The sequence below is a fragment of the Scytonema sp. PCC 10023 genome (assembly GCF_963920835.1).
GTDB lineage: Bacteria > Cyanobacteriota > Cyanobacteriia > Cyanobacteriales > Nostocaceae > Kalymmatonema.
In genome coordinates, this window is record NZ_CAWUDP010000005.1 from 115,344 (window position 1) to 173,014 (window position 57,671).

The 57,671-nt window shown below is 43.1% G+C and carries 47 protein-coding genes and 7 pseudogenes (2 of these 54 cut by a window edge); 30 read left to right on the forward strand and 24 right to left on the reverse strand.

Going from position 1 to position 57,671, the window contains the following annotated elements; genetic code table 11:
* Together ACM0OZ_RS05010 and ACM0OZ_RS05015 are read left to right on the forward strand one after the other, a co-directional pair.
* On the forward strand, positions 1-123 hold the end of the coding sequence (locus ACM0OZ_RS05010; RefSeq protein ID WP_414581717.1) for a RecQ family ATP-dependent DNA helicase. 1,977 nt of this gene lie to the left of the window's left edge; only the last 123 of its 2,100 coding nucleotides appear in the window; its start codon lies beyond the left edge, outside the window; it ends in the stop codon at positions 121-123.
* A 6-nt stretch (positions 124-129) separates the two neighbouring features.
* Positions 130-1,434: a DNA-processing protein DprA gene (locus tag ACM0OZ_RS05015; RefSeq protein ID WP_414581718.1), complete on the forward strand. Its 1,305-nt coding sequence runs from the start codon at positions 130-132 to the stop codon at positions 1,432-1,434.
* A 188-nt stretch (positions 1,435-1,622) separates the two neighbouring features.
* On the opposite strand, the gene ACM0OZ_RS05020 is transcribed toward ACM0OZ_RS05015, so the two are convergent.
* Both ACM0OZ_RS05020 and ACM0OZ_RS05025 read right to left on the reverse strand, forming a co-directional pair.
* Positions 1,623-2,498 carry a caspase family protein gene (locus ACM0OZ_RS05020; protein ID WP_414581719.1) on the reverse strand — a complete coding sequence of 292 codons (876 nt, stop codon included), beginning with the start codon at positions 2,496-2,498 and terminating at the stop codon, positions 1,623-1,625.
* Positions 2,446-2,778, reverse strand: a complete 333-nt coding sequence (locus tag ACM0OZ_RS05025; RefSeq protein ID WP_414581720.1) for a hypothetical protein — start codon at positions 2,776-2,778, stop codon at positions 2,446-2,448. The genes ACM0OZ_RS05020 and ACM0OZ_RS05025 overlap by 53 nt, the downstream gene beginning before the upstream one ends.
* Before the next feature lie 57 nt (positions 2,779-2,835).
* Between ACM0OZ_RS05025 and ACM0OZ_RS05030 the strand changes: the two are divergent.
* A pseudogene (locus ACM0OZ_RS05030) lies at positions 2,836-3,742 on the forward strand (IS630 family transposase).
* Here ACM0OZ_RS05030 and ACM0OZ_RS05035 read toward each other — a convergent pair.
* From ACM0OZ_RS05035 to ACM0OZ_RS05045, 3 genes and pseudogenes are all read right to left on the reverse strand, one after another.
* Positions 3,739-4,437, reverse strand: a complete 699-nt coding sequence (locus ACM0OZ_RS05035) for a DUF938 domain-containing protein (protein WP_414581721.1) — start codon at positions 4,435-4,437, stop codon at positions 3,739-3,741. The pseudogene ACM0OZ_RS05030 and the gene ACM0OZ_RS05035 overlap by 4 nt on opposite strands.
* A gap of 226 nt (positions 4,438-4,663) precedes the next feature.
* Positions 4,664-5,264, reverse strand: a pseudogene (locus ACM0OZ_RS05040) (AAA-like domain-containing protein).
* Positions 5,265-5,629: 365 nt separating this feature from the next.
* Positions 5,630-5,815 carry a hypothetical protein gene (locus ACM0OZ_RS05045; protein WP_414581722.1) on the reverse strand — a complete coding sequence of 62 codons (186 nt, stop codon included), beginning with the start codon at positions 5,813-5,815 and terminating at the stop codon, positions 5,630-5,632.
* A gap of 58 nt (positions 5,816-5,873) precedes the next feature.
* On the opposite strand from ACM0OZ_RS05045, the gene ACM0OZ_RS05050 reads away from it, so the two are divergent.
* Together ACM0OZ_RS05050 and ACM0OZ_RS05055 are read left to right on the forward strand one after the other, a co-directional pair.
* On the forward strand, positions 5,874-7,331 hold the full coding sequence (locus ACM0OZ_RS05050) for an RNA-guided endonuclease TnpB family protein (RefSeq protein ID WP_414581723.1): 1,458 nt from the start codon (positions 5,874-5,876) through the stop codon (positions 7,329-7,331).
* Positions 7,332-7,652: 321 nt separating this feature from the next.
* The gene (locus ACM0OZ_RS05055) at positions 7,653-9,101 is read left to right on the forward strand and encodes a YCF48-related protein (RefSeq protein WP_414581724.1); all 1,449 of its coding nucleotides are present in this window, start codon (positions 7,653-7,655) and stop codon (positions 9,099-9,101) included.
* Positions 9,102-9,241: 140 nt separating this feature from the next.
* On the opposite strand, the gene ACM0OZ_RS05060 is transcribed toward ACM0OZ_RS05055, so the two are convergent.
* Both ACM0OZ_RS05060 and ACM0OZ_RS05065 read right to left on the reverse strand, forming a co-directional pair.
* Positions 9,242-9,457: a zinc ribbon domain-containing protein gene (locus ACM0OZ_RS05060; protein WP_414581725.1), complete on the reverse strand. Its 216-nt coding sequence runs from the start codon at positions 9,455-9,457 to the stop codon at positions 9,242-9,244.
* The gene (locus ACM0OZ_RS05065; RefSeq protein ID WP_414581726.1) at positions 9,458-9,646 is read right to left on the reverse strand and encodes a hypothetical protein; all 189 of its coding nucleotides are present in this window, start codon (positions 9,644-9,646) and stop codon (positions 9,458-9,460) included.
* Positions 9,647-9,705: 59 nt separating this feature from the next.
* On the opposite strand from ACM0OZ_RS05065, the gene ACM0OZ_RS05070 reads away from it, so the two are divergent.
* Both ACM0OZ_RS05070 and ACM0OZ_RS05075 read left to right on the forward strand, forming a co-directional pair.
* Positions 9,706-10,785 carry an RNA-guided endonuclease InsQ/TnpB family protein gene (locus tag ACM0OZ_RS05070; protein WP_414581727.1) on the forward strand — a complete coding sequence of 360 codons (1,080 nt, stop codon included), beginning with the start codon at positions 9,706-9,708 and terminating at the stop codon, positions 10,783-10,785.
* 158 nt (positions 10,786-10,943) lie between these two features.
* The gene (locus ACM0OZ_RS05075) at positions 10,944-12,581 is read left to right on the forward strand and encodes a tyrosinase family protein (protein ID WP_414581728.1); all 1,638 of its coding nucleotides are present in this window, start codon (positions 10,944-10,946) and stop codon (positions 12,579-12,581) included.
* Between the two features lie 320 nt (positions 12,582-12,901).
* Here the strand turns inward: ACM0OZ_RS05075 and ACM0OZ_RS05080 are convergent.
* Positions 12,902-13,156, reverse strand: a pseudogene (locus tag ACM0OZ_RS05080) (zinc ribbon domain-containing protein); the annotation flags it as partial.
* A gap of 505 nt (positions 13,157-13,661) precedes the next feature.
* Positions 13,662-15,797, reverse strand: a complete 2,136-nt coding sequence (locus ACM0OZ_RS05085) for a tetratricopeptide repeat protein (RefSeq protein ID WP_414581729.1) — start codon at positions 15,795-15,797, stop codon at positions 13,662-13,664.
* 414 nt (positions 15,798-16,211) lie between these two features.
* On the opposite strand from ACM0OZ_RS05085, the gene ACM0OZ_RS05090 reads away from it, so the two are divergent.
* The 3 genes from ACM0OZ_RS05090 to ACM0OZ_RS05100 all read left to right on the forward strand — a co-directional run bounded on the left by ACM0OZ_RS05090 (position 16,212) and on the right by ACM0OZ_RS05100 (position 22,284).
* Positions 16,212-17,489: a ShlB/FhaC/HecB family hemolysin secretion/activation protein gene (locus ACM0OZ_RS05090; protein ID WP_414581730.1), complete on the forward strand. Its 1,278-nt coding sequence runs from the start codon at positions 16,212-16,214 to the stop codon at positions 17,487-17,489.
* Complete coding sequence (locus tag ACM0OZ_RS05095) at positions 17,443-18,990, forward strand: hypothetical protein (RefSeq protein ID WP_414581731.1); 1,548 nt, start codon at positions 17,443-17,445, stop codon at positions 18,988-18,990. Before ACM0OZ_RS05090 ends, ACM0OZ_RS05095 begins: the two co-directional genes overlap by 47 nt.
* Before the next feature lie 327 nt (positions 18,991-19,317).
* Positions 19,318-22,284: a CHAT domain-containing protein gene (locus ACM0OZ_RS05100; protein WP_414581732.1), complete on the forward strand. Its 2,967-nt coding sequence runs from the start codon at positions 19,318-19,320 to the stop codon at positions 22,282-22,284.
* Between the two features lie 351 nt (positions 22,285-22,635).
* Here ACM0OZ_RS05100 and ACM0OZ_RS05105 read toward each other — a convergent pair whose 3' ends face one another.
* On the reverse strand, positions 22,636-23,202 hold the full coding sequence (locus ACM0OZ_RS05105) for a fasciclin domain-containing protein (protein ID WP_414581733.1): 567 nt from the start codon (positions 23,200-23,202) through the stop codon (positions 22,636-22,638).
* A 671-nt stretch (positions 23,203-23,873) separates the two neighbouring features.
* A complete protein-coding gene (locus ACM0OZ_RS05110) occupies positions 23,874-25,511 on the reverse strand; it encodes a mechanosensitive ion channel (RefSeq protein ID WP_414581734.1) in 1,638 nt (545 codons plus the stop codon).
* A 333-nt stretch (positions 25,512-25,844) separates the two neighbouring features.
* Between ACM0OZ_RS05110 and ACM0OZ_RS05115 the strand changes: the two genes are divergently transcribed.
* Both ACM0OZ_RS05115 and ACM0OZ_RS05120 read left to right on the forward strand, forming a co-directional pair.
* Entirely contained in the window at positions 25,845-26,294 is a 450-nt protein-coding gene (locus tag ACM0OZ_RS05115; protein WP_414581735.1) for an SRPBCC family protein, read from the forward strand.
* A gap of 211 nt (positions 26,295-26,505) precedes the next feature.
* Positions 26,506-27,792 (forward strand): annotated as a pseudogene (locus tag ACM0OZ_RS05120) (RNA-guided endonuclease InsQ/TnpB family protein).
* A gap of 1 nt (position 27,793) precedes the next feature.
* On the opposite strand, the gene ACM0OZ_RS05125 reads toward ACM0OZ_RS05120, so the two are convergent.
* A complete protein-coding gene (locus ACM0OZ_RS05125) occupies positions 27,794-28,618 on the reverse strand; it encodes a SirB1 family protein (protein WP_414581736.1) in 825 nt (274 codons plus the stop codon).
* A gap of 320 nt (positions 28,619-28,938) precedes the next feature.
* On the opposite strand from ACM0OZ_RS05125, the gene ACM0OZ_RS05130 reads away from it, so the two are divergent.
* Complete coding sequence (locus ACM0OZ_RS05130; RefSeq protein WP_414581737.1) at positions 28,939-29,685, forward strand: 2Fe-2S iron-sulfur cluster-binding protein; 747 nt, start codon at positions 28,939-28,941, stop codon at positions 29,683-29,685.
* A gap of 280 nt (positions 29,686-29,965) precedes the next feature.
* Complete coding sequence (locus tag ACM0OZ_RS05135) at positions 29,966-30,367, forward strand: fasciclin domain-containing protein (RefSeq protein WP_414581738.1); 402 nt, start codon at positions 29,966-29,968, stop codon at positions 30,365-30,367.
* A 230-nt stretch (positions 30,368-30,597) separates the two neighbouring features.
* Here the strand turns inward: ACM0OZ_RS05135 and ACM0OZ_RS05140 are convergent, their stop codons facing one another.
* The 3 genes from ACM0OZ_RS05140 to ACM0OZ_RS05150 form a co-directional block, all read right to left on the reverse strand.
* The gene (locus ACM0OZ_RS05140) at positions 30,598-30,903 is read right to left on the reverse strand and encodes an RNA recognition motif domain-containing protein (protein ID WP_414581739.1); all 306 of its coding nucleotides are present in this window, start codon (positions 30,901-30,903) and stop codon (positions 30,598-30,600) included.
* A 466-nt stretch (positions 30,904-31,369) separates the two neighbouring features.
* A complete protein-coding gene (locus tag ACM0OZ_RS05145) occupies positions 31,370-31,576 on the reverse strand; it encodes a hypothetical protein (RefSeq protein ID WP_414581740.1) in 207 nt (68 codons plus the stop codon).
* Between the two features lie 126 nt (positions 31,577-31,702).
* Positions 31,703-32,787, reverse strand: a protein-coding gene (locus ACM0OZ_RS05150; RefSeq protein ID WP_414581741.1) for an IS630 family transposase whose coding sequence is annotated in 2 segments (ribosomal slippage) — positions 31,703-32,313 and positions 32,313-32,787 — 1,086 coding nt in all. Because the reading frame shifts where the segments join, the coding sequence is not laid out codon by codon here.
* Between the two features lie 474 nt (positions 32,788-33,261).
* On the opposite strand from ACM0OZ_RS05150, the gene ACM0OZ_RS05155 reads away from it, so the two are divergent.
* Positions 33,262-33,534 carry a GlsB/YeaQ/YmgE family stress response membrane protein gene (locus ACM0OZ_RS05155; RefSeq protein WP_414581742.1) on the forward strand — a complete coding sequence of 91 codons (273 nt, stop codon included), beginning with the start codon at positions 33,262-33,264 and terminating at the stop codon, positions 33,532-33,534.
* Between the two features lie 259 nt (positions 33,535-33,793).
* Here the strand turns inward: ACM0OZ_RS05155 and ACM0OZ_RS05160 are convergent, their stop codons facing one another.
* Positions 33,794-34,081, reverse strand: coding sequence for a hypothetical protein (locus ACM0OZ_RS05160; protein WP_414581743.1), 288 nt, complete (start codon positions 34,079-34,081; stop codon positions 33,794-33,796).
* A gap of 265 nt (positions 34,082-34,346) precedes the next feature.
* Between ACM0OZ_RS05160 and atpD the strand changes: the two genes are divergently transcribed.
* Together atpD and atpC are read left to right on the forward strand one after the other, a co-directional pair.
* Positions 34,347-35,795, forward strand: coding sequence for a F0F1 ATP synthase subunit beta (gene atpD, locus ACM0OZ_RS05165; protein ID WP_414581744.1), 1,449 nt, complete (start codon positions 34,347-34,349; stop codon positions 35,793-35,795).
* Between the two features lie 102 nt (positions 35,796-35,897).
* Entirely contained in the window at positions 35,898-36,311 is a 414-nt protein-coding gene (gene atpC, locus ACM0OZ_RS05170; RefSeq protein WP_041040376.1) for an ATP synthase F1 subunit epsilon, read from the forward strand.
* Between the two features lie 471 nt (positions 36,312-36,782).
* On the opposite strand, the gene ACM0OZ_RS05175 is transcribed toward atpC, so the two are convergent.
* A complete protein-coding gene (locus ACM0OZ_RS05175) occupies positions 36,783-37,244 on the reverse strand; it encodes a hypothetical protein (protein WP_414581745.1) in 462 nt (153 codons plus the stop codon).
* 297 nt (positions 37,245-37,541) lie between these two features.
* Between ACM0OZ_RS05175 and ACM0OZ_RS05180 the strand changes: the two genes are divergently transcribed.
* Together ACM0OZ_RS05180 and ACM0OZ_RS05185 are read left to right on the forward strand one after the other, a co-directional pair.
* Complete coding sequence (locus tag ACM0OZ_RS05180; protein WP_414581746.1) at positions 37,542-38,009, forward strand: hypothetical protein; 468 nt, start codon at positions 37,542-37,544, stop codon at positions 38,007-38,009.
* A gap of 129 nt (positions 38,010-38,138) precedes the next feature.
* Positions 38,139-38,768: pseudogene (locus ACM0OZ_RS05185) on the forward strand (WD40 repeat domain-containing protein); the annotation flags it as partial.
* 19 nt (positions 38,769-38,787) lie between these two features.
* Here ACM0OZ_RS05185 and ACM0OZ_RS05190 read toward each other — a convergent pair.
* Positions 38,788-39,087: a 30S ribosomal protein PSRP-3 gene (locus tag ACM0OZ_RS05190; protein WP_041040380.1), complete on the reverse strand. Its 300-nt coding sequence runs from the start codon at positions 39,085-39,087 to the stop codon at positions 38,788-38,790.
* A 319-nt stretch (positions 39,088-39,406) separates the two neighbouring features.
* On the opposite strand from ACM0OZ_RS05190, the gene ACM0OZ_RS05195 reads away from it, so the two are divergent.
* Both ACM0OZ_RS05195 and ACM0OZ_RS05200 read left to right on the forward strand, forming a co-directional pair.
* Complete coding sequence (locus ACM0OZ_RS05195) at positions 39,407-40,237, forward strand: TIGR01548 family HAD-type hydrolase (protein ID WP_414581747.1); 831 nt, start codon at positions 39,407-39,409, stop codon at positions 40,235-40,237.
* A 91-nt stretch (positions 40,238-40,328) separates the two neighbouring features.
* Positions 40,329-41,120, forward strand: a complete 792-nt coding sequence (locus tag ACM0OZ_RS05200; RefSeq protein ID WP_414581748.1) for a Tab2/Atab2 family RNA-binding protein — start codon at positions 40,329-40,331, stop codon at positions 41,118-41,120.
* Positions 41,121-41,165: 45 nt separating this feature from the next.
* Here the strand turns inward: ACM0OZ_RS05200 and ACM0OZ_RS05205 are convergent, their stop codons facing one another.
* Positions 41,166-42,392, reverse strand: coding sequence for an alginate O-acetyltransferase AlgX-related protein (locus ACM0OZ_RS05205; protein ID WP_414581749.1), 1,227 nt, complete (start codon positions 42,390-42,392; stop codon positions 41,166-41,168).
* A gap of 19 nt (positions 42,393-42,411) precedes the next feature.
* A complete protein-coding gene (locus tag ACM0OZ_RS05210) occupies positions 42,412-43,755 on the reverse strand; it encodes an MBOAT family O-acyltransferase (RefSeq protein WP_414581750.1) in 1,344 nt (447 codons plus the stop codon).
* A 773-nt stretch (positions 43,756-44,528) separates the two neighbouring features.
* On the opposite strand from ACM0OZ_RS05210, the gene ACM0OZ_RS05215 reads away from it, so the two are divergent.
* On the forward strand, positions 44,529-45,290 hold the full coding sequence (locus ACM0OZ_RS05215; protein ID WP_414581751.1) for a metallophosphoesterase family protein: 762 nt from the start codon (positions 44,529-44,531) through the stop codon (positions 45,288-45,290).
* 17 nt (positions 45,291-45,307) lie between these two features.
* Here ACM0OZ_RS05215 and ACM0OZ_RS05220 read toward each other — a convergent pair whose 3' ends face one another.
* Positions 45,308-46,177 (reverse strand): M48 family metallopeptidase, encoded by an 870-nt coding sequence (locus ACM0OZ_RS05220; RefSeq protein ID WP_414581752.1) that lies wholly within the window; start codon positions 46,175-46,177, stop codon positions 45,308-45,310.
* A 249-nt stretch (positions 46,178-46,426) separates the two neighbouring features.
* Between ACM0OZ_RS05220 and ACM0OZ_RS05225 the strand changes: the two genes are divergently transcribed.
* Positions 46,427-46,963 carry a DUF4330 domain-containing protein gene (locus ACM0OZ_RS05225; protein WP_414581753.1) on the forward strand — a complete coding sequence of 179 codons (537 nt, stop codon included), beginning with the start codon at positions 46,427-46,429 and terminating at the stop codon, positions 46,961-46,963.
* A 288-nt stretch (positions 46,964-47,251) separates the two neighbouring features.
* Here ACM0OZ_RS05225 and ACM0OZ_RS05230 read toward each other — a convergent pair whose 3' ends face one another.
* On the reverse strand, positions 47,252-47,386 hold the full coding sequence (locus ACM0OZ_RS05230; RefSeq protein WP_414581754.1) for a hypothetical protein: 135 nt from the start codon (positions 47,384-47,386) through the stop codon (positions 47,252-47,254).
* A gap of 130 nt (positions 47,387-47,516) precedes the next feature.
* Here ACM0OZ_RS05230 and ACM0OZ_RS05235 point away from each other — a divergent pair.
* From ACM0OZ_RS05235 to ACM0OZ_RS05255, 5 genes and pseudogenes are all read left to right on the forward strand, one after another.
* Positions 47,517-48,560, forward strand: a pseudogene (locus ACM0OZ_RS05235) (RNA-guided endonuclease InsQ/TnpB family protein); the annotation flags it as partial.
* A gap of 345 nt (positions 48,561-48,905) precedes the next feature.
* Positions 48,906-50,435, forward strand: a complete 1,530-nt coding sequence (locus tag ACM0OZ_RS05240) for an RNA-guided endonuclease TnpB family protein (RefSeq protein WP_414581755.1) — start codon at positions 48,906-48,908, stop codon at positions 50,433-50,435.
* Positions 50,436-50,468: 33 nt separating this feature from the next.
* Positions 50,469-50,639, forward strand: a pseudogene (locus ACM0OZ_RS05245) (zinc ribbon domain-containing protein); the annotation flags it as partial.
* Positions 50,640-50,810: 171 nt separating this feature from the next.
* On the forward strand, positions 50,811-52,535 hold the full coding sequence (locus ACM0OZ_RS05250; RefSeq protein ID WP_414581785.1) for a hypothetical protein: 1,725 nt from the start codon (positions 50,811-50,813) through the stop codon (positions 52,533-52,535).
* A 215-nt stretch (positions 52,536-52,750) separates the two neighbouring features.
* Positions 52,751-53,425, forward strand: a complete 675-nt coding sequence (locus ACM0OZ_RS05255; protein WP_414581756.1) for a serine/threonine protein kinase — start codon at positions 52,751-52,753, stop codon at positions 53,423-53,425.
* Positions 53,426-53,782: 357 nt separating this feature from the next.
* Here ACM0OZ_RS05255 and ACM0OZ_RS05260 read toward each other — a convergent pair whose 3' ends face one another.
* Positions 53,783-54,676 carry an alpha/beta fold hydrolase gene (locus tag ACM0OZ_RS05260; protein WP_414581757.1) on the reverse strand — a complete coding sequence of 298 codons (894 nt, stop codon included), beginning with the start codon at positions 54,674-54,676 and terminating at the stop codon, positions 53,783-53,785.
* 502 nt (positions 54,677-55,178) lie between these two features.
* Here ACM0OZ_RS05260 and ACM0OZ_RS05265 point away from each other — a divergent pair.
* The gene (locus ACM0OZ_RS05265; protein ID WP_414581758.1) at positions 55,179-55,781 is read left to right on the forward strand and encodes a hypothetical protein; all 603 of its coding nucleotides are present in this window, start codon (positions 55,179-55,181) and stop codon (positions 55,779-55,781) included.
* 100 nt (positions 55,782-55,881) lie between these two features.
* On the opposite strand, the gene ACM0OZ_RS05270 is transcribed toward ACM0OZ_RS05265, so the two are convergent.
* The gene (locus tag ACM0OZ_RS05270) at positions 55,882-56,649 is read right to left on the reverse strand and encodes a WecB/TagA/CpsF family glycosyltransferase (RefSeq protein ID WP_414581759.1); all 768 of its coding nucleotides are present in this window, start codon (positions 56,647-56,649) and stop codon (positions 55,882-55,884) included.
* A 603-nt stretch (positions 56,650-57,252) separates the two neighbouring features.
* Here ACM0OZ_RS05270 and ACM0OZ_RS05275 point away from each other — a divergent pair.
* Positions 57,253-57,671, forward strand: partial view of a response regulator gene (locus ACM0OZ_RS05275; RefSeq protein WP_414581760.1) — the 5' portion only. The gene runs 307 nt beyond the window's last position; only the first 419 of its 726 coding nucleotides appear in the window; it begins with the start codon at positions 57,253-57,255; its stop codon lies off the right edge, out of view.

Genomic DNA, 57,671 nt, shown 5'->3' on the forward strand with positions numbered 1-57,671 from the left:
GTTGATGATATCGTTGATTCTCGTTGGACTTTGACTATAGTTGCAGCAGTTTTGCGTCGTACTGGTTGTGGATTGGTTTACCCTGTGGCATTAGCACTTAATACATTCAGTCAAGGTGATTAGAAAATCATGTTAAATCATGTGCTACCGCCAGATACTCAAGCAATTTTGCTGTTGTGTGCCAGCTTTGGACAAAATCGTCAACTTGAACCTCAACCCCTAACCCTGAGTGAGTATAATTTTCTAGCTGAGTGGTTGCGGGAAAATCAGATGCGCCCTGCAGATTTACTTGAGACTACAGCAAAGCAACAGTTACAAGAAATAACTGATAGTAAAGTGAACCCCAACAGGTTGGTAGCTTTACTAGAACGGGGTGCAATGCTGAGTTTAGCAGTTGAGAAGTGGACAAGTCAGGGGCTGTGGGTGTTGGGACGAAGTGACACGAACTATCCCAAGCGTCTCAAGCAAAGACTGAGACATTTAGCACCAGCAATTATCTACGGAGTTGGCAATATGGAACTACTCTCTACAGGAGGATTAGCAATTGTCGGTTCTCGGGATGTTGATGAAGAGGGGCTTGGCTATACTCAAAGAGTGGCGCAAACTTGTGCAGCACAAGAAATACAGGTGATATCTGGTGGTGCGCGGGGAGTAGATCAAGCAGCAATGTTGGGGGTATTGGATGCTGGGGGAACAGCTCTTGGTGTGCTGGCGGATAGTTTGAGTAAGGCGGCGGTTAATAGCAAGTATCGTTCCAACATCAGAGAGGGCAGACTTCTGTTGATTTCTAGTTACGATCCTGATGCAGGTTTCAATACTGGTAATGCAATGGGGCGAAACAAATATATCTATGCTTTAGCTGATTATGCCCTTGTCGTCAGTTCGTCGGTGGGTAAGGGTGGTACTTGGGCGGGTGCTGCGGAAGTTCTCCAAAGGTTCAAGGATATCCCGGTTTTTGTACGCATGCATCCAAATATATTGGAAGGTAATCAACAACTGTACAACATGGGAGCAAAACCATTTCCAGTGGAACCTTGGAATGATTCGTTGAGAGAACTTTTGGCAACAGCTGGATCTTGTATCGAATCTGTACAGACTGCTGAAATCAAAACGACACATCAAGAAATTGCAGAGACGATTACGGATCAACCTTCACAAAGTGAAATCGTAAATCCTCACCCACAAGAAGTTTTATATCGTCCAAAAGACATTTATGAAGCTGTTTTACCTTTCATCCTCAATCATTTACAACAACCAATGGATGCAAAATCCCTTGCCGAATCTTTGAATGTAAGACAATCACAGTTGGAGGATTGGTTAAAGAGAGCTGTTGACGAGGGTAAGGTAAGAAAAACTCACAAGCCAGTTGCTTATGTCGTCAATAAATCAGCAACTCAACTTTCTTTGTTATCTGACATCTTGCACCATTCTTAATAACATAAGGGTGGGCACTGGACAGAAACGATTTTCATCGTTTGAAAGCCTTGTTAGTAGTGCCTACCCTACATCCGAGTTATAGAACAGATTGCACATTCGTGAACTACCTACACCGACAGCCGCGGTACGGTGTAGGCTTCTGACTTCGTAGACCGTTGCCCCTTACTCAGACCGTGCAGGTGGTCTTACACAGCCTCCATCAGCAAGAAAGGATTATTTTTTTCATTTAATTTTGGTGCAGGTTTTAATTTCGGTTCAGCACCAGGAACTAGAAGTATATATTCGCCTGTATCATGTCTCGATAAAGTCCATATTCCCGGTGTTTGACTTTCATTAGAAGCAGTTTCTACATGGTCGCGCAAGTAGAGATAAAGTTCTGTTGCTGTAATCACTCCATCTCCTGCGGATTTGCCATTTTTAGCAGCAGGAATCACATCTCCTTCACCCCGCAAAGCCTTGAATAAAGCAAGAGCAAAAGGTGAATGATTTATGCCTCCTCGGTTATCGCAAAGACGTATAGTATCTAATGCTTCTTGATTATGTGCCGCAGAAGTAATTGCTTGCCATGCACTCGATTTCATAAAGCGGTCGTAATGTTCTTTACGGATGACTGTCGGAATCACTGTTGCTAATCTAGCAGTTGACCACCGGAAAGTTCCAGCAAAGCAACAATCCAGAATGACCAGCAAGTGGCGACACGAAAGTGCGCTCAAACAGTCGTGTAATTTCTGCATGGGGAGCAGATTTTCATTTTTTTCTAAATCTGCATCCAGTGGTAAGAGACTGCCCGCAGGTCCCTTATCGCTATCGCGTGCTATTCCATGTCCCGCAAAGTAGAAGAGTAAACGGTCGTCTTTTGTCGGCTGAATTTCTTTGGGTAGTCTTTCCTCAAGCAGGGTTAATAAGTTCTTTAGGGTTGGTTTACACTCAGTTTCATCGGTGATTAAAATCACTTCATCATATTGATGTTCTTCTGCTAATATCTGGGCTAGCACCTCAGCATCACGTCTAGCCGTCTGTAGTTTGGGAATCTTGTTCTGATACTCGTTTATACCAATCACGACTGCCAAACTGCGCTTGAAACTTGTTATTTTCTGTGCATTTACTAATTTCCAAGGCGAGAATGAAAGCAGCAATACTTGGGGTAGTCGTACTGAGCGGCAACCAGGGGCAAACTAAACGGTATAGTTTAACTAAGCGACAAACAAAAGTTCCGAATTTCGTTGAGGAGTCGGAACGAATGAACAACCCCAAAGCATCTACCCCCTCGCTTAGTCTTACCCTAAGAGGGGTTTTATTGTAGGTGGCGATGCGCGGAGCGCGTCCTATAGCAATAGCCATAGTTGTTAGGACATAGAATAGAAGGAGATGTTCACCTGATCCAATTGCTGTTTCCAGATGCGTAAGCCTTACAGTTATGACCTGCGCCAAAAAGTAATTCAAGCGATCGCTCTTTGATGGAATGAAAAAAAGTGAAGCTGCGATTGCGCTCCGCGCAGTGCCCTTTGGGCAATCGCATTTGATATCAGTCGCAACACCATCGACCTATGGCGCTCAGCGAAAGGCAGAAACTGGAGACTATTGTGCCAAGCCCAACAAACCTCCTGGCAATGGACATAAAATCACAGACTGGGACAAATTTCGTGAATTTGCCCAAAAGCATGGTGAGCAGACTCAAGTTGAAATGGCAGCAAGATGGGACACCTCAATTAGCGCTCGCACCATCTCACGCGCATTACAAAAAATTGGTTTCACACGAAAAAAAAGACTTACGGCTACCGTGAACGCGACGAAGCCAAAAGGCAAGAATTCAAAAAACAGTTGACTCACATAGCACATCAAATGCTGGTCTATGTTGATGAAGCAGGTATGGATAATCGAGACGATTACGCCTATGGTTGGAATCACAAAGGTGAGCGTTTTCATGCCCTCAAATCTGGACGGCGACAAGGACGGGTCAATATGATTGCGGCATTGTCTAACCACAAGTTGCTCGCCCCGTTTACCGTCGAGGGAGCTTGCAATCGGCTCGTATTTGAGACAAGGGAGAGAGAATTGTTTAGTACCAGTTCTGACACCAGGACAAGTAGTGATTCTAGACAATGCCACCTTTCATAAAGGCGGACGGATTCAGGAATTGATTGAGCAGGCAGGCTGTCAACTGTTATATTTACCGCCCTACTCTCCTGACCTGAACAAAATTGAACAGTGTTGGTCTTGGCTCAAGAGCCGTATCCGAAAACAACTTGAGCAGTTTGAGTGTCTACGAGATGCAATTGAGCATGTCTTACGTCTTGTGTCCTAATCGCTGTGGCTATTGCTATAAATCTGGTGAATGCCTACCTCTGGAGCGAAGCCGTAAATAAGCGTGAAATTATTAGATGGCATATCAATTCTTTCTTTCAAATCCAGCCCGTGCTTTTGTGCAGCGAAAGTGATATCTGCGATATCCTTGAGTCCCCACTCTGGTACTTTGTAGGAGAGAAGGGTTCTGTCAAATTCTTCATTTGACGGTGTAATGTACCTGCCATCTACTTTAAACGGACCGTAGATGAATAACAAGCCACTGTTTTTAAGCAGGTTTGCCGTACACTCCATCATCCCATCCGCAATGGCAATTGGTGCAACCTGGAATAGATTGATACAGAAAATGGCATCAAATTCTTTTCCATTTAAAACTGACCAAGTTTGCGGCTCTTTCAAATCCAGCTGTATTGGCGGTTGGACGTTTTTAGTTTCAGTCTCTTGGGTCAATTGCCTAATGTTTTCAAACACAAAAGAATTCATGTCCGAGGGCTGAAAACTTAAGTGCTGAAAATGGGGTGCGAAGTAATTGATGTGCATACCGCTACCAGAAGCGAACTCTAGAACATGACCTTCGTTTTTGGGTAGCCTTTGCTTGAACATTTCCAGGAGCGGATCACGATTACGCTTGCCTGCCCAAGCGACGTAGGGACTCAGTGGATACGGATCGAGTGGAGGTCTGTTTAATGGTAACATTTGATGCTTTTGTATTTGTTTTTTTTTGAACCGATTGAGTAGTCTTTCCTACTTCAATTGAGATGAATCGATGGAGCGCCTCAACCGTTTGGCAAGTGAAATAGAAAATACTACCTTTTCCTAAAACACTTTGAGCCCAAATTCTGCTTGTCACGAACATGAGTCAAGTTCCGACTCCTCAACGAAATTCGGAACTTTTGTTTGTCGCTTAGTTAAACTATACCGTTTAGTTTGCCCCTGGTCGCAGCTCAGTACGACTACCCCTACTACGCAACATCCCAAAGAAATCATTGCGGAAGCTGGTGTCAAAAACTCTATCGACTTCATCCATTGCCAATACCAATGGATGTCCCAATCCTTTTAAAATATGGCGTTGTAAGTAGCGATCGCCCAAAAAGCGGCTCTCTGCGGAAGCATCGCCAACTGCTTGACTCATCCCAATCACACAATCTATGTTTTGGTGAATCGCCAAAGCTTGTTCCTCACTATAGCAGGCGTTCAGCAAGACACACTCTACTTTGTCTTTAAATAATTTAAATAACCTTGCTAAGGATTGAGTACTGACAAGTTGCAATTCAAAGAGAGTTATTCTCCAGCGCCAAACCATCACTCCCTGTTCCATGTCCGGAAAAATGCACAATTTGCGGTTCGTAATCTAACAAAGCGCGTCGCAAATCGTCTACTTGTACTGCCCATTTTGTAATGATTTCAAATTGCTCCCGCCTTTTTGCACGTTCCAACCCCGCCTGAACTTCTCTGACTTCCTCATCCAGACGTAACTTAGAGGTATTTTGTGGGTTAGCTGATAAAATCAGAATTTTCTTCACTTCGGCTATCAACTACTGTAGAATTTGCTGTCATTTATCGGGCGATTGCGCGGAGCGCAGTGCCGCAGGCGATCGTATTGACGTAAAGCTCGCCGGGGGAAGCTTCCCCCGGCAGACTTTACAAAAACCTGATTATGTGAGTCAGACTTATTTGCTAATTAGGTGCAAGCACGCATCAACTTATGCACGAGTGAGATAGAAATGGGAAATTTTTGCGCTCCAAAGACTATTGTAGAACCGCACGGTAGCACTACACCTGAGTAACACGGGAAGCAGGTAGCCCCGAAATACGAGTCTCAAGAAATTAAATGAATTGAGACTTCTTTTGTTATTTATATCGGGGCGGAATGCTGACACGAGCAGATTCATCTGCCGTGGCATTCTCTTAGTTTTTGCTCTACATATTCACTACAACTTAACTGTTTTTTGGCAGCTTCTTCTTTGATTAAGTCCCATATCTCTATTGTCAGCCATAGATTTTTTTGTTTTTTCAGTGAGCTATGTAAAACTGGCTGATTTTTTACCCTTTTTAGCCCTTTTCCTGTTGACATTTTTTAGAACCGCGATTTATACTAAATGACACTTTAGCATAAAAGGAGGTGATTTTAAATGGCTCGGAAAAAGACTCCATCTTTCATTACAGAAATTCCATTGATAGTAGACAGCGCTCCAGAAAAAGAGTTGTTATCTAGATTTGAAGCATCTAGACAACTATATAATGCTTGTTTGAATGAAGCGATGGTCAGGATGGAGTTGGTACGCAATTCCGAGGCATTTAAGGGGGCTAAAAAAATTTCCAAATCAAAGAAAAAAGAACGAACTGATGCTTTTAGTGCAGCACGTCAAGCCTACAGATATTCTGATTACGACCTTCAAGCTTATGCAACAATTGTCGCCAATTCATCAAAATGGATTGCTGATAAGATTGACTCTAATACTCAACAGACAATTGCTAAAAGAGCATTTCTTGCATCGGAACGAGTTATATTTGGATGTGCAAAAAAAGTTCGTTTCAAAGTGTCGAGTCGTTTCCGTTCTGTTGAGGGTAAAACCAATAAACAAGGAATACGATGGAAAAATGACCAATTAGTTTGGGGGAGTCTCAAACTGTGTCCAATCATTGATGAAACCAACCCCGTTATCATGCATGGGTTGCAATCTCCAGTGAAGTATGTTCGTATATTGTGGAGGGAGTTAAATGGTAAGCGTCGTTGGTATGTACAGCTTATCAATGAAGGATTGCCTTACCAAAAAGAAAAGAACTACGTTAGCAATGGTTTAATTGGTCTGGATTTAAATATATCCAATATCGCCTTTGTTGGAGATAATAAAGCGGGACTATTACCTTTTGCAGAAAAAGTTCCCACTTTTGAGCATGAGATTACTGCACTGCAAAGAAAGATGCAGCGTTCCCAACGGGTTAATAATCCAGACAATTACGAGCCAGATTTTGAAATAAAGAAAGGGCATCGTACTGTTAAGAAAAAAGGTAAGGTCAAAAAGGGGAAGCGGGGTTGGAAGCGTTCTAGAAATTATAAAAAAGCTGCCCAAAAGAAACGGGAACTAGAACGCAAAAAGACAGCATATGCCAAAAGCCAAAACCGCAAAATCATTAATGAAATTTTGCGGCATGGTAAAGATATAAAAACTGAAAATGTTAGTGTGAAAGGTTGGCAGAAACGTTATGGTAAGGCTATTTCTGCCAAATCTCCAGGATTTGTATTATCAGAACTCGTTCACAAAGCTGAAAAAGCTGGTGGAAGTGTTCATAAGTTTTCTACTTCATATACGGCACTTTCTCAAACTCATTTAGATGGTAGTCGTGTTAAAAAATCTCTGTCTGAACGAGTTCATCATGATGCAACTGGTGTTGTTATGCATCGCGATTTAATGAGTGCGTACTTGAGTAGATTCGTTAATCAAGACGATAGACTGTCAGTGCAAGATGCCCGTAACGGGTATCGTGGGGCGGAGCCGCTCCTAACAGAGGCATGGCAGGAGTCTTTAAACCGCGAACGAGTAGGCTCGTCCTTTCTTTGGGTTGATTGCCCTAGAGCGGTTCTCTGACAAGCTGAAAAACGTTGACCAGATAGCCAACTCGCGCAGGAGTTCGGGCAACAAGTCAACGCCAACTTTCAGCCAGAATCCGCGCTTTTATAAAGCGCGGTGTGGCTCAACGTATTGACCCCACACCCTACCCCCAACAAGACTGTTCATCATTTCTATCCCAAAAGTGCATAAGTTGATGCGCGCTACATCTATCAAGAACACAACTATGAAGCTCATTCATGCTTAACTTGCGTTGTGCAAATCCAGTAAGGATTGATGCATATAATCTAAGTTATGTCAAGGTCATAGTTCTACATTCTAGAAAAAAGAGCAAACAAGATGACCATAGATCTAAAAAACTACCGATGGGTTAAAACTAATTCTCCGATTGCCTCCTCGCGAACCGATGATATCTGGTTTTTTAACCCGCAAGAAGGCTGGCTGGTCAACAGCAACGGGCAGGTGAGCGTTACCCGAGACGGAGGGTCGAGCTGGACCACCAAGTATCAACTACCTCCCAACTTGCCGGGAAGACCATATTTGCGTTGTATTCAGTTCGCCTCGCCCCAAGTAGGCTGGTTTGGGGCCGTGACCAACGCCAGTAAGGAAAATCCCGGCGATTATCTGAAGTATCTGCTCCACCAAACAACAGACGGCGGTGACACATGGACACCTGTTGACAACCTTCCAGAGGGTTCTCCTGGAGGCATTTGCGGTCTGTCCGTGGTTAACGAAATGGTGGTGTATGGTTCTGGTGCTAACGATCCCAACCAACCTGGTCCCTCCATTATCAAGACAACGGACGGAGGCAAGAGCTGGAATGTGATCGATATGAGTCGCTATGCCTCTAACTTGGTCGATATCCACTTTTTTGACGAGAATCGGGGTTGGGTCGTAGGTGGAAGGAAGCAGGACAGTTGCCCACCTGACCGGAAAGGCTACGAACGTGATCCCCAATATGCTCAATTAAAGCCAGTCGTTCTCTACACGCAGGATGGCGGCAAGACGTGGGGGAACACCGTAGCCAATATAACATCCGACTTCGATTGTGGCGGCTGGGGTTGGAAGATCTACTGGCTCAATGAAGAGGTTGGATTCGTTTCCATAGAAAACTTTCTAAACGGTGCCATCTTGAGAACCACCGATGGTGGTCAAACCTGGGAGATGTTTCCCATCAATGACTGCCGGACTGGTGCCGAGGGCAACCATGTTGCCAACGCCAATTTGGAAGGAATCGGATTTATCAGCAAAGACTGCGGCTGGGTCGGGGGCTGGGGTGATGCTCAATTCATTGGAACGTATAACAGCTGGACTTGGAACGGCGGACAAAACTGGGTCGCTCAGGACAGTGTTAACGGCGACCCACTCAGTGATGTCCGGGTCAACTTGAATCGCTTCCGCTTCTTCTTCGAGCCACTGGTGGGCTACAGTTCGGGCAAAATGGTCTACAAGTACACTGACCAACCGTTGCCTGCTCCTCCCAAGGAACTCCTAGCATCCGTCGCGGTCCTTGGACTGAACTCGGTTCCCGCCGCCGAACCTCTTAAGGTCGAGATTCGTCTCAACGTACCCCAGGGAACTAAAAAGCTCTACATTGGCTTTTGGAATTATCTGGCTTGGTACAAGGGCACGCTTGTTGACGAGGACAACCCCCAGCCTGGTACGCGGACATTCATCTGGGATGGGAAAGATGATGGCGGTAACTCGCTAGCAGGTGGCACTTACATTTGTAGAGCGATGTGCGACGACATTTACGAAAGTATCAACATTAATTTAGCCGTTGCATAAAGCCTACCCAAAGCTACCCATAATTGGACTTTTCTATATCAGATAACTTGTACCAATTAGATTGTTTTGGGCAATGCTAATACTTTCTGCAACATTGCTGGAGAAGTTGGCAACAAGACCAGTCCACAGACTAACACTGTCTAATTGACAGCTTTTGACAGATTAATTGCTGCGTTTAAATCGCGGTCAATCATGAGTCCACAGTGACCACATTCAAACACTCGCTCATAAGCGTGCGAGTGTTTCTTTTTTTGCTCCACAGTTACAGCAAGTCTTACTAGATGGAAACCATCAGTCAACAACAACCAGCTTGGAGTTTGTTTTAAGCCGCCAATAACATGAACAAGCTTAGTCATCTATTGACAATCGTCTTCTATATCTTCAATCAAACTATCAACAAATTCTCTTAACCGTTCTTTCCAGTCAGGGACGGTTTTTAGTTTTTCTTTGACACCTTTTCGCACGTTGAAGCATACAGGCGACCTGTCAAAAGGTTCTTCGTTTAAAGGAACTGCGCCTAATTTATGTTTTTTTTGAAAAGTCATTGTAAATTGCTAAAAATATTGATATATTAATACTTATAGCACAGTTTTGAGGTCGAACAATGCTTTTATCCATCAAGACTAAGTTAAAACTGACGCCAGAACAGAAAACCATAATGAGTAAACACGCAGGCATAGCGCGGTTTACTTATAACTGGGGTTTGGCGACTTGGAAAAGCTTACATCAAGATGGATACAAGCCTAATAAATATCTACTCAAAAAGTTCTTCAACAACGAAGTTAAAACAGAGTTGGAATGGGTTAAGGAGAAAGGTATTTGCCAAAAGATTACTCAATACGCTTTTGACCAACTGGGTGCAGCTTTTGACCGATTTTTTAAAGGACTAGGTGGATATCCAAAGTTCAAAAAGAAAGGTCAAAATGATTCTTTTACGATAGACGCTAGCGGAAAATCAATATCTGTAGGCGGTCTACGGGTTAAGTTGCCAACTATTGGTTGGGTCAAAACTTATGAAGGACTGCCTCACACAACGACCACTAAACTAACAATATCTCGGATAGCCGATGACTGGTATATCGCGTTTGCATATGAAGTAGAATGCGAGCCGACACAGAAGTCTGTAGAGGTTGTTGGCGCAGATTTGGGGATAAAAGAACTAGCTACACTAAGTACTGGTGTCGTATTTCCCAACCCCAAGGCATACAAAAAAAGCATCCAAAAATTAAAGCGATTGTCTAAATCTTTAGCACGAAAAACCAAAGGTAGCAGCAATCGCCACAAGTCAAAAATTAATCTGGCAAAGCATCATAACCGAGTCTCGAACATTCGTAAAGACTCGCTCCACAAAGTCACCAATTACTTATGCAAAAACCACGCTGTGATAGTAATTGAAGACTTGAATGTTTCGGGCATGATGCAAAACCATAAGCTTGCTCAATCCATAGCTGATTGCGGATTTTATGAATTCAAAAGACAACTTGAATACAAGTGCAAGAAGTTTGGAAGCAAGCTAATTTTGGCGGATAGATGGTATCCATCTTCTAAAACCTGTAGTAATTGTGGTTGTAAAAAAGAATCCCTGTTGTTAAGTGAACGTGTTTACTCATGTGAACATTGTGGACACGTAATGGATAGGGATTTGAACGCCGCAATCAATTTATCGCGTCTGGCTAAGGCGTGAATGCTTACCGAGGGATAACCGCTCCCATGCTCCCCGTGACGTAAGAAGTAAATGTCTAGATTTGTCTAGGTTTTATATAGCAGTTTAGCCTCAAACTGCATAAGTTGCTTTCGCTTGCACTTATATACTCTTTGAGCTATCAAATTTTAGAGAAAGCCATGAGAAAGTTTATTTTCGCTTTGATTTTGGCAATATCTGTTTTTGGGTTGCTGCTGCTACCAAGCAACGCTTATGCCCAATCTATCCAGTCCACCGAGTTACCCCAGTCCACCCAGTTCACTAAGCCACCCACCCGAGTTCGGAAAAATATTTACACTCCCGAAGGACAGAAGGATCTACAGACGCTTAAAGACGCGCTTACCCTGATGCGAGAACGGGGTTGCCTAGATCCTGCTAGTTGGTATTTCCAGGGAGCAATTCATTGGATTCCCGATCCTACGACTTATCCTCAGGGAAATCCTCTGTGCCCAGGTTATACCTCAGCAACGGCATCAACTCCAGAGGTAACACAATTGTTACAAAACTTTTGGCAGAAGTGCCCCCATGAAGAAAATGTTAATATATATCACTTTCTACCCTGGCATCGACTCTACCTTTCTTTCTTTGAAATAGCTGTTCGTAACATCACTGGCAAGGATGATTTTGCCATTCCGTACTGGGATTACACCGATAATGGGTCTTCAGAAAACAGCATTATCCCAAACGCGTTTAGAAGTCCTGCTGATGTAACTAACAGTCTTTATGAGCCATTGAGGCGTAGAATCCTAAATAGCGGTAGCTCAATATCAGCTGCAGATGCAAACGACCCGACTCCTGTTGCAAACCAGATTACTCAAGAGACGCTGATTGAAGGCAAACAACAAGCGTACCAAGCTATTCGATTTCGGGATTTTTCTAGCCCGCTTGAAAACTCACCTCACGGTCTCATGCACGTTGAACTCGGTGGTGTGTATCGCTCTAGGACATTCAATCCTATCACGCAAACTGAAACTAATAGAGGGCTGATGACAAGTGTTCCTACTGCTGGTTTCGACCCAATCTTTTGGGTACATCACACTAATATCGACCGTATATGGGAATCTTGGACAAGACAAAGAGAAAAAGATAACCCAGCAGCAACAGATATCAGAGTAACGGCTGAAGAATTAAATTCAGTACCTTGGGTGTATAATTTTTATAATGGAAGTACTGCGATTAGCTTCCAACCATCAGAAGTGGTTTCCGAGGTCTATAAACCAAGTTACAACAATTCCATCTACGATAAACTTGATGAAGTGCCACCGAGTCGCCGAGCACAGAATCGTTCACGCGATAGATTCATACTACCCGTAGAAGACACTATTGTTACCTCTGAGGAGGTTAAGACTAAGTTAACTGATAAACTGACAACAGTAAATATTCCATTATCTACCCCTATTGAGATATCAGAAGATGTGGTAGAGCGAGGTGCTCCTTCTGGAAATGAAAATTATGAGTTGGAAGTTCAAGTGTCTTTCCAGGGAGAACCAACGGGAGCTTATGATGTTTATCTAAACCTGCCCAATACAGAGGCGACTGTTGACACTCTTGACAAAAATGCTCACTTCGTTGGTGTTATCAATTTCTTTGAAGTACCGAGTTCTGAAAGAGTGACAAAAACCGTCCTGTTTGACATTACCGACAAACTCATTGAGCAGGTGAAAAGACGCGAACAACCGTCGGAAATCCAAAACTTAAAAGTGTCTTTTCTCGCAAAAAATGCTTCGACCGCAGAGGACATTATTGTTGAGAGGGTTTTACTTCGCAAGTTTGGGTAGTTGACACTCCCACACCTTCTAGGTGTGGGATTCTTGGAGACTAAGCCAAGTCTCCAATTTCCCATAGACTCAATTGAGTAGGCGGGTTCCCAGGCACACCGCGTTTGAAGAATGCGAGCGCGGTGTTGTTTCCTTTTAACCATTGTTAATTCAACGGTGGGCGTTTCAAGCAGTACTAGCTGCTTGGGTTTCGCAGAGTCCCTACGTACCTTTTTAGGGTTAATCATTTTAAGAATGCTTAACCCATTATTTTTTATCGCACGGTGCTTTATATTAATAGCGGCTTGCTTGTCTGCGTGTGCTTCATACCCACATGATGTGCAAACAAACCTTTCTCCAAAACAAGATAAAGCATCTACGACCCCGCATTTAGAACAAGTGCGGCTTGTGTTTTTTGGGTCTACTTTAAAAAAACTTTTTCCCGACTTTGCAGCCGCGTACTGAATTTTTTCTCTCAAAGTTCCCCATGAAGCATCTGAAATGGAACGGTTCAAGCCTCGTTTTGCCGATTGACCGTTCTTAAGAAAACGACCTTGGTTAACATCGTCAGGCAGGGAAGTGCACCTTGCCTTCATGCCTTACTACAACGAGTACTCGTCTTGGAACACAGATCCACAAAACAAAGGCTGGCCTATCTTAGAAGGACAATGCGTCGGATGCACTCTTTTTATCCGGTCATTCATCCCACGTCTCACCCGAAGGGGAGCTGATATCTTGCACCAAGAAACATTGACGTTATTTTAAAACTCGGTACTAAGCCTGAAGTCCTTGTTTTACCGATAAAAGCTAAGAAAAGTGATGTAACTTTATTGCGCTGCTTTTTACTAAATCCAGGCTTATACGGTTAGGTGCAAGATATGAGGGAGCGTGGGATGAATGACCGATTAAGCTAAAAGTAGGATTAAGGAGCATCCCAAATGTGCAAAAACCTTGATAGCCCTCATCCCCTCACCCCTTCTCCCAAATATTAGGAGAAGGGGAACCCCTCACCCCATCCCCTCTCGCATATATGCGAGAGGGGATGGGGGTGAGGGCTAGAATCGGTACAAAGGCTTCTTTGATTGGGATGCTCCCCTGGGATTATACTTTAGTTTTTTCTAATTGTTCGCGTAATTGTTCCTGGGGAAATCCAAGTTCAATGGCTTTTTGGTATGAATCATACGCTTCTTTACGTTTTCCTAACAGCTCTAAAGCAGATCCTCGATTAGCCCAAACGAAGGCATCTTTCGGTGCAAGGTTTTTAGCTTTGTCAAAGGCTGCTAAGGCATCACTGTAGCGTTGTAGATCTAACAATATTAATCCTTTATTCAGCCAAGCAGGATAGAAGTCATTTCTTCTTTCAATTGCTTTGTCAAATGATTGTAACGCTTCTTCGTACTTTTGCAATCGTTGTGCTAGTAACATCCCCCGGTTATACCAAACTTGATGATCATCTGGACGAATTTCACTAGCTCTATTGAAAGCTAGAAGAGCGTCTTGAGGTTTTCCGATTGCATCAAGCGTATTACCTTTTCCCACGAGAGCTACATAGAAATTTTTATCAATTTCAAGTGCTTTTTGATAAGAAGTCAGTGCATCTTGAGGACGATTTAACTTTTGCAAGATATTCCCTCGTTCAGTCCAGGCGAAAGGATCTTGTGGCTTCCTTTTCAGAAGAAAGTCATAAGATTCCAGTGCTAGTTTATAATAGTTCTTGCCAGCTTCTGGTCCTTGCAACTGTTCTGTAGCTAAGGCGATATCATTCCAAATTTTTGGTTCATCAGGTCTGATTTCCCTGAGTTTTTCAAAAGACTGTGATGCTTCTTCATATTGCCGCAAGCCCATATAAGCTAAACCCTGACCGCTCAACGCTTCTGCATTATTAGGGTCAATTGCAAGTACCTTATTAGAAGTCTCTAAAGCTTCTTGATATTTACCTATGTTATATAATACTTTACTTTTATTATTTAACGTTTTTAAGTTATTAGGTTGGAGAGAAAGTGCTTTATTATAAGAATCTAAAGCTCGAAAATCACTTCCCATGGTTAGGAGAGCATCGCCTCGTCCTTTCCAAGCTTCAGGAGAATTGGGCTTGATTTCTCTGAGGTTTTCAAATTGTTCTAGAGCTGCTTCTGGTTGACGGAAATCCAGTAATCGATCGCCTTGATACGAATAATATAAAGGTCGGAGAAATGGGTAAATAAATTCTAAACTGACTAGAGTAATACCTAGTGCTATAAGTCCGATTGGAATGTGCCAAAGTCTTAAAAATGTCCGTTTAGGCAGTTGCGTTTCATTATTCTCAGGTATGAAGAATGGTATTGTATCATTTCTGGGTGCTGTAATTTCATTCAGGCTTATGAAACCGTTGTTTGGATCTATCGTAGTTTTATTATTGTGATTGTTATTGTTATAAGATTCGATAACGTTATTTAAATCTTCCAGAACATCATCTACAAACTGGTAGCGACGTTCTGGACTAGAATACACCATTTTTGTTAAAACGGTTGCTAGGGAATTATCAATATCAACTCCGTTAGGAAATATCACATTGTCTTGTTCATTGCGTTTTAAATTTTTTGGGTGTATTCCAGTTAAGAGATGAATTGCTGTCATACCCAAGCCATAAATGTCACTGTTAAAGCTTGGTTTTCCTTCCATTTGTTCTATAGGAGCATATCCAGGAGTTCCAATCATGGTATGAAGAGGTAACTGATACTGGGAACTTCCCTTAGAGAAATATCTCGGTTCTAATTGCTTAACTGAGCCAAAGTCAATCAAGACAAATTTGTTATCTTTGTCTCTTCTAATAACGTTAGAGGGTTTGATATCGCGATGAATAATATTTATTTGATGAAGATGTTTCAGAATTAATAGTATTTCTCGTAAAAAATCAATAACTTTTGGCTTTGTCCATAGCTGCTCAAGTAGCTTATCTAAAGATTTACCTTCTATATATTCTTGAACTATGTAAAACTCTTCATCTTCTTCAAAATAATTAGAATATTTTGGTATCTGTCGATTTTGTTGCAAATAGGAAAGAAACTGGGCTTCTCTTTGAAACAGTGTTTTGGCTGTTTCAATATCAGCATTTTGAGGGTTAAGCTTTTTGACAACGCAAGGAGAGTTGGATGACTGAGTATCTTTAGCTAGGTATGTGACACCAAAACCTCCTCTGGCTAATTCTTTGATAATTTGGTAACGCCCTACTAGTAAGCCTTTAGTTTGTTTTGCCATTTTGAGATAACTAAGTCAACGTTCAAGCACTAGATTGTATTATCTTAGACATATTGATTACTTTAAACTATTAAACTAACAATGCATATCTTAACCCCAAGGAAAATCTAGTCAAATTTATTAATTTTCTCTACTTTTTGATGATTATCTATTATTTACTATTATTTTCACTATAGAGAGCGTAATTTTTAAATCCTCACTTACTAAGTGGGTTAAGACTCTTGTTTGTTTTGTTTTCCTGGCTTGGATAAGTAAAATTTCTTTCGATTATAATGACTGAAAAGGAAATTCGTGGTAAATAATCCTTAAGTTAGATAATTTATATGGCATTCGTTTTCACACAGCGATCGCACTTTGTGCCGGTTGGGGCGCGATTGCCCTTCGTCATAAAACTTTTCTTGAGGAGTGCATACTATGATGAGAATGGGCAGACAGCCCGGAGGCTTGAGAGCCAATCTCGCTGTTTCGTTGATCATCAAGCTGTTGATCACCTCTTATGCTTGTAAAGCCTCGGCTGGAAGCTTACCAGGTGAGCGGAGCAGTCCCGAAATACCTCCTCCTGAACTTGAGATTCCGACTTTTACACATAACAATACAATATCTAATATCATTTTATCTCAGGTTCCGAATCTTGCTCCGGTTCCCAATCCGATTACACCAACACCGCCTCCACCACAGCCAGCCCCTTCTCCCCAGCCGCCTCCAAAACCTCCACTTAATGAAACTCCGTCAACACCTCCCACATTAGAACCGCGTCCTGAGATTCCTGGGTTTATCACTGTTAAGAAGTTTGAGTTTGAAGGTAACACAGTATTTAGTAACAAAAAGTTAAGCGAAGTTACAGCCGAATTTACGAATAAAACCATCACCTTTGCCCAACTGCTGCAAGTAGAGGCTGTGATCACAGAACTTTACACTCAGAACGGCTACATTAACTCTGGTGCAGTCATTGCTGCTGGACAAAAATTTCCACCAGAGGGAGCAGTCGTCAAAGTTCAGATTGTCGAAGGCAAAGTCGAGGAGATTAGGGTGACAGGGACTCGACGGTTGAACCCAAACTACGTACGCAGTCGGGTAGCCCTGGGAACATCTACACCTTTAAATCGGTTCCAGCTACTAAAAGCACTGCAAGTATTGCAACTTAACCCTTTGATTAAAAATTTTGCAGCTGAGTTGTCTGCTGGGTCTAGTCCGGAACAGAGTGTACTGGAAGTTAGGGTAGAAGAAGCGGACTCTTTTAGGACAGAATTGTTTGTTGATAATGGTCGTGCGCCTAGTGTAGGTACTTTCCGGCGGGGTATTCGTATAAGTGAAGGCAATGTATTTGGCTTGGGCGATCGCTTTGATGCAACATATACGAATACCGAAGGGAGTAATGCCCTTGACCTGAGTTATAATTTACCGCTCAATCCCCGCAACGGGACACTCGATTTTGCTGGGGGATTTACAGACACTACGGTGATTGAACCACCGTTTGACCGCATTGATATCACGGGTGATTCTTTTTACGTCAATGTTGGTTTCCGCCAGCCAATCATCCAAACTCCCACCCAAGAATTTGCACTGGGTTTCAATTTATCTCGACAGCAAAGTCAGACGAAAGTCCTGGGGGAGGGCTTTCCTATTTCTTTAGGAGCCGACGAAAATGGAGAAACCCGCATTTCAGCACTGCGGTTTGTTCAGGATTGCTAAGGGAACTTTCTTCAGCAGCAGTGTTGAGCCTGGAGGCGTAGGCAATGGTGGTCATATAGTCATAAAAACTGGCACTTTGCGTTTAGATAGTTCTCAAATAAATACAACCACAGCAGGAACAGGTGATTCCGGTAACATCATCATTGAGGCACGAGACCAAGTAGCCCTAGTGCAAGGGTCTGATATGTTCTCTGAGGTAACTTCCGCTTCCGAACCACAAGGAGGGGGTGTAGGTGGAAACGGTAAAGGCGGAGATATCCAGATTACAACTGGTTCCTTACTGCTAGATGTTGGTGCTAACTTGCGTGCCGATACTGAAGCTCGTGGTGATGCAGGTAACATTATCATCAATGCGCCAGATAGTGTCACATTCAAGAGTGATTTAAAAGAATTTAGCGGTGGTGCTTATACCCAGGTAGAACCTCAAGCGGATGGAAGAGGCGGTGATATAAGAATTAATACAGGTACTCTATCCGTTTCTGGCTACCATCAAATCAACACCAGAACCCAAGGACAAGGAGATGCAGGAAATATTGTTATTGATGCAAACTCAATCGTTTTCGATGGCTCCGGTGTTAGTGTAAGTAGTGGTGCTAGTCAGGAAAACAGGCTTCCAGGCACTTCCGGTAATGGTGGAAATATTAAGATTAACACTGGGTCTTTACTAGTAACTAATGGTGCAAAAATATTCGCAGATTCAGAGATTAGTGGAGCGACTGCGGGCAATATCGAGATTAACGCTTCTCGACTGACCCTCAACAACGAAAGCATTATAAAATCTGAATCTGTTACTGATGCTGATGGTGGCAACATCACGCTTAACCTGCGGGACTACTTATTGATGCGTGGCAAGAGTGAAATTTCCACCTCAGCTGGCACTAATCAAACAGGTGGTAATGGCGGCAATATCTCTATTAATGCACCTGATGGCTTTGTTATTGCTTTCCCATCAGAAAATAGCGACATTACTGCTAATGCTTTTACAGGCAATGGGGGCGATGTCCGAATTAACGCTACTGGTATCTACGGCATCCAATTTCGAGAAAAACGAACATCAAACAGTGACATCACTGCCAGTTCAGAATTTGGGAGTGCGGGTACGGTAGAAATCAAAAGTCCAGACGTTGACCCCAGTCAGGGATTAGTTGAATTACCAGAAACTGTCATAGACCCCACACAGCAAGTTGCCCAAAACCCCTGTCAACGAGGTGTAGGCAGTACTTTCGTTATCACCGGACGTGGCGGGGTACCATCCAGTCCTAACCAAGCCATCAGTAGTGATAATGTTCGCGTTGATTTGGTGCAGCCTGTCGCCAGTACGGGGAATTCTAATAGTGCAAGTACGAAAAAGCCATCCACCAGTGCAACCGTGAAACAAATAGTACCAGCCCAAGGATGGATTTTCAACGAAAAAGGTGAGGTCGTTCTCACAGCTTATGATCCCACCCGCACTGGCTCGCAACGCAATTGGCAAAAACCCGCTAGTTGTGCTGTGCGTTGATATTCATTTTCTGGCGTTGCTCTCCGCAAGCGGGGAGAAGTTCTTATATTAGTTTTTTACCAAAATTTTTACCCACCTTGAAAGGGCTAGGTTCTTATATCAGCCCTTTCAAGGTGACTAAAAAATCTAGAAAATTATGCCCGATTTTCGCGACTTTTGACCTTCGCGTTCTTCGTGCCTATGTCCAGAGGACACGCTGCGCGAACGCGGTTAAAAAATATTTTTCATACCACGAAGACGCGAAGAACACGAAGAAAATCTAAATCTTCAACTTGCACTTTGAAAGGGCTGGTTCTTATATCTAGACCTTGACAGGAGAAAGAAAATATGTATATCATCCAGCGTGGACTCAGAAAATTACAAAATTTCTTCAAAAGAATCTATCAGAGACTTCAAAATACAAAAATATCCAACTTTTTCTTGTGGGATGGGCATCTTGCCCGTCCTATAAACTGGGCGGGCAAGATGCCCACTCCACAAAATTGGATAATTTATTTGTTGGAATACCCTAAGAGACGTTCCCTTTTTCTCGCAGCCTTATTTATCCTCTCAACAATTTCGCCTGTTGTTGCTGCCAAAGTTTCTTTACCAACTCCTATTGTCCAATCTCAATTCGATGCGGAACAGTTAGCAAACAAGGCGACTACATTATACCGCAATGGAAAATTTGAAGAAGCGGCGACAGCGTGGAAACAAACAGCGACTGCTTTTGCTGCCAAAGGAGATAAATTAAACCAAGCAATGGCGTTTAGTAATCTCTCTTTGACTTATCAAAAACTGGGACAGTGGGAACAAGCAAAAAAAGCGATTGAAGATAGCTTGGAAATTGTGAAAAACCAACCACAGGGAAAGGAACAATTTAAAATTCAGGCTCAAAGCTTGGACGTTCAAGGGTATTTGCAAAGGGAATTGGGACAATCAGCAGATGCTCTCAAAACTTGGGAAGAAGCTACTAAAATCTACAGCCAAATTAATCAGCCTGAAAAATTAGCCCAAAGCCAAATAAACCAGGCTCAAGCTATGCAAGATTTGGGTCTTTATCCTCGTGCTTGTAATACTTTATTGGAAGTTGTACGTAAAGAACTTGGGGTGAAAAATTGTCAAGAATTAGATCCAGAACAACTCACTCCAGAAGAACAAGAAAAATTAGTTAAACGACTGGAAGAAATTGCTAAACAAGAATCTCCTTCTCTCTCTACAGTTGTGGGATTGAGAAGTCTTGGCGAACTGCTGCGCGTGCAAGGGCAGCTAGAACTTGCTACACCCATTTTGCAAACAAGTATAAACCTGGCTCAAAAATTGAATTCTCCTCAAGATCTAGCGGTTGCTTATTTAAGTTTGGCTAACACATTACGAGATATTGCTCAGGCAAAACAAGCTAACGACGAAGCGATTGGAGAAATAGAGGATTATCAAGGAAGAGCAATAAATTCTTATGATGACGTTGTCAAGTTGTCTCAATCACCAACGACACGACAGCAAGCACAAGTCAATAAACTCAGTTTATTACTGAAACGTCAGGAATTCCCACAAGCAGAAGAATTATGGCGAACTCTCAAGCCTCAATTGAGTAACTTGTCGCCGAGTCGCGCAGGAGTTTACCTCCAAATTAATCTTGCCCATAGTTTTGTTGAATTAGCTAAACAAGGTATCTTGACGAAGGCTAATTCCCAACTTCCAACTTTTGAAGAGATTGATCAAATCTTAGCTCGAGCAACCGAACAAGCCAAAAGTTTGGGAGACAAAAGAGCCGAGGCTCATGCTTTGGGAAATCGTGGGAGTTTGTATCTGACTGGAACGAGGAAAAACTTGTCTCAAGCAGAAGAATTCACAAGACAGTCTCTGATCATAGCTTCAACTTTCAAAGCACCAGATATAGCTTACCAGTTTGCTCGGCAGTTAGGACAGATACGAAAAGAGCAAGGAGATATTCAAGATGCCATTACCGCATATACTACATCCTATGATGCCCTTCAAGCATTACGCCGTGATTTAATAGCACTCAACCCAGAAGTCCAGTTTTCTTTTCAGAACACTGTTGAACCAGTTTACCGAGAGTTAGTCGAGTTAGACTTAGAATATGCTAATTCCTTAAAAGATGCAGGCAAAAATGAGGAAAGCCAAAAACGACTCGTTCAAGCTCGTGATGTTTTAGAATCTCTGCAAGTCGCAGAACTCAACAACTTTTTTAGAGAAGCTTGTGTGGAGGAAAATCCTAAACAGATTGATAAAATTGACAAAGCAGCAGCAGTTGTTTATACAATTCTTTTGCCTAATCAATTACACGTTATTCTTAGCTTACCAGAACAACCAAATTTAAGCCTTCATACAATCAAAGTTGCTCAGAAAGAATTTGACGACACTATAGATGAAGTGCAGCGTTCTCTGATAGACCCTGTCAGTATCGAGGAAGATTCGCGCACATACTATAAAAAGCTGTATGACTGGGTGATCAAACCACTAGAGCCAGAGTTGAAAAATAGTAAAGTCACAACTCTAGCTTTTGTCCTGGATGGAGACTTGCGGAATATCCCTATGGGGATTCTTTATGATGGCAATCAGTATCTAGTACAAAGGTATGCCATTGCTTTAACACCTGGTTTGCAGCTCCTTGATCCAAAACCAATTGCAAAAGTGAATTTAAGAGCCTTCACAGCAGGGCTGAGCAAAATCCGCCCGAACTTTGAACCACACAGAGATTTTTTACCATTAAGTAACGTGCAACGTGAACTCGAACAAATTGAGAAAATTGGGCTATCAAACCAATTGATTCTCAACGAGAAATTTACCAGCGACGATTTACAACAAGAGATTCGTGCTTCTCGTGTTCCTCCGATAGTCCACCTTGCAACTCATGGTGAGTTTAGCTCTACTGCTGACAGAACGTTTATCCTCTCTTGGGATCGCCGCATTAATGTTAAACAGTTAGGTAAGTTATTGCAAGACAAAACTCTGTACCGAAATACACCCATCGAACTATTGGTTCTAAGTGCCTGTAAGACAGCAAGTGGAGACAAACGGGCTGCTTTGGGACTAGCTGGTGTAGCAGTGCGGGCGGGCGCTCGCAGTACGCTAGCGACACTGTGGTCAGTTGTAGATCAAACGACTGCTGAAATTATGAGTGAATTCTACAACCAGTTAAAGGACGCCCAGAAAACAAACATAAATAAAGCACAAGCACTACAGAAAGCACAGTTAGCTTTTATCGATAAGTACAAGGATAACGATAAGAATAAGGACTACAGACATCCCCATTTCTGGGCACCGTTTGTTCTAGTGGGAAATTGGCAATGAGGTGCAATACACTCTTGAATTAGAGGTCATTTATAAAGTAAACATAAAATTCTTGTAGGTGTGTTAGGCGCAGCATGAGCGATATGATTTGTAACGAAAAACATGACATGAGCGCCTAACGCACCGCCATTAAGATGGTGCGTTAGGCTAAAGCCGTAACGCACCCTACTTAAGATTTACTTGGTAGTAAGCGCTTTAGCGCTAAAGCGCTTACTACAAACTACTTCTAACCCTCAATTATTTCTTGACAGACCAATAGTAGTTTATGTCATTAATTTTGATATGTCGTAGGGGTCAGATCCCCGACTTCTTTAAGAAGTCGGGGATCTCCTCCTAACTCCTTGCACTCATCTAAAGTCCAGGGGGTACTAGCACTTGGTTAATCTCAATAATCACACCATTCTTGGCTTGGATAGACGGAGGCTTACCAATAGCATTGTTTAGTTTGACGTTGCCGTTTTTGTCGAAAGTTATCTTGACCGCATTACCTTCAAGTAGTGTGGGTATTGGCGTACCATTTAAGTTTTTGTGAGTTTTCTCAGTGATGATACCGGAAACTACGTGATATTTCAGCACTTTTTCTCGATTTTCTTTTTGGCTATACCGTTGATAAGTTTGTTTAGGTAAAGCTTTAAAGGCATTATCGGTGGGAGCAAAAATTGTGAATTGCCCTTGCTTGAGCTTTTCCAGCAAGCCTGCTTGCTTCAATTCATAAACAAGATTGGAATATTTACTATTATCTGCAAGGGTATCAGCAATGTTTTTCTCAGAATTGCGATAAGGGTAACTGCGATATGCAGAAGGTTGAAAAAGAGCATACGGAGGATAAAATTTTTTGGCTAGGACAGGAATACTGATAAGGGTACTGATACCAGCAATTCCCAGAACGAAAGCCAATTTCTTGAACTTTTTGGTCATTTTGGTAGTTGAACCTTGAATAAACATAAAGTAGGCAAGTTCCACGTAAACTATTGGACACTTTCTCAACTTTTATTCTTGATGAGAGACTTAAGCGTTGACAAAAATAAAATTATGTGCTTAAGTTTTTCCCTGACTTGCTAAACGGAAGTTAGGGTTAAACCAGATCTACCTGTATATTCTTATTACGGTTAAGCAAAACCATTTTATGCATTTTTCTAAATCCAAATTTAAAAGAGGGCAAGTCAATTGCTTGTAGGATAAAAGAGCGGTTTTCAGCTAAGGTGGGCATTGCTTACCTAAGAACCCCACCCCCGTAAAGCTACGCTTCACGTCCCCTCCCCGCTTGCGGGGAGGGGATTAAGGGGTGGGGTAGTTAACGTGGAATCATCACTAATTAACCGGACTTGATATCAGACGTTTGTCATATAAGCTTTTAGAAGCAATGCCCACCCTACGTTTTGTGGTCTAATCATAAGAGTAAGCGCTGTAATATCTAACTCATGAGATTACTCTACTCTAAGTCTCAACCTTAACTACAACACCTTTATAGCTGATTCCGAACCTTTTCTACATTTTTGCAAAAAGGCTGCCCTTTGTGATTGCTTATTTACCTTAGGTAATAACAAATAAGCAATCACAAAGGGCTAATGGCTCCCTAGTTTTTTGTGTTAACTTTTTCTTTTGAAAGAGTCAAGCCATTCTTGGACTTGGGTTCTGGCAATATCGCGAGTGCCTAAACCAAACGACAAGGCAATAGCAACGGCGATCGCCCCGACTAAAAGTCCAAAAGCTAAATTCACAATATCACTGGCAACACCAATTTGTTGCAGTGCCATTGCAGACACAAGCGCAATGATCGCAATCCGGGCTATCTGTCCTAAAATCCGTGCTTGGCGATCGCCTGAACTGGTAATGATGTTAAAGGCAAGATTTGCTAGATACAAACCCACAGCAAAGACTACCAATCCCGACAAAATCCGCCCCAACACTACTACAATGCCACCTACCAGTGCTGTCAGTGCCGGAATATTCAGAATATTCACCGCCGCTAAAGTTGCAAACAGCATTATGCCGACTAGGACAATAATGCCGACAATTTCCGATGGCGTACGGGTTGTAGTGCGTGCTGTTGGTTCTTGTGGAATAACAACTCTTCTGGTGGGTGATGGCAAACCCAGAGCAGAGAAAATATTGTTAAAGCCTATACTTGTGAGGATATTGGTCACCAGTTCCCCGACAAATCGCCCAACGAAATAGGCAATAATCAAAATAGCGATCGCTGTAAAGATAGCCGGCACTGCATTGAGAATCTGTTGCAGCATCGAGATTGCTGGCACAGAAATTGCGTCGATTTGCAGTTGATTGAGTGCCGCAATTGCGACAGGAATCAAAATCAAGACATAGACAACTGTGCCAATAATCGTCGATATCGATTGCGTTCCTGATGTTCCACTGAGTCCAAACTGTCTTCCCAAATTGTCAATTCCTGTTGTCGCCAACAAGTTCGTGACTATCCGACGCACCACGTTAGCTATAAACCAGCCAACCGCAGCAATTAATGCCGCACCCAAGATATTGGGTAGAATTGAGATAATCTGTGTGACAAGAACTTGTACCGGTAGTAGTGCTTGGTTTAACCCCAGGCTATCAAGCAACGGGATGAGAAAGACTAAAAAGATGAACCAATACAAAGCATTGCCAATAGTCTCACTTACAGACAGCTGATTGAGACTAGGAGTATCATCTTGTGGTGTATTTAATCGTTCATCTATGCGTAACGCCCGCAGTGCGCGTACTGTTATCAGCCTGACTAAGGTAGCCACCAACCAGGCAATTCCTAGGATAACCACTGCACCCACAAATCTGGGTAAGAAGTCACCAATCTGATTCAGAAAAGTGTTCAGCGGCTGAGAAGCTACCCTAAGTTGTAGCGTATCTAAAACGGCAACTATTGTTAAAAGCAGGACGCCCCAAAAGACTAAGTTGGAGATAATTTTCTCTATCTGGGGAACATCCCCACCACCGGTTATCCCTGAAGCGATGCGGTTGTCTATATTGGTACGATTGAGGAGCGAACGCGTCACACCAGCTGCAACAGCAGCAATGATCCAGCCAATTAATAAAATGAGCACTGCTCCCAGCAAACGGGGCATAAACTGAACCACCTGTTGTAAAGTTCCTTGTAGGTAATTGACAGCATCGGGTTGTTCCGATGGCAAGGTTGGTGATTGTGCCAAAAATTGCTGCACCCTCACTGACAAACCAACCTCCATGACCTGGGATATTCCTTGCCAAGTTATATTCATGGTTGTTCAGAATTAAAGTTGAGTGTTATTGCAGAAAACATCTGAGATGCTTCTGATGTGGATTACCCTGATAATCCTACATTCCGGTAAGTTTATCAGTATTTTGTCTATAAATTTACCAGTAAATTGATTGAATGAAGTTAATATCTAATGTTTTTTTTTAACTTTTTTGTTGTTATTTCTTATTTCGTTTTATGAATAATAAACTTTAGAATCATAGATAATTCATCATAAAAATTTCAATCTTTAGGTTATTTATCGTATTGTTGAAATCTGTTATATTGAAGTCATTTTGGGTTACTCTAGGTGCAGCCATAGCAAGAAAGATGCCCAATGTCTCAAGTTTTTGAACAATCGATTCAAATTAATGCTACAGCCACCGTAGTGGAGCGCTGCATTACCGAACAAGCTCTGATGCATCGCTGGCTGAATCCTGTGTTACGTTGCGAACCTGTAGGTACGTGGAGTACTGATGTCGGTAGTAAAAGTCGGTTCGTGATTCAAATACCAGTGATAAAACCTACATTGAATAGCACAGTCGTGGAAAGACAACCGGGTTTAGTTGTGTGGGAGTTCCAAGGTTTTTTTAAAGGGCGCGACACTTGGGAATGTCAACCGATAGACAAAGGAACGCGCCTTGTTAACCGCTTTGAATTCGAGATTCCCAACCCTTTAGTGAGTTGGGGTTTCCAAACGTTTGCCCAAAATTGGACAAAAGAAGATATGCAAGCTCAGCTTGGACGCCTCAAGCGTGTTGCACAGGAAGTACAGCAATTTGGATAATCGTTATTTAACTGTGACGCGGAAGTCCCCACCCTCAACCGTTGGTAGGGTGGGGATAGGGAGCGGGCGGCGACGATTGCATCTATGACCAAAATCAACCTATGGTTGATAAGGAAATGGATGTATGAGGAGTCGCCAAATATTTTCCGCAATCCACTTACCGCTAAATATATATTGTGATAAAATAAAGAAACTAAGGAGGTGATATTGAGTGCTGCACAAAGCCGTACAAGTTCGTTTATACCCATCAAAAGAGCAAGAAATACTATTAGCTCAGACATTTGGATGTTCTCGCTGGTGGTGGAACTATGCTCTAAATAAATCTATCGAGGTTTACAAAGAAACAGGTAAGGGACTTGGACGTTCAGCACTCAATGCACTATTACCAAGCCTCAAGAAAGCGGAAGATACTGCATGGCTAGCTGATTGTTATAGCCAGGTTTTACAGGCTACAACACTTAACCTAACCACAGCGTACAAAAACTTTTTTGATAAACGTGCTGGGTTTCCTAGATTCAAGTCTAAGCAGGGTAAACAGTCAATTCAATATCCTCAAAACGTCAAAGTTCTTGATGGTGAGTCCAGTCCTGCAGGAGGGTTTCCCTCCTGCGGGAACTGGCGAACCCGCAAGGGTATTGTCAAGCTTCCGGGAAACATTGGAGAGGTGAAAGCTAAAATTCATCGACCAATTGAAGGGAAAATCAAGACTGTCACTGTTAGTAAAACGCCATCAGGTAAATACTTTGCATCTATCTTGACTCTTGTTGAAGGTGAAAATCACACCGAGACAGACGGTAAAATTTACGGCGTTGACTTAGGATTGAAACACTTTGCTGTTGTCACTGATGGCGAAAAGGTTTCTAAGTACGACAATCCTAAACACATTGCCAAGTACGAGAAAAACTTGAAGCGCAAACAGCAAAAGTTAGCGCGTAAACAAAAGGGGAGTAATTCACGCTACAAGTATAGAAAAGTTGTTGCCAAAGTGTACGAGCGAGTTAGTAACTCACGGCAAGATTTTCTACATAAACTCAGTTACAAGTTGGTCAGCGATAGCCAAGCTGTCATAGTAGAGAATCTTCATGTCTTGGGCATGGTACGTAATCATAATTTGGCAAAAGCAATTTCTGATGTTGGATGGGGAACATTCATTAACTTCTTAGCGAACACGCGCTAGAACGCAAAGGCGCGAGGTTGATTGAAATAGATAGATGGTTCCCTAGTTCCAAGCTCTGCTCTAATTGTTTCTATCAGATCTCTGAGATGCCATTGGATGTCCGTGAATGGACTTGTCCTCATTGCAATACTCATCATGATCGGGATGGGAACGCAGCAATAAATATTAGAGCAGAAGGTATCAGAACGCTAAAGGCGGAAGGTTCAGCCGTCTGGAGCTGTAGGAGGGGAGGTAAGACCAAAGATGGGACGAAAGTCTCATTTGAGGCACTCGCCTATGAGTACAGAAGCTCATGGTTCAGCCGAAGGCAACCATGAGTAGTTCACCGACTCCTCCCCAGCAGAGTCAGTATCTGCCGAATCGCAGGAGCATCTTGAGCATGGGGAGCTTTTGCCAGATAAGCTTCCAAGTCGTTAGCAGCTTGATCAGATAGACCAAGTTCATAGTACAAAAGACCGCGATCGCGCAATTCTAGTGACGCGCCAGGAAACAGCAGTAAAATCCGTTCAACGGCTGCTAAAGCTTTTTCCAACTCCTGTTGATTCAAGTAAATATATTTCAGATTCGCCAACATCCGTGCCAAAATTTGCCTCTTACTCACTGTTGCTAAAAATTCTGGTTGTAGCTGCACAGGTTGTTGATAAAATTGGCTCAGTCGTTCTTGGCAATCTTGAGGAAACATAATTTCGCCACCATTGAACGCATCAATGAAAATTTCTGTATCCGCAATGTCTGGGCGAATCACGAAATGTCCTGGCATTCCTACCCCTACCATAGGAAAGTCTATTCTTCGGGCAACCTCCAAGTAAACCAATGCCAAGGTTATAGGAATTCCCAAGCGGCGTTCAATGACATCATTTAAGTAGCTGTTACGCGGATCATAGTAATCTTCCACATTGCCAGCATATCCCAAGTCATCATAGAGATACTGATTGATACTTTGAATAATTCGCAGAGGATACCTCTGGGATGGCAAGCGTTCTTGTAGCTCCAAAGCCATTGTATCAAGGGCATTGAGGTATTCTTCTGGGTCGATGTTAGGGTATTCTTCTTGTGCAATATATAAAGCTGCCTTTGCTAAGTCAATACGCTCATCAGGCTGCTGGATTTCTTGGTCAAAATATTGCCGCGCTGACGAGAAGTTCATAAGCAAATGTTGTTGAACACAGGTTTAGGAAAAAGAGTGGAGCGAGTAAAAAGTTTTGCTACTTCCATTTTAAACTTGCTACTGCAATTTAAAAAATGAAAATTTCAAATTCAACTTTCTGTGAAGCTAATAATAGCACTGAAAAGAGCTAAGATAGGCTCTAACACAAGGTCTTCTCTCTCTTTCTCATGACTTTTAGCAGACAAATCAAATGTTTGACCACCTATATCAAATTTACCAAAAATACTATTTAAAGATTATGAAGAAGTTGCTTCCAACATCTAAATTTGGAAGCCCCACTATGCCCACAAGGGCTAGTAGTGGGTAGTTCACCATGGCAGATGATGTCTGCTGTGAAACTGCTTTTAGAAGGACACGCGAAAACTGATGCTGAGATTTGCGAACAAATGAGCGGCAATATTTGCCGATGTCATGCTTACGCAAATATCCTTGCGGCAGTTCGTGGAGTCTGCGATAACGATCAGAACTCGAAGGCTTCAGTTTTTTGGCGAGGCACTGTATGTGGAACGGGGCGATGTTGCCAAAGCTATCCGCTAAACACGCTTACAACAGTGGACAAGATAGCCAGTCAAGCGCGAAAGCTACGTTATTTAGGTCACGACACCTACAGGTGCTTTCCAGCTTGTAGCAAGGATGCCGCATCCGTTAATAGCACTCGGTGGGCGTTGTTTAGCAAATTGAAAGAAACAGCGTTGTCAGTTGAAACGGGAACCGGCGGCAGAACAAAATACAACCGTACACGTCTAGGGCTACCCAAAACTCACTGGTTGGACGCTGCTTGTGTTGGCGTTATTGAAACCTTGCAAGTAGTAACAACACAGCCGCTCTTGATTGCCGCTAAGGGATGGGGAAACCGTCAAATGTGTACAACCAATAAGTACGGATTCCCTATTAAGCACAGAACTCGTTGTAAAACCTTTTTTGGGTTTCAAACTCGTGATATGGTGCGAGCTATACTACCTGCCGGTAAGTTTGCAGGAACTCATATTGGTCGATTAACTGTACGAGAAAGTGGAGTTTTTGCGCGGGAGAACGCCAAAAGGTAAGATCAGCCCTGTACGCCATAAATATTGCAAATCTATTCACCGCAATGATGGCTATATGTACACATTTTCCACAAATGTCCATTGAATTAACGATTAAGGGCGTACCGATCGCATGATTGCATTGCGTTCCGAGCGATCGCTACGATACGCCTCGTATTTGCCATTAGTCGAGATCATCAATTATCTCAGTTAAAATGCGGTAACTTGATAAATTTACCGCATTTTATGTAAAAAACTAGTTTATACTTGTTAACAAATCACACAAACCCAGGTGGAACACATGGCTGACATTGTTGATACTGCCGTTAATGCTGGCTCTTTCAGTACGCTAGTTGCTGCGGTTAAAGCTGCTGGTTTGGTAGATACTCTTAAAGGCGCTGGTCCATTCACCGTCTTTGCACCTACTGATGACGCGTTTGCTAAGCTTCCAGCTGGCACAGTAGACGCATTGCTTCAGGACATTCCAAAGCTCAAGAAAATCCTGACGTATCATGTTGTTTCAGGTAAGGTGACGTCGGCTGACGTAGTGAAGCTGAAGTCAGCTACTACAGTTGAAGGAACGGAAGTGAAAATTGACGCTTCTAATGGCGTCAAGATAAACGATGCCACAGTAGCAACACCAGATGTTGATGCTGATAACGGTGTCATCCATGTGATTGACAAAGTGTTAATTCCTGCGTAAGCGAACGCGAAGAATAGCGAATACTATTTGTGGGGCAGCGACTACCAATAGTCACTGCCCCACAATCGTGATATTTCAGCAAACACTTTGAAACATCAACGCTAGATCTTTTTACAAAGCAACGAAAAGCCCCCGAGAAAAGTTGGGGGCAAAGTCCATAAAACAGCAGAACTCCGTTTTAGCTTTTGCTTGTTGCATTTCAAAGCTAAAAGAGTTCTATGTTATGAAGCTTAGTAGCGGTTACGTCCGCCGCTGTAATTTCCACGGTTCCCGCCATTAAACGAACCTTTGTCTTCCCTGGGTCTTGCCTTATTTACTTTGAGGTCACGACCCATCCACTCTGCGCCATCAAGAGCTTCAATGGCTGCTGATTCTTCAGCATCTGTACCCATTTCCACAAAACCAAAACCGCGTATCCGACCTGTTTCCCGGTCAGTAGGAAGCTGAACTCGCTTTACAGAACCATATTCTGCAAAAACAGCATTCAGATCATCTTGTGTAACTTCGTAAGAGAGGTTACCTACATAAAGTGACATAAATTGTCTCCAAAATTATAAATGTGTAGAGATTTACATTTCGGAGACAAGCCTGTCAAGACTAAAAGGAAAAAGCCTGTCAACACTATCACCGAATTCATTCTCATTTGTGATGATAACATACCATTCCGCACTGAAGACGGCGAGCTTGAAAAACTGTGATAAAAAGTCATAAGTAGGTAGGTGTAAATAAAAAACGAAAGTTTGTAGTAAGGGCTTTAGCCCTTAAAACCATTGCCTTGAGCGAAGACAGCGCTCACTACGAACCAAGAGCGCATTTTATGTTTAATTTCACCCACTAATACCAATTCTCTATAAAGAAAGCACTTAATAAATATTTCTCTGTTCCGGGCGCGTTGTTGGCTTCTTGGCGGTTCCTTTTCTAATATTAAGTGCATCTTCATGGGGAATTGGTATGAAAAAACTTTCCACAAAATATAGTCTAATATAGTCAGGTATAATCCTTTCAAGGATGAACCTGACATGAAGCTAGCAGACTATGCAAAAGAATTAGGTATGCAGGAGGGCTTCGCCGTGAGGCTTCGACGGTGAACTCAGCCGAACCGCGCTCAGCCGAACGGTTTCCCGACAGCAGGCGACTGCGTAAGTCCTGCGGACAGGCTATGCCAACAAAGCAGCGTGACAGTTCGCCCAAGCCGCGTGCCGCAGGCATAGGGTGTGCCGTAGGCTAGGACGCCAACATAGGAGGAGAAAATCTTTATGAATGATTTAGGACTGCTATAGGATTCCTCCGCAGATTTTTGAAATCCACGTAGCGTGGGCAATGCCTACTATAGGACTAGTATTTGATTTTTGAAAAAGCTCCGTACATCTGGAGAGACATAAAATCAAAGGCAGTGTTTCTGATAAACCACTCAAACATCCACTTTAAATGAGAGAATGTTGGAAGCAAAGCACAAAAACGTCGAACCCAAGTTTTTGCTTGCAGCCAGATATCCTCAATAGGATTTTGTGATGGGCAGTTGGGAGCAAAGCGGACACAGTGAATTTGCCATTGTTCTTCAGGTAAACCTTGGTTTACCTCGGCTAAAAAGCCTTGGACAAGATGGGAACGATGGTAAGAAGCACCATCCCAAAAAATAAGTAATTGTTGGTTAGGTGACTGGGCTAATAAATAACGTAGATAATCAATCGTATTTTCTGAATTACCTGCGTCATATGCTTTAAGAAGTACTTCTCCTTGGAGATAGTCAACCGCTCCATAGTAGGTCTGTTTGTCTCGCTCATTGACGACTGGAACTGCTATTTCTTGATCAGTTTTTCCCCAGACATACCCACTTAAATCTCCCCAGAGTAAATGACACTCATCTAGTAGCAATACTCTCAACAGTCCTGATTCTATTTCCTGTCGTCGGCTTGCCAACAATGTTTCAATCTGTTTTTTTTTATTGCCACAGCTTCGGAATCGGCTTTTGGATTGAGTTTTGTGCTTTTCTTCCAACTAATTCCTGCCGCATCAAATAAGTCGTAATAGCTTCGTTTTGATTCATAAGTTACATCATATTCAAAAGCCAATTTATATTCGAGTTCACCAAGTTCCCAAGTATCTTTCGTTTGCAACCAACTTAATACTTCTTCTCGCTGTTCATCACTCAGGTAACTGTTTCTTCCTTTATGATTTAAGCGCAGTCCATCTATTCCCAGTTGCTCGTAATCTTGTTTCCATCCTGTTATCGAACCTAGTGACACATCTAAAATCGTCTTAATCTCTTCGTACAAGTAGCCTTGATAAACTAGCTTCACTGCCAACGCTTTCCTTACCTCACGCGCTTCTGGGCGAAGAGCAATAAATTCTTGCAGTTCTGCGATTGCCTCCGGCACTGCCCCTTGGGCAATCGCATCCTGTATATGCTGATTTCTCATTGTTTGCTATTAGACATATTTACCCCTCCGTATTCTCTCGTAATCTTTTTCAAAAATCAAATCGGATTCCTATATATCTGGGTTATATCTGGGTTTTGCTGAGCATTGCCCACCCGAAAGATACTTAAATTTTTTCACAAATCAAACCGGACTGCTATGTATTATCTTCTTATTAAGAGAAAGCTCAGTTTAAACCTTAGCTTTATTCCTCAAGTAGAGGCTACATCTCATTAAAAATGCATATACTGCAATTACCAAGCAATAATGAATTGATAAGCCCCTAGTATGAGACCTAACTAGGAGCTTTTTCTTAATTTTTTATTTATCTTAATTAAGACATATGCCTTAAGATAAGTAGCTATTCCAGTATTCCTCTCGGTCATTCATAAATAGTTCTGTTGACAGATTGGATACCAATATTTGAATTGTTAACCTGTAACTATCAAATCAAAACATTCATTCAATGTAACAACAATGAACATTCTTGCTTGGGTTGTATTAGGTCTTTTGGCTGGTGCTATTGCTAAAGCTATCTACCCCGGTCATCAAGGCGGTGGAATTTTAGGAACAATCTTGTTGGGAATTATTGGGGCTTTTGTGGGCGGTAGTTTGGGCCTCTTCTTTACCACAGGTACCTTGACCTTGGCAGCTCCTACTCTCAGCATTCCCGGTATTGCTGTAGCCGTTATTGGTGCAATTGTTGCTGTTTTCTTGTGGAACCTGTTAACCCGTAGGGGTGCTGTCTGAGAAATGAAATCATAATCAATTTATAATAAACTTCAGGGAAGTATTTAGGTATTATTTATCCCTGAATCTAACGATAAATGTAGCGCTTTTCTGTAGTCCAGGGAGGCGCTATTATTTTTGATAATTTGATACAAACTGATTTAGGACTGCTATAGCGGTTCTCATATGAGATTTGTTTAAAATATCACTTGCAAGTCACGCGTAAAGGAATGTTGGATAAACACGCTTGATAATGCTGGGTGAGGTCAGTTCATCAACATTATGATACGGCTATCTTGGAAACGCCAAGTTTACTTCGCCAAAGTTGACCACAAAGGAACAAGCCAAACTTGTCCCAACTGTGGAGCGTATACTTAAGAAAAAATTTTGTTGCTATCTTGAAAAGAGCGGCTGAAATGACGCAAACACCCTGATAGTTCTTGTAATGCGGTATTTTCATGACTTTAGTTGTCAGCGCTCGCACTTCGATGCCCGCATTCGGGCGATCGCCTGCTCCAGGTGCGCTTTGCTCAATCGCCCAAAAAGTAGTCTGTTTGGGTATTGCCATATGCCCAAAGGTGAGCATCTACGCGTGAAAATCGGGAGTGGGGACTGAGGTAAATTGACAAGAGCCGCCTTTGTTGTTTGATAGGGGCGCACAAGCGAGCCATAACAGAGCATAACCTACTTACCAACCGATAGCCTCATTCTTAAGGAGAAATTTAAGCGTAATAGAGGGGATCGTTCAGTGCTAATCTTGAAGATGAGATGGCGTTTATCTTATGTCTTTCTTGACCTTATCTGAAAGATAGCTTCAATTATTAAGGCTCAGCATGGTCACCACTGCAGAAAAAACAAACGTTGGTTACATTACCCAAGTCATTGGTCCGGTTGTAGATGTTAAATTCCCTAACGGTAAAATGCCGGCAATCTACAACGCTTTAACCATCACAGGCACTAACGAAGCCGGACAACAAATCTCAGTTACTACCGAAGTACAGCAGCTGCTAGGTGACAACCAAGTCAGGACTGTTGCCATGAGCTCTACTGATGGCTTAGTGCGTGGTCTGGAAGTCGTTGATACTGGCGCTCCCATCAGTGTGCCTGTTGGCAAAGCCACGCTGGGTCGGATTTTCAACGTCCTTGGCGAACCGGTAGACAATAGAGGACCTGTCAATTCTGAAGAAAAATTGCCCATCCACCGGGATGCTCCCAAATTCACAGAGTTGGAAACCAAACCCTCTGTGTTTGAGACCGGGATTAAAGTTGTTGACTTGCTAACTCCCTATCGGCGTGGTGGTAAGATTGGTCTATTTGGCGGTGCTGGCGTAGGCAAAACCGTCATTATGATGGAGTTGATTAACAACATCGCCACACAACACGGTGGAGTGTCCGTGTTCGCAGGAGTGGGTGAGCGCACTCGTGAGGGCAATGACCTTTATAACGAAATGATTGAATCTGGGGTGATCAATAAAGACAACCTCAACGAGTCGAAGATTGCCCTAGTTTACGGTCAAATGAACGAACCACCCGGAGCAAGAATGCGGGTTGGTCTGTCGGGATTGACAATTGCAGAGTACTTCCGCGATGTGAACAAGCAGGACGTGCTACTGTTTGTTGACAACATCTTCCGGTTTGTACAAGCAGGTTCAGAAGTGTCAGCTCTGTTGGGACGGATGCCTTCTGCGGTAGGATATCAACCGACATTAGGAACCGACGTAGGTGCATTGCAAGAGCGCATCACTTCTACCAACGAAGGGTCAATTACCTCGATTCAAGCGGTGTACGTACCTGCTGACGACTTAACCGACCCCGCACCCGCGACCACCTTCGCTCACTTGGATGGAACGACGGTACTGTCTCGCGGTTTAGCGGCTAAGGGAATTTATCCAGCGGTTGATCCACTTGGTTCGACTTCTACCATGTTGCAACCCAACATTGTTGGCGAAGAACACTATAAGACCGCTCGTGCTGTACAATCAACTCTTCAGCGGTACAAGGAACTTCAGGACATCATCGCCATTCTTGGTTTGGATGAGCTGTCTGAAGAAGACCGTCTGATCGTGGCGCGTGCACGGAAAATTGAGCGTTTCCTGTCCCAGCCGTTCTTTGTGGCAGAAGTATTTACCGGCTCTCCTGGTAAGTATGTGAAGCTGGAAGATACTATCAAAGGCTTCCAGAAGATTTTGGCTGGTGAGTTGGATGATCTGCCAGAGCAGGCTTTCTACTTGGTTGGCGACATTAACGAAGCGATCGCCAAAGCCGAAAAACTCAAAGGTTAGTCATTAGTCCTTAGTCCTTAGTCCTTAGTTCTTATCCAAAGGACTAAGGATAAATGGCAAATGGCAGCTGACAAATGACACAGGACAAGTGACAAAAGACAAATGACATTAACTGTTCGTGTAATTTCCCCAGATAAAACAGTGTGGGATGCTGCGGCTGAAGAAGTCGTTTTGCCCAGCACGACTGGTCAGCTTGGTATTCTCAGCGGACACGCACCACTATTAAGCGCCCTAGATACGGGTGTTATGCGAGTACGTCCTAGTAAAAATCAGGATTGGGTGGCGATCGCTTTGTCAGGTGGCTTTGCGGAAGTCGAACAAGATGAAGTCACAATTCTGGTAAACGGTGCTGAGCGTGGTGACAAAATTAATCTAGAAGAAGCCCGTGCTGCTTATAACGAAGCAGAAACCCGTTTAAATCAGGTAAAACCAGACGACAGACAAGCACAAATCCAAGCAACTCAGGCTTACAAACGCGCCCGCGCTCGTTTTCAAGCTGCTGGCGGTTTGGTTTAAATGCTACTAGGTAGGGTATATGCCCTACCTCTTGATTTGCTTAGTTCTGCCAATTTTGCTTCACTAAAATCAAATAGCAGAAACACCACAATATTTCGATTTTTGGATCTAAACAAAAGCCAAAATTACTTCCTGCTCAAAGAATACCTAATTTAACGTAGACGCGCAGCGGTGAGGCAGCGCTGCAGGAGGGTTTCCCGACCCAAGCGACTGCGTTCGTCGTAGACGTGCCGTTCGGCGTTCGCGCAGCGTGTGCGAAGCACTCAGCCGTGGCGTTAGCCATAGGCATACCCGAAGGGCGTGCCTATGGCTACAGTCCTTCAATGGGTTAGATGATTACAGCGGTTTGCAACCCAGAGTAAGGTACACCAAAGAAATAATGAACCACTCATGAAACACTGATAGAACACAGATAAATAATTACTTCATTATCTGATGAGATGCATCGTTTGAGTTTCTGGGAGTAAACTGCTATTTCCAAAACACAAACCCAAGTTTTTGCTGACCTGCTTTAAAAGAACAGAATTCATTGTTTTGGATTTGGTTAATCCCCTGTTTAAACTCAACAGAGGGATTTGGGACTGAGTCTAGCACTGAATAAATTTCCCGCAGCGCATCCGACCATAGTCCTTGGTTAGCAAAGTATTCGACTCGTGCCAAAATAATTTTCTCTGCACTGGTTCCGGAAGCTTCTTTTTCCCTGTTCTCCAGTTTATTCAACTCACCAGTGATGCGATCGCGTTTTTCTGACTCCATAATCCGAAAAGGTACCTGACTAGGAAGTTGTTCCGGAGGAAGTGTCTCGCGCCAAAAGTAATCTTCACCTGGTTGCAATGGCTCTCCCTGATAAATAGTCTTGCGAGTTGTTGGGTCCAAAGTTTGACGCCACATTAATTTCTTGCTGCGGATATGGCGTACTTCTATTCCCTCCATTTTTCCCTCCCATAAGAATAAAGGTTGAGTACTCCAAACTTCTAAATTTCCCTTAGTTTCATCTTGGTCTTTGGGGTTCTGGTAGCAATGGAACAGGAATGTACGTTAAGCCCAAGATGCTTACTGTAATTGAGTTTGAGCCGTCGTCCTCAAATCTGTCTATTCCTGTGATAACAATGTTTATCACAGGAATAATAAGCTCAAAGACTAAATTATCGCTTTTGATGCGACATTGAAGAAGGTAGAAATTTTATCGTTATCACAGGAATCAGTCGGAGCGCGTACATTTTGGTTCCAATGCTACTCGCACGCGCTTATGCTGAAACTAGCAATCGTCGTGTTGTTAACGAAGTTTTGCGGCATGGCAAGCACATAAAAACTGAGAATGTCTCAGTTAAAGGATGGCAAAAAATATATGGGAAAGCCATCTCTGCTAAGTCCCCAGGATTTGTCCAATCAGAACTGAAGCTTAAGGCTGAAAGAGCCGGAGGTTCGTTCACAAAGTTCTCTACTCAGAAAACAGCGCTATCTCAGACTCATCTGGACGGTAGTCGCATCAAAAAAACGTTGTCAGAACGAGTTCACCGCGATGTAACGGGTGTCCCAGAGCATCACCAGGACTTGTTTAGCGCATTTTTGAGTAGGTCAGTTAATCAGAATCAGTTGGTGTTGCAAGATGCAAAAGAGCAGTATCTGAGGCTGGAACCAGTCTTGTTGGAGGCACATCAACGTTATTTAACCCGCAATTCCCGTAAGCGCGTCTGAAAGCAGGCTGCCTGATTCACCCTCAGAGCGGGTCTCCAACGAGCTACTAACCTAAGCGCCAGATAGCCAAAAAGGGCGACAAGCTAGACGTGGATGTGGCGTGAATCCCCGTGTATGCGCGACCGGGGAGGGTTCAATCATGCAGTAAAATCAGTCGCTTTCAGCCCAGATGGTGAACTACTTGCTAGTGGTAGCTGGGATAAAACTGTCAAACTTTGGGATATCAAGACTGGAGAAGAAATCTCTACGCTGACTGGACACCAATTACAGGTGAGTGCAGTGGCGTTTAGTCCTGACGGTCAGCTTCTGGCTAGTACTAGTTTTGACAGAACTATGCGCTTGTGGTCAAAGGGAGAATTGAAAAACCGCCCATACTACACCTTCTTAGGTACCCTTTCAGGTCATGCATGGGCGGTTTTGACAGTCGCTTTCAGTCCCAATGGTAAGGTTGTAGTAACTGGCAGCGATGATAACACTATTAAATTGTGGGAAGTAAACACTGGTCAGGTCATTGGCACTCTTTCAGGCCATTCCTGGTCGGTGGTCACATTGGCTTTCAGTGCTGATGGAAAAACACTGATTAGTGGAAGTAAAGACAAGATAGTTAAACTTTGGAACGTCAGCACAAAACAAGAAGTTGCAACTCTCTCTGGTCATGTAGACTCAGTGTCTACCGTTGCTATTAGCCCTAATGCACAACTGATTGCTAGTGGCAGCAGGGATAAAACCATCAAACTCTGGGAGCTTGTTCAACAGTAGGGGAGTTTATTATACACCTTTAGGCGCTACCTGTAAAGCCAACTTCCGGAAATCTTAACTGAGCTTCAGCCATTGGGCGGTTTCTGCCTTCTTCTTGCCAGTAGTTAATCACTTCTGTGGCTTTATTCAGCAATTCCACCCGATCCAGTTCAGTAATCCAGTGTTTGGACTCTAGCTCTTTTTTTAACTCTTCCCAAGCATCATTTCTTGGCCAGAAAAAGTACTTAGTCAAAGGACTTGTGCCTTTGCCTACGACTTGATCAACTGCTAAAGCGACGTTTTCGTCTAACCACAGTATTTTCAAAATAAACTTGGACAATCACACCTCCCCTGGAGTATCCAGGCAACACTGATTAACATATGCGACGCCCTTTGCGCGCGAGAAAAGCACCATCGCGCGTACACGCCCACAGGGTAACTTTAGCGAAACCCTCTCCCTAAAGCTTCGCTTGGGGGCAACCAGGCGAAACCTGGTTGAGGCGTAGGGCGCACTCCGCGATCGCTTATTCTAACGCAATATCTACCAGCTTTCCAAATAAGCAAAATTACTATTGACTAATGAAGATGTACAGACGCTTCAAACAGCGCGTCTCTACAATGACTAATGACTAATAACTCATGACTCATAACTCATAACTATGACCCAAAAACCCTCAACAAAAGCAATAGTCGTTTTTGATATTGACGGCGTTGTGCGCGATGTCGGTGGTTCTTATCGACGAGCGATCGCAGATACTGTAGAGCATTTTACACAGGGAGCGTATCGCCCAACACCACTCGACATAGACCAGCTCAAGTCCGAAGGCACTTGGAATAATGATTGGGAAGCATCCCAAGAATTGATTTACCGCTATTTTGAAACTCAATCCTACTCCCGCGAGCAATTGCAACTCGACTACAACGCCATTGTTGCCTTTTTTCAATCGCGTTATCGAGGACCAGACCCCCAAAATTGGACGGGATATATCTGCAATGAACCCTTATTGCTACATTCTAGCTACTTAGAGGAACTGACAAAAGCTGAGATTCCTTGGGGATTTTTTAGCGGTGCGACTCGTGCTTCTGCTACCTATATTTTGGAAAAGCGCCTCGGCTTGAAGTCGCCAGTATTAATTGCAATGGAAGATGCACCAGGTAAACCAGATCCGACTGGACTTTTTGCTACCGTTCGCTTGTTGGACTCCTACGAGCAAGAAAAAGGTAAAAATATTGACAAATTAACGCCAGTAGTGTATGTGGGGGATACGGTAGCTGATATGTACACGGTGAAAAAGGCGCGTTTGAGGGAACCTTCTCGAACTTGGATTGGTGTTGGTGTTTTACCCCCTCATGTACAGCAAATAGTAGCACGTCGTGATGCCTATGCTGAGAAATTGCTAGATGCAGGAGCATCTATGGTTTTCACCAACGTACAACATTTGAGTTTGCTTAGAATTGAGGAATTACTGAACGAAACAGGTTTGAGATAGATGTAGGTGATATTTTGTGGAGGTAGGGGGTGTAAAGCCGCCCCGCCTTTATCCTACAAAATTCAACACATCTGCTTAATGCGTAAGTCCTATGAAAATCTGGCAAGCTGATTTTTATCGTCGTCCGCAGACAGAAGCATCTGAACAAGTTATGTGGGAGTTGTTGATTTGTGACGCAACTCGTAGCTTTGAGTATCAGGCAACTTGTCCGCAGTCGCAAGCAAGTTCAAGTTGGGTTGCTTCTCAACTTCAGCAAGCAGCTGGAGAACAACTGCCAAATGTTATTCAGGTGTTTCGTCCTCAGTCTTTGAGTTTAATAGAACAAGCTGGACGCAGTTTAGGCATTTCTGTGGAACCAACTCGCCGCACTTTGGCATTAAAACAGTGGTTGCAAGAAAAGCAATATCCTATATCTTTGGATAAACCACCCCCAATGCCATTAGCAGAAAATCTTTGGGGAGAAGAATGGCGTTTTGCTTCACTGACTGCTGGTGATGTGGTAGAGGTATTTGGCGATCGCCCCATCCCAATTCTTGAAATGCCAGAATATCTCCTACCGATCAATCTTGGTTTAGCATCAACAATACCTGTTCCCGGTGTCATCATTTATGGTGGAAAACAATCAATGCGTTTGGCACGGTGGCTGCAACAAGTTCATCCTGTAGGAGTAAACTACATTGTCGGCGCGCCTGATGGTTTAGTTTTAGAAGCTGGCTTAGTGGATAGATGGATTGTTGCCACATTTGAAGATAAACAAGTAGGAGTTGCTGCTAAAGCTTATGAACAGCGCAAGCAGCAAAGCCGGGGATTACATTTTTTGTTAGTGCAACCCGATGATTCTGGGATGACTTACACCGGTTTTTGGTTGTTACGTGAGGAGTGAGAGTGAACTGTGAGGGAGAATAATCTAATAACAAGCGGTGTGGGATTAGTTCAACTTACCTTGTTTGAGAAGAACAGCCCTCAGCAGTTGAAAGTGCGGCGATCTAAGATTAGCTTCGTTTTCTTCAAGAACAATCACTTGTGCTGATAGCAATGCCTGATAAGAACCTGGATCTTCTTGTTCAACTCCACACCCTCCTTTGCTAGGGTATCGGATGTGCTCGATTTGGAGGTAGTAGTAGTGATCCATTTGACAAAACATCTCAGATCTGTCAAGAACGTGCATCAATTGGTGGACAAAGCTACCTCCGACAACCGCCAACCGAATCGGCTGTCTATCCAACTTTTTGAAGCTCAACTTTGAAGAGGGAAAATCTCGGTTAGGTTGCCATAAATTCAATAATTGAAGCAAGTCAACATCACTTCCAATGGGATTGCGATCAATGGTCTGGGAAAATTCTATACCCGGCAAATCACGCCCTATAATCTGCGAAATCTTGGCAAGCAGTTCGCGAGTAGTGAGCGTGGCGGCGAGAGATGTCCAATGAATTCCAGTGTGCGGGAATAACTCCACAGGATATTTTCCCTTCGCATCAAGTACAATCTTGCTACCGTCGATATAATTCAGACCTGACTTGCCCAAAACACTGATTGCCATTTGGTACTCAATTCGCGGCGTGACAGGCGAACAATAGAACCCAGCAGGAATGTCCTCAGGATAATAAGCTGCCTTTGACGGTGTGATCAGGTAAATGAATGTTTGATTACGCCGATGGAAAAAATCGGCAACTTCCTTGAGTTCGCCGATCCACTTTTCAAAATCGTCGGAAGTCGCCGGCTGTTCAAATACTTTTACCAACTTCTTCTCTTGGTTGGGAACAATCTTCATACCAGCAGTGTTACAGTACTTCATCAAGTACGTCTTTTCGTATAGTTGCTCACCTCTGCCTATCGTAATCGAACCTTCCTGCATATATGACTTAGCGAATACACTGTAGTAGAGTTGATTCGTAGCCCTAATCACGTGCCTACGCAGAGGTATCTGCTCATTCAGCGAAGCTTCGACTTGCTTCTGGAAAGCTCCCGACATCAAGTTTTGCCACGTAAACTTAGGTGTGACAACTGTGTTTTGCATCCCCTCTAAGGCTGAACCTTCGAGCGACTCAACCCAAATCCTCACTTTATCACTCGTTACTTTGGAAGCTTGCAAGCTAAGTGGTAGCCACAATACGACAAAGACGAATCCGATGACAAGCCGCTCCAGTTTCTTCATAATCACGTGAGTTCGACAATTAAAAGCGAAAGTAAAGAAATGGATTAAATGTCACTGCCATAGTTTTACCAAGAGCGATGAGCGCAAACCCACTAAGTGCCAAGCTTTCCACCAAACGACTTGCCTTAAAAGATCGCCATACAGTCATGGCTGCATCGAAGTGCTTCACAGCCGGAACCAAACTCAAGATGGAACCAACTGCGATCGCTGTCCATTCGTTTGCAGTGAGAAAAATAACTGCTCCTTCTTTGCTGGTACTAAACATTGCATGAACGAATCCACTAAACTGTGCGATCGAAGTAGCACGAAATAAGGCCCAGCCAATCATGATAAAAAACAGCGTGAGAAGAAGATTAATCATGCTAGGCAATCGCTTGCTGAAATTCAGCCAGAATAATTTGTCCACAACCACAAACAATCCGTGATACGCCCCCCACAAGACAAATGTCCAGTTGGGACCATGCCATAAACCAGATATCAAAAAGCAAAAGCCAAGATTGAAATAGCTTCTTAACGTACCTTTACGATTACCACCCAGCGGGATGTAGAGATACTCCTTAATCCAAGTTGATAACGAAATATGCCAACGCTGCCAAAAATCGGTAAAGCTGGTTGCGATGTAGGGCATATTGAAATTTTCAAGCAAGTGAAAGCCGAACATCCGCCCTAACCCAATCGCCATATCCGAGTAGGCAGAGAAATCAAAATAAATTTGTAGGGTAAAGCAAATAACACCCAGCCAAGCAGATGTAAACCCAAGGTGCTGTGGCGGAATCGCAAACGCTTCATTGACGACTTCACTGAAGGTGTCAGCAAGAAGGACTTTCTTGACAAGTCCGAGTAGGAACCGCTCGAATCCCTCGAAAAAACCAGAACAAGTCCAGTTTTGCTCAATCAATTGAGCTTCGATATCGCGATACTTGACAATCGGTCCTGCAAGCAATTTTGGAAAAAGCAGAACATATAGTAGGTAGCGATGCAGTGAGGGCGCAGGCTTACTATGTCCGCGATAAACATCGACCAGATAAGTCATCTTCTCGAAAACGAGAAACGACACTCCGATCGGCAACGCGATATTGAGCAATGGAACAGATGGAAGTCTTACAAAATTGAGGATCGCGTTGATTGAGTCGAGGAAGAAATTGATATATTTAAAGTATAAAAGTATCATGACGTTAAGCATCACGCCAAACGCCATATAATTACGTGCAGTAGGAGTACCTTGCGAGTTAAATATCTGCTGACAAATGAAGTAATCAGCAATTGTTGAGAGCAGGGTAATCCAAAAAAATCGCGGCTCACCCCAAAAATAAAAGGCAGCACTCCAACACAACAAAGCAAACTCTCGCCAGCGAGCGCGCATCGTCAGAACAGTCGCCAGGGTGAGAGGAAGAAAAAGGAATAGAAATAATGGCGTGTAGAAAAGCATCAGATTGTACTAAATGTAAGTCTGACGAAGTGAAAAGTTGCTTAAAAGCTTACTGAACCAAGGGTTTAATCCCTTACCAGTGCAAAATTACCTATTTCTTCCTATACGCCACAGGCGCACCCTGCGCACCCTTCTAAGTACAAAGCGTTCCCCAAGAGATACGGGAACGTGATTCAATCATAGGTAGTTTTACAAAGGGATGGGAGCCGTCTAATTTACCTTGCCAAAGATAATGTCTTGTTGACAGCAGCTTGTATCCTCAAAAAAAGGTTTCAGCCGATTTGCCACGCTGTCCGGATAGAAATTCGAGATAATATTAATATCTTGGAGGTTAAATTGATATTTAAAGATTGCAAGCTCAGCTTTTGATAATTGAAAAATTGCGCTCTCCGCTGATGACAAGGTAAATATTTATATCCTACGGATGAACGTTCACTTAAAATAACAGGTTAATCTAAATGTAAATACTGAGGTTTAAGTTTAAAAAAAAATTAAAACCGAAACCCTAATTTTTGTTTCTAAAAATTAAATAAAATTTTATTCGTTTATATACTACAACAACGAACTCATTGTTGTTTACACTTACTTAAATTAGTCTTAATTATATGAAATAGATATTTTTGAGCTTTTTTTACCCACATTTACGAAATCAGTTGATTCCACACTGTAGTACAAGTATTAGGCAAAGTTATTGAACCACAGAGCTGATGAGCGCAACTAGCTACCGCCGAATTATAATTGGGGACGTACATGGTCACTATGAAGGTTTAATGACATTGTTGGAGGCAATAGCCCCCACATCAGACGACCAAGTCTATTTTCTTGGAGACTTAATTGATCGCGGACCCCAAAGTGCATATGTAGTCAAATTTGTCAAGGAAAGTTGCTATCACTGTCTGCTGGGGAATCATGAGCAGATGTTATTGAACATTTTTACTAACGGACAAGTTCCCACCTCAATGGTACAAGCATGGTTATACAGTGGAGGGCAAGCAACGGTAGCCAGTTACCAACAAGCCACAATACCTCATGACCATGTGGAATGGTTTAAGGGTTTGCCTACATATCTCGACTTGGGAGATATTTTGTTGGCTCATGCTGGTGTTGATCCCTCAATTCCGATGATAGAACAAACTGCTGAACAGCTTTGCTGGGTGCGCGACAAATTTCACAGCATAGAAAAACCCTATCTGCCTAATAAGCTGATTATCGTCGGTCACACGATTACCTTTACCCTCCCTGGTGTAAATCCTGGTAAACTGGCACAAGGACAAGGGTGGCTCGACATCGATACTGGCGCTTATCATCCCCGAAGCGGCTGGTTGACGGGGCTTGATGTTACAAATCAACTGGTTTATCAAGTCAATGTCCATAATAATAGTCTGCGCACGTTGGCTTTAGAAGAAGCGGTGACAATTGTCGATCCAGCCAGAGTTGAGGCTGAACGCTGCAACAGGCGACGTGGATAAGTGGTTAGTGCTATTGACTACCTGAGCAATGCTTTGATGTTTGCTTGATAATTAGCATTATCCAAACCAGTACTTCCACTACTAGGTTGGGCGTTGATAGCAGTTTGCAAAGCTTTAATGCGATCGCTTGTTGCAGGGTGGGTACTTAAAAATGAAGGAGTACCAGAACTCTTTTTCAGTAGCTTTTGCATGAAAGAAACCATCCCCGATTGAGCATAACCAGAACGTGTTAGAGTTCTTAATCCTCTTTTATCGGCATCAAATTCATCATCACGACTGCGAGGACGGTTAAGGGCTAAGTCTACACCAATCCCCACAGCTTGATTGCGGTCTAACCCAGCTGCTGAGGCCAAACCACTTGCAAGTGCTTTTTGCCGCATCTGCTTTACTAAGTGCTTCCCGCCAATGTGACCAATTTCATGACCGATGACACTCGCTAATTCCGCTTCATTTTCTGCGGTTTTCAGCAAACCTGTGTTGACATACACAAAGCCCCCTAAAGTCGCAAAAGCGTTGATACTGTCATCATCAATAACTTGGAAGGTATACGCGAGATCGGGGCGATCGCTATTGGCTGCTAGACGCCGACCAAGTTGTGTTACATAATCATTAACTGCCGAATTACGGTAAAGCCGAAATTGACTGCTCACCAACTGCTTATTAATCTGCTTGCCAAGATCAACCTCTTGCCGAGGTGATATATTAGACAGCTGAATGACTTGCACTCCTTGTAAAATGAGAGGCAATAACCTTTCAGCATCAATAGCCCTAGCCGTTATTGGTGTAAATATGCACAAAAATAAGGCAACGACTATGGAAATTAACGGATAAAACCAAGGACGTCGAAAAAAACGGGGATTTATAGAAAAACGTTTCGTATTGATCATAAATCCGGTTTGAAAAGAGGTTTGGGGGAATCTAAAACTATAGGACGGATTCACAGCCCTATAAGTTGCATTCTAAAGTTGTTGCCAAGATAGAGCATATTTTCAAGCACGACAGCAACTTAAAACAGCAAAAACTCCGTCCGAAATGAGGAAGTTGTGATAAACTGTCGCATAACCTCAACGCCTAGTTGGTTGTATTGCCTATACTCTTACAATCAGTAACTTTGCTCTTATCTGGAAAGATTTTTTATGGCTATTTTAGATTCCAAAGGTCGTTTATTCGGTAAAATTAACATCCTCGATTTAGGTGCTGCACTGGTCATTGTGCTGGTAATCTTAGGCATCTTTATCTTCCCTGGCGGTTCCGGCTCCGTTGCCCAAGTCGGTAGTAAAATAGTACCTATCGAAGTAGACTTAATCGTTCGCGGATTAAACATCCTCGACACTCAACAGTTATATACACAAGGGTTTACAAAAGGTGGGAAAACTAACGTTATTATCCGCAATCAACCCCACGGTCAGATTGAGATTAAATCTGTGGAAGAGCTACCCAGAAACGTATTAGTTCCTCAACCTGATGGTTCTATTAAAGAATTGCCAGAACCGAACAGAGCAAATAACTTTAGCAAAGATTTACGTTTAACTTTAGCAGGCAAAGCAAAACTCACTGACCAGGGACCAGTTCTAGGTAACAGTAAAGTAAAAATCGGAATGCCAATTGAGTTAGACGGCTTTAACTACAACTTTAACGCCACTGTCATTGCTCTAAGATTGCTAGAAAAGTAGCATCTCATCTGTGTAGAGAAAAGCTGATCTGACTTTTCACGTCATGTGGAAAAACCAACGCGAAACCTAACCCCCCAGCCCCCCTTCCCTAAAAGGGAAGGGGGAGAATTTAAAGCCTCTCAAGAGCAGAACAGAGGAATGGAAGCGAGGTTTTCCTATTCAGAAGTGAAAAGTAAGAAAAGCTGATGAAAGCCTCCTATTTAAGGAGGCTATTTTTTCAGCTATTCCGGACAGGAGCCTCCGGCTCTATCTTTACCCAGATGGGCGGTGAGAGGAATGTCCGGCTGCTCAAGGTACGTCTGTTGAGTCGATTTCACTACTTGTGGGAACAGCGAGAGGGACAGTGCCTTGAGCAGCAATCTCTGGAATTTTTAACGAATCAATGAGGTCTTCAACAACGTGAGTCATTGTTGTGTCTTTCATTGTTGCGTATAAACGAAGCTTATCCATCCTACGTTTACTCATCCGTATTCTTAAATAATCGTCTTTCATAAAATCTCCTCTTTATATCCTCGTGTATGTTAGCATGGAAATATAAGGAGGTGACAAACAAATGAGAACAGCTTACCAATACAAGTTACGACCAACAAAACAACAAGCCATAGAAATAGACAGATGGCTATCTATGCTTGCAGCACAATATAATTATTTGTTGGCAGACAGATTTAATTGGTGGGAACAGAACCGTTGCCCAATAAACGCTTGTCAAGAGTGTTTGTCATATGCCGGAATTACGAGATAACCCAGAATACTACAGCCAAAAAAGAACTTTACCAATATTAAAGAAAACTCATCCTCATTACAAAGAAGTGTATTCTGATGTTTTGCAAGATGTAGTAGGGAGAGTCAAGAAAACTTTTGAACGTTTTTTGAGTGGGGATAGTAATGGTAAGCGTAGTGGAAGACCTCGATTTAAGTCTCGTGACCGTTATCGTACTTTTACTTATCCCAGGATTAAGGGAAATTGCATTATCGCCAACAAGATTACTTTGCCAAAGCTAGGTAGTATTAAGCTAATCTTGCATCGTCCCATACCAAATGGATTTACAATTAAGACTGCTTCTGTTACCAAGAAATCTGATGGCTACTATGTCACTCTCTCGCTAGAAGATCCAACAGTTCCATCTGTTAAGCCAGATATTAATCCTGAATCAATCACTGGAATTGACCTTGGGTTGAAGGAATTTTTAACAACTTCCGAGGGCGAAGCTGTTGCTATACCTCAACACTATAGAAAGTCTCAAAAACGGTTACGTGTTATTCAACAGCGGGTCTCACGCCGCAAAAAAGGTAGTAATCGTAGACGCAATGCTGTGAAGCAATTAGGTAAGCAGCATAAAAAAGTTACTGATAAACGTAAAGATTTCCATTTTAAAACAGCAAAACAATTGCTGTCTAAGCATGATGTCGTAGTTCATGAAGATCTTAATGTCAAAGGTCTTTCAAAATCACGACTAGCTAAGTCTATACACGATGCTGGATGGTCTAGCTTTTTGTCAATACTATCAAACAAAGCCGTTGGCGAAGCGTGCGCCTTTGGCGCATAAATGCTGGTTTGTTGGTAATAGCCGTGAACCCAAAGAATACCGAAAATAACGCGGGAGGCAGATAGCCCCGAAGTATGAAGTTCAAGAAATTAAATGAATTGAACCTCATACGTTATTTATATCGGGGTGGAATGCCGACACGGGCGCAATTTCGAGCCTTCAAGACTTCTTGCCCAAGACTCTATCATTTCGCTAACACTAACTTTGTTTTTTTGAGCTTCATTAACTAGCAATGTCCATGCGGTATCTGTCAGTAGGATGCCATGTCTTTTTTTAATTTCATCATGCAGTACTGGCACATTTCTAATTCTTTTTTTCCCTTGCCCTGTTGACATGATTAGAAGTGATGACTAAACTAATTGCAGGCTAACAAACAAAGGAGGTGATTGCAAGTTATGCCACGGAGTACTAAACCATCGTTTGTTTTAGAATTGCCGCTAAAGGCAGATAGCAAGCAAGACTCAGAACTACGATCAAGATTCAATGCAGCTATGCGGCTGTACAACAATGTGCTTGGAGAAGCTAAAACCAGGATGGTATTAGTACGTAAATCAGAGGCATACCAAGTAGCGAGAAAGATACCACGCGACCGAAAGAAAGAACGTAGTGACGCTTTCAATAAAGCACGTGAAGCTTATCGATTTACTGATTTTGATTTGCAATCCTATGCCAATAGAGCGGCTAAGGACTCAAAATGGATTGCTCAAAATATAGATGCTCAAGTTCAACAAAAACTGGCAACACGTGCGTTCCAAGCTGTTGAACGTGTTCTTTTTGGCAAGGCGAAAGATGTTCGTTTTAAAGTTGAATCTCGGTTTCGCTCTGTTGAAGGGAAAACTAACAAACAAGGTATTAGGTGGAAGAACGACCGTGTTGTCTGGTCTGGGCTGGAACTCCCAGCAATTATTGATACCGAGAACGTTGTTGTTCAGCATGGTCTTTCTTGCCCTGTCAAGTACTGCCGTCTCATCCGGCGAACCTTCAGAGGTAAGCGTAGATGGTTTGTACAGCTTGTCTTAGAAGGTACACCTTATCTCGGAGCTAAGAACTATGTTTCCGACGGACTCGTTGGTCTCGACCTCAATGTTAGCAACATTGCATTTGTCGCAGACAACTACGCTGGTTTGTTGCCTTTCGCTGATAAAGTTCCCACTTTCGCAAAGGAAATAACCAAGTTGCAGCAACAGATGCAGCGGTCACAGCGCATCAACAATCCTGATAACTTTGAACCAGATTTTGAGGCACCCAAAGGGCGTAAAACTGTTGTCAAAAAAGGTAAACCCAAGAAAGGTAAGCATTTTCCTTGGAAGAAATCTGCCAACTACCGCAAAGCAGCACAAAAGAAACGTGAGCTAGAACGCCGAAAAGCTGCTTACGCCAAGTCCCAAAATCGTTGCATTGTCAACGAAATTTTAAGGCATGGCAAGGACATCAAAACTGAAAACGTTAGTGTTAGGAGCTGGCAGAAGCGTTATGGTAAAGCCATTTCTGCCAAATCTCCTGGTTTCGTGCAATCAGAATTGAAACGTAAAGCTGAGAATGCTGGCGGTTCATTCACCAAGTTCTCTACTCAAAAGACGGCACTGAGTCAAACTCACTTGGACGGTAGTCGTATCAAAAAATCCTTGTCTGAACGAGTTCACCTGGATGTCACGGGTATTCCAAAACATCACCGCGACCTGTTTAGCGCTTTTTTGAGTAGGTACGTTAATCAGGATAAGTTGGTGTTGCGAGATGCTCAAAGCGAGTATCTGAGGCTGGAACCAGTCTTGTTGGAGGCGCATCAACGTCATTTAACCCGCAAGCAAGTAGGCGCGTCCGAAAGCAGGCAGTCTGATTCTCCCTCAGAGCGGGTCTCCAATGAGTCGCTAATCGCTAGCCAGATAGCTGAATCGGGCAAAAAGCTAGCTGAGGATGTGGCGTGAATCCCCGTACCTTCAGGTCGGGGAGGGTTCAAGTCACAAGATTGTTCTAGTTGTGGCGTAAAAGTACCTAAGAAGTTACATGAAAGATGGCATTCTTGCCAATGCGGCTGTTCTCTAGACAGAGACCACAACGCAGCTATAAATATAAGAAATAGAGCCGACGGGCACGCGGTTCTTAAAGCTCAACGCCTCCGCGCGCAGTAGCCGGATTGGTTGAGAAGCCCACACTGTACCTGTACTCAGGTCAGTGTGTGGAGTGTGTCACTATAATTGTTGATCATGAAACATTTCGCCCTCAAAGCCTTTACCTGGTGGTTAATGTGTCTTCTTCTTGCCTGCACCCATGCGAAGGCAGAGAATCAGTGGACACCGCAAATGGAAGCAGAATTTCAACAGCGGTCAAAATACGTAATGAAAAAACTTTCAGAAAGCAATTACGGAAATACTGCTTTTGAGGGCGAAAAAAAATCTTACCCCAAGGCAATGATTGATTTTCTTGGAGGAAATCAACAGAAGCCAATCTCTTTCCTACAATCTGAAGACGCTGACGCGAAAAGTCACGCTCACACCTTGGGAATTGACTTGTACTCTGGCTTTACCCTCAAAGGTCAAGTGCGCAAATACTTTTATTTTGGCAAATATCTTGACCCAGCATATCGTCAGCGGATGAAACAAGCAATGCAAATTTGGACAGAGGTCGATCCGCTGACGCGCCGCTTTCCTAACCGTCAACAGTTCTGGGCAAACTCAACAGATAACTGCGATAGTTGGGTAGACTGTCGTAACACTGATAACCTAAAAGCCATGCGCGAAGTGGCTGTCTATTTATTTGCTGAAGAAACAGGAAACGAAGCAACACGCAAACTTTACAAAGAACGCATCACCAGAAATGTCCGCACTCTCTACAACATTGGACAAGGTGAATGGGATTCAGAAAACTACCTAGGACACGCCCTCACAACCTACGTCAATCTTTATGATTTCGCCAAAGACCCAGAAGTAAAATCTGTTGCTAAATCTGCATTAGATTGGTTCTTCACTTCGGGGGCGCTGAAATATTGGCGGGGAGGATTTGGTGGTCCTTCCAAACGCGATTACAGTGAGGGGAACTGTGTTTGGTGTTCCCTCGCTACCCATGAATTAGGATTGTACTTTGGTGATTCACCCCGAAAAGACCCCAAACCTTCTCCCGACTTGGTACACCTGATAACGAGCAGCTATCGTCCACCATCAGCAGTAGTCGCCTTAGCACGCAAGCAATTCCAAAAGCCAGCAGAACTCCTCAATTCCAAACCAACATATGAAAACTGGAAACCTGGGGGCGACGCTGCACCAGAGTTTTACGAAACTCTCTATTTCGGTAACACCTTCCAACTCGGTACATTAGCTCAAGGTTCCGATGGAGACTGGAACGGCTTCAAAATGATGACATACAATTCTCAACGCGGCGTCGATTATTTGATAGCTGCAACTGGAACAGACCCTACTAAAATTTCATCATCGTCTGTAGGTGGAGATAATATTGCTCAGTACTGCAATTTGGTTATTTGGCTCAATAATAAACCTAAGGTACCATTCCAATTTTTTTTACCCAAGTCTGTCAAGCTAGAAACAAAGCAAGGTGTGACTTTCATCCGTTACGAAAAGACTTGGTTAGCACTAACGCCTATCAACTTGAAAATTGAGGGAATAAACCCCGCAGCCACTGAGAAAATCCGCGATAAATATCCCGATGACCAAATTCTAACTGCCGTAGCCAATGGTGACACTGAAAGCGGATTTGCTTTAGAAATAGGCGAGAACAAAACTCACGGCGATTGGAATCGATTTCAGCAGTCTGTGCTGGAAAAGTCCCGTCTCAACCTGAATCAGATCAAAGATGGCGTCGTTGAGTATCAAGGTGTTTCGGGAAAAATCAAGCTTCAATATCAAAAAGGATTACCGAAAGTTTGGCGGAACGGAAGTTTTCACGACTGGCGACAACACTACGGCGTCTATCAAAATGCTCAAGGTAGTAAAACGCCAATCTATCAAGGATGGAAACAAGGTCAGCTTGAAGTGACTGCAGGTGGTTATAAGTTTACAGGGGGTAGGCGGTAGGTAGCATATCTATCTATTGCACTCAACCCCCGAACCGCTATAATTTTTGCTCGAAGAGTCATTCACACGCCAATTTATCGCTCTTAAGTAGTTATAAAAGGCATTTCACGTAAAATGACCGAATGTTTCTCGATTTTCCACAAGTCGTTGTAATACCTCTTTTTAGGGTACTATATGGACAAATTGCATCTCACTTATAGTAGCCGGAACCCACTATGGATGGAGCAGATATGAATGGGCTAATTGAGAGTGTCCACCAAGAGCTACTCCCGAGGTTCCGAATTGAGAGCGTTAATCCCCACGACCCGGTGGAAGTCCGCCATGTTCCCAAACCCTGGCAGCTTCTCGGCAGGGGGAACTACGCTGCAGTGGTCTATCACCCTAACTACCCAGACCAGGTGGTAAAGATTTACGCGCCTGGACGCCCGGGCTTCTTTGAGGAGGTGGAGGTCTACCGCCGCCTAGGTTCCCACCCTGCCTTCTCTGAATGTCTGTATGCCGAAGATGGCTTCTTAGTCCTAAAGCGATTGCACGGAGTGACCCTCTACGACTGTATGCACCGTGGTCTGCGGATACCAAAGCAGGTTATACGAGATATCGACTCTGCTCTAGACTATGCCCGTAAGCGCGGTCTCCACCCCCATGACGTCCACGGTCGCAATGTGATGATGCACAAAGGCAGGGGACTGGTCGTAGACGTTTCGGACTTCCTTCATGAGGAGACCTGCTCAAAGTGGAATGACCTCAAGAGAGCCTATTACTGGCTGTACCGTCCCCTCCTCTCCCCGCTTCGGCTACGGGTACCCTACTTTGTCCTAGATATTGTCCGCAAGAGCTATCGCCTCTTGCGTCGCTTAGCTTCACGCTACTTGCACCAAGGGAAAAGCTGAACAAAACACGCAACCTTCCGCCTGGATAGCTGTTTTGCGCTGTAAGGGAAAATCATTAGTTCATCAATTGTATTGATAAATCTCTTGTAAAAGTCAAATTTGTGAAAATAAAACCACAGATGTAGACAAGGGAGGCGGCTTCCCGCAGGGTACACAGATGCACATCGATAAAAACACTGCCGTGGTGAGGCAGCGCGAATGACGGCTTTCCCTCGTGCCGGCTCTGCCGAAAGGGTTTCCCGACACTCGCGCAAGTGTCCGTTGAATTGTCTGTGTTTATCTGTGGTTCTAAATATCCATTGATCATACTTTTGCAAGAAGTTTAATCTGTAGGTTCTACACCTACCAAATCACGAACTAAAGCATTGGTAAAAATCTTCTGATTAAACTAATAGTCACCGCTGGTAGTTCCAATTGGGGTGTCAATCCCACATCATCTAACAACTGAAAAATACGGATTGCTTGCGGATTCAATTGCGCAAGACGACGACCAATTTCTGAACCTGTAAGTTGGGACTTTTGACCCCAGATAATTGCAGTAGGAGTTGTCAGTTGTTGAATATATACCGACAAATCAAAAGATAAGTCGCCACGTACAAAAGATAGCGCCGCGTATTCTGCATTGGGCTGCTGTGCTGACTCTAGGTAAGCATTGACAATTTCCTCATACACTCGAGGAGGTTGGGCAAATTGCCTTTGCTCTAAAAAGCTGCGAATACCTTCTTTTGTAGCGATTCCCGTACTGTACAGCAATCTGTCGAGAACGGGAATGCTGATAATTTGGGCAAAGATGTTGTTTAAGGCATCATTACCAAAATCAGAAAGTCCAGCAGGTGCGCTGAGAATCAGGGATTTAAATAATTCGGGATGGGCGATCGCCACTCTGATGATCAACCCTGCTGTCAGGGAAGAAGCAATGACTGTGACTGGTTGATTGCAAGTTTGTTGCAAAAACTCGCGAATATTCGTCAGATAATCTTCAATTGTGTAATTTCGTGCAGGATGCTCGGATCTACCCCAACCTATCAAGTCCGGTGCGATGATCCGATAGTCGGCGGCGAACGCCGGATAAACTTTTGACCACTCATATGCGGAAGAACCACCACCAAAGCCGTGCAGAAATACCAGTGTTTCCTTATCTGTACTTCCAGTATTCTGATCTTGCCAGGGTGATGCCTCATTAGTATAATACGTTACTTTACCTAAAGAGGTCATACTCGAGCGTTGCTCAAATCCTAGTGGCTGAAACATAGATATTAATCACGAGTTATTAGTCGTTAATTTCCTTGCCCTACACCCGCGTTTGTTTCATCTCCCTCCCCATCTTCTTTATTTTCCACTTTCCTTTACAAGTCCAGCTAGCCATACAAATACATCATATCCAAAGGCTTCTTATCTCTGCTTCTAATAAAGTGGATGGAAAATTTACGACTACTTAATGAAGATTTGGTAACTTTTTTTCTACTTTTTAAAGTTTTTGTGGCTCTCAAATACTATTATATATATCATTGTACTGGTAGCACCTATAACTTAGGGGTGAAACCCCACAGTACATTTTTATGGTATTCTAACAGAAACATTACTGAGTTAGTGAGCGTCAAGAAAACTGGAAACGCTCATTAAAATTATCCAGTAAATTCAGGTGTGCTTCGTGCTGCTTGCTGATTAACTAGCTCTTGAACCTAGGATGCAATGCAGTTCGGTAAAAACAATAACTACCTATGTAATTTCTAATCTAAATGTTCTCTAGACAATGACAAAGCGGGGTGTCGTGGTAAAACAGGCTAGTCTTCAATCGCAAACAAAGCAAACCATTGAAGACCAAAAATTTTCTCTTCACAATTTTGAGTTTTCCAGTAAGATTGTAGATTACGCTTCGCGGGGTCAAACCGAACAAGAAGTTGACAGTGCAGTGGTAGCTGTACCAACCTGTATCTATTTGAATCTGGAAGATTTGAGATGTTTTGAAGCAGTGGAGCGACAGTACGAGCAATGGGGCGTCGTTTTTAACAATTGTATAGCAATACAGCCCTCAAATCCAGCATTTCCTACCCACTCCGGTCTGGTAGTGTTAATGGGAGCGCGTAAGAACGAATCTTTAGAAGCAACTTTTCTGCGTCCTGTTCATTTTGTCAGTGCTTTTGTCACCAGTTCACAGCGGCTTGTGTTTTCAGCATACAACCGTGATCATCAACTACTGACCCAAACGGTACTACCGGGAGCAAACCTTGCCAATTCTGACTCTGCTGTGCCTCCCAACACATTATTATCTTTATCAGCAAATGAAATTCACCGCGTGACCTTCTGTGCTTTTGATGGTCAATTCACCATTGATGACTTTAGTTTCTGTTATTAACTAGTAGTTTATGTGATTAATTTTGATATGTGGTAGGGGTCAGATCCCCGACTTCTTAAAGAAGTCGGAGATCTTGTAACCCATTAGAATTAATGAAACGTTAATTCGATGCTACACTTACCCCAAAAACTTGAAAAAACCGATAAATAAGAGCTTTCAGGGCAAACTCAGGCAAAGCCAACATCCGTTGCCAGCGCCAAGGTTCTTTATAGAGTCGATACAGCCATTCCAAATTATTATCTCCCAACCAAGCAGGAGCGCGAGTTTTCACCCCCGACCAAATATCAAAACTCCCTCCAACACCAATCCATATTGCTTGAGGACACAAATGACGATTGTTAGCAATCCATAACTCTTGACGTGGAACTCCCAAGCCAACAAAAATAACTTGTGGCTGTAGTTGGGTAAGAGTTTGTCGCAATTGTTCTTCTTCTTGTGCGGAATGGAAGCCGGAATGACTGCCTGCTACGATTAAACCTGGAACTTGAGAAAGCCAAAACTCTGATGCTTTTGCGGCTACACCAGGCGCTCCTCCATAGAAAAATACTTTTGTACCCGTTCCCAGTTGCCCAATTTCTTGCAACAGTGTTTCTGCGAGTTCAATTCCGGGAGTTCTTTGAACTTTTTGCCGCAACAGCCATCGGAGGTAGAGAACCACCCCTGCTCCATCTGGAATCACTAACTCGGCACTGTGTATGACCTGAGCGAGAGAGGAATTCCGCTCTGCCTGCATAGTCATTTCTGCATTGAGCGTGACCACATGAACTCCCATGCCTTGTTGCAGGCATTCTAGCAACCAGCTTGGATAATTAGTCATCACATGAACTGGTAGCCCTAATACTGAAAACTTTCTAGGCAGTTCAGACATAGCCTATTCTTAACGAGCCTCACACCAACTATATAGATAGAACAATAGCTTATCAAATTGTTTCCAAAAGCTTATTATGGGAATTTTACAAATTCTTGACATCGTTGTGTGCTAAATCTGATCGTTATATTTGGTAAGACTTATAGCGCAAGAGACTGTCTGTTAGTTAAACATATGCTATGCTACCCCAATGCCCAGATAGCATACTTCTCCAATAAGTCATAAATTTGGGCATGGCTTGTGCTATCTATTTAGGTGTTAGTTTACTCGCTATAACAATCAGAATGCACAATAAAACTTACCAATATCAGGCACTGCTAAGCAGGGGCAGTACTTTTCATTTTTATTTTTATTGTTGAAGCTAATGTTCTTCAGGAGATTAGTGCAACTCCACGACTTATTAACCTGACGTATGAGCTGTGGACGTTTTAAGGGCTATTTTCTTGGTAAATGGCTGGGGCACGGAGCCAAAGCGTTTCTGTGCTAGTCTAACTCAAAAAGCTCTCCTATCTATATTTTTCCACAGGCACCTTGAAACTGCATCTCCTGAACCTCTTGTAAACTCAATTTTACAGCTTTTAAGTGTAAGGGCGGTAATAGACCATGGCTAAAATTCGTGTTGCTTTGATTGAAGATCATGACCTCACCCGTGTGGGTATTCGGACAGCGCTGCTGCAAAAGGAAGAAATTGAAGTTGTCGGAGAAGCGACTAATGCAGTAGAAGGTTTGAAGATGTTAAAAACTCTACAACCAGATATTGCAATTGTCGATATCGGTTTACCAGATAAAGATGGAATTGAACTTACACGGGAGGTGAAATCGACAGCTCATGGAGAAGAGTTAGCAACAAAGGTATTGATTTTGACACTGCGGGATAACAAAGAAGCGGTGCTAGCAGCTTTTGCCGCAGGAGCTGACTCTTACTGTATGAAGGATATTAGGTTCGATAATTTGCTGGACGCTGTGCGAGTCACTTACAACGGTAACGCTTGGATTGATCCGGCGATCGCTCGCATTGTCTT

Excerpts from the sequence above, each read along its gene's own strand:
- ACM0OZ_RS05025 (WP_414581720.1), bottom strand. The coding sequence starts at position 2,778 with ATGGCTATTGCTATAGGACGCGCTCCGCGCATCGCCACCTACAATAAA.
- ACM0OZ_RS05125 (WP_414581736.1), bottom strand. The coding sequence starts at position 28,618 with ATGAACTTCTCGTCAGCGCGGCAATATTTTGACCAAGAAATCCAGCAG.
- ACM0OZ_RS05015 (WP_414581718.1), top strand. The coding sequence starts at position 130 with ATGTTAAATCATGTGCTACCGCCAGATACTCAAGCAATTTTGCTGTTG.
- ACM0OZ_RS05065 (WP_414581726.1), bottom strand. The coding sequence starts at position 9,646 with ATGACTTTTCAAAAAAAACATAAATTAGGCGCAGTTCCTTTAAACGAA.
- ACM0OZ_RS05135 (WP_414581738.1), top strand. The coding sequence starts at position 29,966 with ATGGCTGACATTGTTGATACTGCCGTTAATGCTGGCTCTTTCAGTACG.
- ACM0OZ_RS05145 (WP_414581740.1), bottom strand. The coding sequence starts at position 31,576 with ATGCCTGCGGCACGCGGCTTGGGCGAACTGTCACGCTGCTTTGTTGGC.
- ACM0OZ_RS05110 (WP_414581734.1), bottom strand. The coding sequence starts at position 25,511 with ATGAATATAACTTGGCAAGGAATATCCCAGGTCATGGAGGTTGGTTTG.
- ACM0OZ_RS05050 (WP_414581723.1), top strand. The coding sequence starts at position 5,874 with ATGGCTCGGAAAAAGACTCCATCTTTCATTACAGAAATTCCATTGATA.
- ACM0OZ_RS05075 (WP_414581728.1), top strand. The coding sequence starts at position 10,944 with ATGAGAAAGTTTATTTTCGCTTTGATTTTGGCAATATCTGTTTTTGGG.
- ACM0OZ_RS05055 (WP_414581724.1), top strand. The coding sequence starts at position 7,653 with ATGACCATAGATCTAAAAAACTACCGATGGGTTAAAACTAATTCTCCG.
- atpC (WP_041040376.1), top strand. The coding sequence starts at position 35,898 with ATGACATTAACTGTTCGTGTAATTTCCCCAGATAAAACAGTGTGGGAT.
- ACM0OZ_RS05100 (WP_414581732.1), top strand. The coding sequence starts at position 19,318 with ATGTATATCATCCAGCGTGGACTCAGAAAATTACAAAATTTCTTCAAA.
- atpD (WP_414581744.1), top strand. The coding sequence starts at position 34,347 with ATGGTCACCACTGCAGAAAAAACAAACGTTGGTTACATTACCCAAGTC.
- ACM0OZ_RS05265 (WP_414581758.1), top strand. The coding sequence starts at position 55,179 with ATGACAAAGCGGGGTGTCGTGGTAAAACAGGCTAGTCTTCAATCGCAA.
- ACM0OZ_RS05085 (WP_414581729.1), bottom strand. The coding sequence starts at position 15,797 with ATGGCAAAACAAACTAAAGGCTTACTAGTAGGGCGTTACCAAATTATC.
- ACM0OZ_RS05140 (WP_414581739.1), bottom strand. The coding sequence starts at position 30,903 with ATGTCACTTTATGTAGGTAACCTCTCTTACGAAGTTACACAAGATGAT.
- ACM0OZ_RS05255 (WP_414581756.1), top strand. The coding sequence starts at position 52,751 with ATGGATGGAGCAGATATGAATGGGCTAATTGAGAGTGTCCACCAAGAG.
- ACM0OZ_RS05210 (WP_414581750.1), bottom strand. The coding sequence starts at position 43,755 with ATGCGCGCTCGCTGGCGAGAGTTTGCTTTGTTGTGTTGGAGTGCTGCC.
- ACM0OZ_RS05270 (WP_414581759.1), bottom strand. The coding sequence starts at position 56,649 with ATGTCTGAACTGCCTAGAAAGTTTTCAGTATTAGGGCTACCAGTTCAT.
- ACM0OZ_RS05175 (WP_414581745.1), bottom strand. The coding sequence starts at position 37,244 with ATGGAGGGAATAGAAGTACGCCATATCCGCAGCAAGAAATTAATGTGG.
- ACM0OZ_RS05160 (WP_414581743.1), bottom strand. The coding sequence starts at position 34,081 with ATGGCAATACCCAAACAGACTACTTTTTGGGCGATTGAGCAAAGCGCA.
- ACM0OZ_RS05095 (WP_414581731.1), top strand. The coding sequence starts at position 17,443 with ATGGAGAAACCCGCATTTCAGCACTGCGGTTTGTTCAGGATTGCTAAG.
- ACM0OZ_RS05155 (WP_414581742.1), top strand. The coding sequence starts at position 33,262 with ATGAACATTCTTGCTTGGGTTGTATTAGGTCTTTTGGCTGGTGCTATT.
- ACM0OZ_RS05250 (WP_414581785.1), top strand. The coding sequence starts at position 50,811 with ATGGAAGCAGAATTTCAACAGCGGTCAAAATACGTAATGAAAAAACTT.
- ACM0OZ_RS05230 (WP_414581754.1), bottom strand. The coding sequence starts at position 47,386 with ATGAAAGACACAACAATGACTCACGTTGTTGAAGACCTCATTGATTCG.
- ACM0OZ_RS05180 (WP_414581746.1), top strand. The coding sequence starts at position 37,542 with ATGCTACTCGCACGCGCTTATGCTGAAACTAGCAATCGTCGTGTTGTT.
- ACM0OZ_RS05200 (WP_414581748.1), top strand. The coding sequence starts at position 40,329 with ATGAAAATCTGGCAAGCTGATTTTTATCGTCGTCCGCAGACAGAAGCA.
- ACM0OZ_RS05090 (WP_414581730.1), top strand. The coding sequence starts at position 16,212 with ATGATGAGAATGGGCAGACAGCCCGGAGGCTTGAGAGCCAATCTCGCT.
- ACM0OZ_RS05045 (WP_414581722.1), bottom strand. The coding sequence starts at position 5,815 with ATGTCAACAGGAAAAGGGCTAAAAAGGGTAAAAAATCAGCCAGTTTTA.
- ACM0OZ_RS05225 (WP_414581753.1), top strand. The coding sequence starts at position 46,427 with ATGGCTATTTTAGATTCCAAAGGTCGTTTATTCGGTAAAATTAACATC.
- ACM0OZ_RS05195 (WP_414581747.1), top strand. The coding sequence starts at position 39,407 with ATGACCCAAAAACCCTCAACAAAAGCAATAGTCGTTTTTGATATTGAC.
- ACM0OZ_RS05035 (WP_414581721.1), bottom strand. The coding sequence starts at position 4,437 with ATGTTACCATTAAACAGACCTCCACTCGATCCGTATCCACTGAGTCCC.
- ACM0OZ_RS05220 (WP_414581752.1), bottom strand. The coding sequence starts at position 46,177 with ATGATCAATACGAAACGTTTTTCTATAAATCCCCGTTTTTTTCGACGT.
- ACM0OZ_RS05115 (WP_414581735.1), top strand. The coding sequence starts at position 25,845 with ATGTCTCAAGTTTTTGAACAATCGATTCAAATTAATGCTACAGCCACC.
- ACM0OZ_RS05205 (WP_414581749.1), bottom strand. The coding sequence starts at position 42,392 with ATGAAGAAACTGGAGCGGCTTGTCATCGGATTCGTCTTTGTCGTATTG.
- ACM0OZ_RS05215 (WP_414581751.1), top strand. The coding sequence starts at position 44,529 with ATGAGCGCAACTAGCTACCGCCGAATTATAATTGGGGACGTACATGGT.
- ACM0OZ_RS05060 (WP_414581725.1), bottom strand. The coding sequence starts at position 9,457 with ATGACTAAGCTTGTTCATGTTATTGGCGGCTTAAAACAAACTCCAAGC.
- ACM0OZ_RS05070 (WP_414581727.1), top strand. The coding sequence starts at position 9,706 with ATGCTTTTATCCATCAAGACTAAGTTAAAACTGACGCCAGAACAGAAA.
- ACM0OZ_RS05105 (WP_414581733.1), bottom strand. The coding sequence starts at position 23,202 with ATGACCAAAAAGTTCAAGAAATTGGCTTTCGTTCTGGGAATTGCTGGT.
- ACM0OZ_RS05260 (WP_414581757.1), bottom strand. The coding sequence starts at position 54,676 with ATGTTTCAGCCACTAGGATTTGAGCAACGCTCGAGTATGACCTCTTTA.
- ACM0OZ_RS05240 (WP_414581755.1), top strand. The coding sequence starts at position 48,906 with ATGCCACGGAGTACTAAACCATCGTTTGTTTTAGAATTGCCGCTAAAG.